The 57,671-nt window shown below is 38.9% G+C and carries 71 protein-coding genes and 2 other annotated features (1 of these 73 running past the window's edge); of the genes, 2 read left to right on the top strand and 69 right to left on the bottom strand.

The annotated features are described in order from the left end of the window. Positions 1-333 precede the first annotated feature (333 nt). Positions 334-555: a hypothetical protein gene (locus tag NYQ66_RS12410; RefSeq protein WP_259869947.1), complete on the bottom strand. Its 222-nt coding sequence runs from the start codon at positions 553-555 to the stop codon at positions 334-336. Between the two features lie 133 nt (positions 556-688). Between NYQ66_RS12410 and pdaB the strand changes: the two genes are divergently transcribed. Beyond that, a complete protein-coding gene (gene pdaB, locus NYQ66_RS12415) occupies positions 689-1,450 on the top strand; it encodes a polysaccharide deacetylase family sporulation protein PdaB (protein ID WP_259869948.1) in 762 nt (253 codons plus the stop codon). A gap of 183 nt (positions 1,451-1,633) precedes the next feature. Here pdaB and NYQ66_RS12420 read toward each other — a convergent pair whose 3' ends face one another. Then, positions 1,634-2,245 carry a KinB-signaling pathway activation protein gene (locus NYQ66_RS12420; protein WP_259869949.1) on the bottom strand — a complete coding sequence of 204 codons (612 nt, stop codon included), beginning with the start codon at positions 2,243-2,245 and terminating at the stop codon, positions 1,634-1,636. Between the two features lie 148 nt (positions 2,246-2,393). On the opposite strand from NYQ66_RS12420, the gene gerD reads away from it, so the two are divergent. Next, positions 2,394-3,062: a spore germination lipoprotein GerD gene (gerD, locus tag NYQ66_RS12425; protein WP_259869950.1), complete on the top strand. Its 669-nt coding sequence runs from the start codon at positions 2,394-2,396 to the stop codon at positions 3,060-3,062. Positions 3,063-3,104: 42 nt separating this feature from the next. On the opposite strand, the gene NYQ66_RS12430 is transcribed toward gerD, so the two are convergent. From NYQ66_RS12430 to clpC, 67 genes are all read right to left on the bottom strand, one after another. Further along, a complete protein-coding gene (locus NYQ66_RS12430; protein WP_259869951.1) occupies positions 3,105-4,154 on the bottom strand; it encodes an Mrp/NBP35 family ATP-binding protein in 1,050 nt (349 codons plus the stop codon). Positions 4,155-4,240: 86 nt separating this feature from the next. Beyond that, positions 4,241-4,951, bottom strand: a complete 711-nt coding sequence (cwlD, locus tag NYQ66_RS12435) for an N-acetylmuramoyl-L-alanine amidase CwlD (protein ID WP_259869952.1) — start codon at positions 4,949-4,951, stop codon at positions 4,241-4,243. Positions 4,952-5,397: 446 nt separating this feature from the next. Beyond that, positions 5,398-5,790 (bottom strand): 30S ribosomal protein S9, encoded by a 393-nt coding sequence (gene rpsI / locus NYQ66_RS12440; RefSeq protein WP_259869953.1) that lies wholly within the window; start codon positions 5,788-5,790, stop codon positions 5,398-5,400. Positions 5,791-5,809: 19 nt separating this feature from the next. After that, complete coding sequence (gene rplM / locus NYQ66_RS12445; protein ID WP_259869954.1) at positions 5,810-6,247, bottom strand: 50S ribosomal protein L13; 438 nt, start codon at positions 6,245-6,247, stop codon at positions 5,810-5,812. Positions 6,248-6,464: 217 nt separating this feature from the next. Beyond that, positions 6,465-7,211, bottom strand: coding sequence for a tRNA pseudouridine(38-40) synthase TruA (gene truA, locus NYQ66_RS12450; RefSeq protein WP_259869955.1), 747 nt, complete (start codon positions 7,209-7,211; stop codon positions 6,465-6,467). A 15-nt stretch (positions 7,212-7,226) separates the two neighbouring features. Further along, the gene (locus NYQ66_RS12455) at positions 7,227-8,021 is read right to left on the bottom strand and encodes an energy-coupling factor transporter transmembrane component T family protein (protein WP_259869956.1); all 795 of its coding nucleotides are present in this window, start codon (positions 8,019-8,021) and stop codon (positions 7,227-7,229) included. Next, complete coding sequence (locus NYQ66_RS12460; protein WP_259869957.1) at positions 8,014-8,886, bottom strand: energy-coupling factor ABC transporter ATP-binding protein; 873 nt, start codon at positions 8,884-8,886, stop codon at positions 8,014-8,016. The genes NYQ66_RS12455 and NYQ66_RS12460 overlap by 8 nt, the downstream gene beginning before the upstream one ends. After that, positions 8,862-9,701, bottom strand: a complete 840-nt coding sequence (locus NYQ66_RS12465; RefSeq protein WP_259869958.1) for an energy-coupling factor ABC transporter ATP-binding protein — start codon at positions 9,699-9,701, stop codon at positions 8,862-8,864. The genes NYQ66_RS12460 and NYQ66_RS12465 overlap by 25 nt, the downstream gene beginning before the upstream one ends. Positions 9,702-9,992: 291 nt before the next feature. After that, positions 9,993-10,346 carry a 50S ribosomal protein L17 gene (gene rplQ / locus NYQ66_RS12470; RefSeq protein ID WP_259869959.1) on the bottom strand — a complete coding sequence of 118 codons (354 nt, stop codon included), beginning with the start codon at positions 10,344-10,346 and terminating at the stop codon, positions 9,993-9,995. Between the two features lie 44 nt (positions 10,347-10,390). Continuing rightward, positions 10,391-11,335, bottom strand: coding sequence for a DNA-directed RNA polymerase subunit alpha (locus NYQ66_RS12475; RefSeq protein WP_259869960.1), 945 nt, complete (start codon positions 11,333-11,335; stop codon positions 10,391-10,393). A gap of 232 nt (positions 11,336-11,567) precedes the next feature. Next, entirely contained in the window at positions 11,568-11,957 is a 390-nt protein-coding gene (rpsK, locus tag NYQ66_RS12480; protein WP_259869961.1) for a 30S ribosomal protein S11, read from the bottom strand. A gap of 22 nt (positions 11,958-11,979) precedes the next feature. Continuing rightward, the gene (gene rpsM / locus NYQ66_RS12485; RefSeq protein WP_259869962.1) at positions 11,980-12,345 is read right to left on the bottom strand and encodes a 30S ribosomal protein S13; all 366 of its coding nucleotides are present in this window, start codon (positions 12,343-12,345) and stop codon (positions 11,980-11,982) included. A gap of 24 nt (positions 12,346-12,369) precedes the next feature. Then, entirely contained in the window at positions 12,370-12,483 is a 114-nt protein-coding gene (gene rpmJ / locus NYQ66_RS12490) for a 50S ribosomal protein L36 (protein WP_003156543.1), read from the bottom strand. Between the two features lie 35 nt (positions 12,484-12,518). Further along, positions 12,519-12,737 (bottom strand): translation initiation factor IF-1, encoded by a 219-nt coding sequence (gene infA / locus NYQ66_RS12495; RefSeq protein ID WP_204501736.1) that lies wholly within the window; start codon positions 12,735-12,737, stop codon positions 12,519-12,521. After that, on the bottom strand, positions 12,715-13,050 hold the full coding sequence (locus NYQ66_RS12500; protein WP_259869963.1) for a KOW domain-containing RNA-binding protein: 336 nt from the start codon (positions 13,048-13,050) through the stop codon (positions 12,715-12,717). Before NYQ66_RS12500 ends, infA begins: the two co-directional genes overlap by 23 nt. Before the next feature lie 16 nt (positions 13,051-13,066). After that, the gene (gene map, locus NYQ66_RS12505; RefSeq protein ID WP_259869965.1) at positions 13,067-13,813 is read right to left on the bottom strand and encodes a type I methionyl aminopeptidase; all 747 of its coding nucleotides are present in this window, start codon (positions 13,811-13,813) and stop codon (positions 13,067-13,069) included. After that, the gene (locus NYQ66_RS12510; RefSeq protein WP_259869967.1) at positions 13,813-14,463 is read right to left on the bottom strand and encodes an adenylate kinase; all 651 of its coding nucleotides are present in this window, start codon (positions 14,461-14,463) and stop codon (positions 13,813-13,815) included. The genes map and NYQ66_RS12510 overlap by 1 nt, the downstream gene beginning before the upstream one ends. Positions 14,464-14,515: 52 nt before the next feature. Further along, positions 14,516-15,811 (bottom strand): preprotein translocase subunit SecY, encoded by a 1,296-nt coding sequence (gene secY / locus NYQ66_RS12515; protein ID WP_259869968.1) that lies wholly within the window; start codon positions 15,809-15,811, stop codon positions 14,516-14,518. Further along, positions 15,811-16,248, bottom strand: a complete 438-nt coding sequence (rplO, locus tag NYQ66_RS12520) for a 50S ribosomal protein L15 (protein ID WP_259869969.1) — start codon at positions 16,246-16,248, stop codon at positions 15,811-15,813. Before rplO ends, secY begins: the two co-directional genes overlap by 1 nt. Before the next feature lie 29 nt (positions 16,249-16,277). Next, positions 16,278-16,460, bottom strand: a complete 183-nt coding sequence (gene rpmD / locus NYQ66_RS12525) for a 50S ribosomal protein L30 (RefSeq protein ID WP_259869971.1) — start codon at positions 16,458-16,460, stop codon at positions 16,278-16,280. A 14-nt stretch (positions 16,461-16,474) separates the two neighbouring features. After that, the gene (gene rpsE, locus NYQ66_RS12530) at positions 16,475-16,978 is read right to left on the bottom strand and encodes a 30S ribosomal protein S5 (protein WP_259869972.1); all 504 of its coding nucleotides are present in this window, start codon (positions 16,976-16,978) and stop codon (positions 16,475-16,477) included. A gap of 21 nt (positions 16,979-16,999) precedes the next feature. Further along, entirely contained in the window at positions 17,000-17,362 is a 363-nt protein-coding gene (gene rplR / locus NYQ66_RS12535) for a 50S ribosomal protein L18 (RefSeq protein ID WP_259869973.1), read from the bottom strand. Positions 17,363-17,398: 36 nt separating this feature from the next. Then, positions 17,399-17,935, bottom strand: coding sequence for a 50S ribosomal protein L6 (rplF, locus tag NYQ66_RS12540; RefSeq protein WP_259869974.1), 537 nt, complete (start codon positions 17,933-17,935; stop codon positions 17,399-17,401). 30 nt (positions 17,936-17,965) lie between these two features. Then, positions 17,966-18,364, bottom strand: a complete 399-nt coding sequence (gene rpsH, locus NYQ66_RS12545; protein ID WP_259869975.1) for a 30S ribosomal protein S8 — start codon at positions 18,362-18,364, stop codon at positions 17,966-17,968. A 29-nt stretch (positions 18,365-18,393) separates the two neighbouring features. Then, positions 18,394-18,579, bottom strand: coding sequence for a 30S ribosomal protein S14 (rpsN, locus tag NYQ66_RS12550; RefSeq protein WP_010285078.1), 186 nt, complete (start codon positions 18,577-18,579; stop codon positions 18,394-18,396). 30 nt (positions 18,580-18,609) lie between these two features. Further along, positions 18,610-19,149 carry a 50S ribosomal protein L5 gene (gene rplE / locus NYQ66_RS12555; RefSeq protein WP_259869976.1) on the bottom strand — a complete coding sequence of 180 codons (540 nt, stop codon included), beginning with the start codon at positions 19,147-19,149 and terminating at the stop codon, positions 18,610-18,612. Positions 19,150-19,175: 26 nt separating this feature from the next. Next, a complete protein-coding gene (gene rplX / locus NYQ66_RS12560) occupies positions 19,176-19,487 on the bottom strand; it encodes a 50S ribosomal protein L24 (RefSeq protein ID WP_259869977.1) in 312 nt (103 codons plus the stop codon). 39 nt (positions 19,488-19,526) lie between these two features. Then, positions 19,527-19,895 (bottom strand): 50S ribosomal protein L14, encoded by a 369-nt coding sequence (gene rplN / locus NYQ66_RS12565; RefSeq protein ID WP_259869978.1) that lies wholly within the window; start codon positions 19,893-19,895, stop codon positions 19,527-19,529. Between the two features lie 41 nt (positions 19,896-19,936). Next, the gene (rpsQ, locus tag NYQ66_RS12570) at positions 19,937-20,200 is read right to left on the bottom strand and encodes a 30S ribosomal protein S17 (RefSeq protein ID WP_259869979.1); all 264 of its coding nucleotides are present in this window, start codon (positions 20,198-20,200) and stop codon (positions 19,937-19,939) included. A gap of 24 nt (positions 20,201-20,224) precedes the next feature. Then, positions 20,225-20,425: a 50S ribosomal protein L29 gene (rpmC, locus tag NYQ66_RS12575; protein ID WP_204501785.1), complete on the bottom strand. Its 201-nt coding sequence runs from the start codon at positions 20,423-20,425 to the stop codon at positions 20,225-20,227. Further along, positions 20,415-20,849: a 50S ribosomal protein L16 gene (gene rplP, locus NYQ66_RS12580; protein WP_259869980.1), complete on the bottom strand. Its 435-nt coding sequence runs from the start codon at positions 20,847-20,849 to the stop codon at positions 20,415-20,417. The genes rpmC and rplP overlap by 11 nt, the downstream gene beginning before the upstream one ends. A 17-nt stretch (positions 20,850-20,866) precedes the next feature. Continuing rightward, a complete protein-coding gene (gene rpsC, locus NYQ66_RS12585; RefSeq protein WP_259869982.1) occupies positions 20,867-21,508 on the bottom strand; it encodes a 30S ribosomal protein S3 in 642 nt (213 codons plus the stop codon). Between the two features lie 3 nt (positions 21,509-21,511). Then, positions 21,512-21,853 carry a 50S ribosomal protein L22 gene (gene rplV, locus NYQ66_RS12590; protein ID WP_259869983.1) on the bottom strand — a complete coding sequence of 114 codons (342 nt, stop codon included), beginning with the start codon at positions 21,851-21,853 and terminating at the stop codon, positions 21,512-21,514. Positions 21,854-21,872: 19 nt separating this feature from the next. After that, a complete protein-coding gene (gene rpsS / locus NYQ66_RS12595; RefSeq protein WP_259869985.1) occupies positions 21,873-22,151 on the bottom strand; it encodes a 30S ribosomal protein S19 in 279 nt (92 codons plus the stop codon). A gap of 57 nt (positions 22,152-22,208) precedes the next feature. Further along, positions 22,209-23,039, bottom strand: a complete 831-nt coding sequence (rplB, locus tag NYQ66_RS12600) for a 50S ribosomal protein L2 (RefSeq protein WP_259869986.1) — start codon at positions 23,037-23,039, stop codon at positions 22,209-22,211. 33 nt (positions 23,040-23,072) lie between these two features. Further along, complete coding sequence (gene rplW / locus NYQ66_RS12605) at positions 23,073-23,363, bottom strand: 50S ribosomal protein L23 (RefSeq protein ID WP_259869988.1); 291 nt, start codon at positions 23,361-23,363, stop codon at positions 23,073-23,075. Continuing rightward, positions 23,363-23,986 (bottom strand): 50S ribosomal protein L4, encoded by a 624-nt coding sequence (gene rplD / locus NYQ66_RS12610; protein WP_259869989.1) that lies wholly within the window; start codon positions 23,984-23,986, stop codon positions 23,363-23,365. Before rplD ends, rplW begins: the two co-directional genes overlap by 1 nt. A 25-nt stretch (positions 23,987-24,011) precedes the next feature. Continuing rightward, complete coding sequence (rplC, locus tag NYQ66_RS12615; RefSeq protein ID WP_259869991.1) at positions 24,012-24,641, bottom strand: 50S ribosomal protein L3; 630 nt, start codon at positions 24,639-24,641, stop codon at positions 24,012-24,014. Between the two features lie 31 nt (positions 24,642-24,672). After that, on the bottom strand, positions 24,673-24,981 hold the full coding sequence (gene rpsJ / locus NYQ66_RS12620) for a 30S ribosomal protein S10 (protein ID WP_259869993.1): 309 nt from the start codon (positions 24,979-24,981) through the stop codon (positions 24,673-24,675). Between the two features lie 1,036 nt (positions 24,982-26,017). After that, positions 26,018-27,208: an elongation factor Tu gene (tuf, locus tag NYQ66_RS12625; RefSeq protein ID WP_259869995.1), complete on the bottom strand. Its 1,191-nt coding sequence runs from the start codon at positions 27,206-27,208 to the stop codon at positions 26,018-26,020. Positions 27,209-27,337: 129 nt separating this feature from the next. Next, a complete protein-coding gene (gene fusA / locus NYQ66_RS12630; protein ID WP_259869997.1) occupies positions 27,338-29,416 on the bottom strand; it encodes an elongation factor G in 2,079 nt (692 codons plus the stop codon). Between the two features lie 171 nt (positions 29,417-29,587). After that, on the bottom strand, positions 29,588-30,058 hold the full coding sequence (gene rpsG / locus NYQ66_RS12635) for a 30S ribosomal protein S7 (RefSeq protein WP_259869999.1): 471 nt from the start codon (positions 30,056-30,058) through the stop codon (positions 29,588-29,590). Positions 30,059-30,101: 43 nt separating this feature from the next. Next, the gene (gene rpsL, locus NYQ66_RS12640; RefSeq protein WP_259870001.1) at positions 30,102-30,515 is read right to left on the bottom strand and encodes a 30S ribosomal protein S12; all 414 of its coding nucleotides are present in this window, start codon (positions 30,513-30,515) and stop codon (positions 30,102-30,104) included. 103 nt (positions 30,516-30,618) lie between these two features. Continuing rightward, positions 30,619-30,870 carry a 50S ribosomal protein L7ae-like protein gene (locus NYQ66_RS12645; protein WP_259870003.1) on the bottom strand — a complete coding sequence of 84 codons (252 nt, stop codon included), beginning with the start codon at positions 30,868-30,870 and terminating at the stop codon, positions 30,619-30,621. Positions 30,871-31,024: 154 nt separating this feature from the next. Continuing rightward, a complete protein-coding gene (rpoC, locus tag NYQ66_RS12650; protein ID WP_259870005.1) occupies positions 31,025-34,639 on the bottom strand; it encodes a DNA-directed RNA polymerase subunit beta' in 3,615 nt (1,204 codons plus the stop codon). Between the two features lie 49 nt (positions 34,640-34,688). After that, complete coding sequence (gene rpoB, locus NYQ66_RS12655) at positions 34,689-38,240, bottom strand: DNA-directed RNA polymerase subunit beta (protein ID WP_259870006.1); 3,552 nt, start codon at positions 38,238-38,240, stop codon at positions 34,689-34,691. Between the two features lie 534 nt (positions 38,241-38,774). Continuing rightward, positions 38,775-39,380 (bottom strand): class I SAM-dependent methyltransferase, encoded by a 606-nt coding sequence (locus NYQ66_RS12660; RefSeq protein ID WP_259870007.1) that lies wholly within the window; start codon positions 39,378-39,380, stop codon positions 38,775-38,777. A gap of 216 nt (positions 39,381-39,596) precedes the next feature. Beyond that, positions 39,597-39,959, bottom strand: a complete 363-nt coding sequence (rplL, locus tag NYQ66_RS12665; RefSeq protein WP_259870008.1) for a 50S ribosomal protein L7/L12 — start codon at positions 39,957-39,959, stop codon at positions 39,597-39,599. 117 nt (positions 39,960-40,076) lie between these two features. Further along, positions 40,077-40,577, bottom strand: a complete 501-nt coding sequence (gene rplJ / locus NYQ66_RS12670) for a 50S ribosomal protein L10 (RefSeq protein WP_259870009.1) — start codon at positions 40,575-40,577, stop codon at positions 40,077-40,079. A gap of 72 nt (positions 40,578-40,649) precedes the next feature. After that, positions 40,650-40,803, bottom strand: a sequence feature (ribosomal protein L10 leader region). Between the two features lie 95 nt (positions 40,804-40,898). After that, positions 40,899-41,594, bottom strand: coding sequence for a 50S ribosomal protein L1 (rplA, locus tag NYQ66_RS12675; RefSeq protein ID WP_259870010.1), 696 nt, complete (start codon positions 41,592-41,594; stop codon positions 40,899-40,901). Between the two features lie 172 nt (positions 41,595-41,766). After that, positions 41,767-42,192, bottom strand: a complete 426-nt coding sequence (rplK, locus tag NYQ66_RS12680) for a 50S ribosomal protein L11 (RefSeq protein ID WP_259870011.1) — start codon at positions 42,190-42,192, stop codon at positions 41,767-41,769. 179 nt (positions 42,193-42,371) lie between these two features. Beyond that, the gene (nusG, locus tag NYQ66_RS12685) at positions 42,372-42,905 is read right to left on the bottom strand and encodes a transcription termination/antitermination protein NusG (RefSeq protein WP_259870012.1); all 534 of its coding nucleotides are present in this window, start codon (positions 42,903-42,905) and stop codon (positions 42,372-42,374) included. A gap of 215 nt (positions 42,906-43,120) precedes the next feature. After that, positions 43,121-43,300: a preprotein translocase subunit SecE gene (gene secE / locus NYQ66_RS12690; RefSeq protein WP_259870013.1), complete on the bottom strand. Its 180-nt coding sequence runs from the start codon at positions 43,298-43,300 to the stop codon at positions 43,121-43,123. A gap of 34 nt (positions 43,301-43,334) precedes the next feature. Beyond that, a complete protein-coding gene (gene rpmG, locus NYQ66_RS12695) occupies positions 43,335-43,481 on the bottom strand; it encodes a 50S ribosomal protein L33 (RefSeq protein ID WP_259870014.1) in 147 nt (48 codons plus the stop codon). 75 nt (positions 43,482-43,556) lie between these two features. Beyond that, positions 43,557-44,192, bottom strand: coding sequence for an RNA polymerase sporulation sigma factor SigH (sigH, locus tag NYQ66_RS12700; RefSeq protein WP_407652080.1), 636 nt, complete (start codon positions 44,190-44,192; stop codon positions 43,557-43,559). 148 nt (positions 44,193-44,340) lie between these two features. Next, positions 44,341-44,850 carry an NYN domain-containing protein gene (locus NYQ66_RS12705; protein ID WP_259870017.1) on the bottom strand — a complete coding sequence of 170 codons (510 nt, stop codon included), beginning with the start codon at positions 44,848-44,850 and terminating at the stop codon, positions 44,341-44,343. Between the two features lie 3 nt (positions 44,851-44,853). After that, positions 44,854-45,597: a 23S rRNA (guanosine(2251)-2'-O)-methyltransferase RlmB gene (gene rlmB / locus NYQ66_RS12710; protein ID WP_259870018.1), complete on the bottom strand. Its 744-nt coding sequence runs from the start codon at positions 45,595-45,597 to the stop codon at positions 44,854-44,856. Next, positions 45,590-45,997: a Mini-ribonuclease 3 gene (locus tag NYQ66_RS12715; protein WP_259870019.1), complete on the bottom strand. Its 408-nt coding sequence runs from the start codon at positions 45,995-45,997 to the stop codon at positions 45,590-45,592. The genes rlmB and NYQ66_RS12715 overlap by 8 nt, the downstream gene beginning before the upstream one ends. A gap of 4 nt (positions 45,998-46,001) precedes the next feature. Next, entirely contained in the window at positions 46,002-47,402 is a 1,401-nt protein-coding gene (gene cysS, locus NYQ66_RS12720) for a cysteine--tRNA ligase (protein ID WP_259870020.1), read from the bottom strand. Between the two features lie 5 nt (positions 47,403-47,407). Further along, entirely contained in the window at positions 47,408-48,043 is a 636-nt protein-coding gene (gene cysE, locus NYQ66_RS12725) for a serine O-acetyltransferase (protein WP_259870022.1), read from the bottom strand. 140 nt (positions 48,044-48,183) lie between these two features. Continuing rightward, positions 48,184-48,400 (bottom strand) — a binding site (T-box leader). 83 nt (positions 48,401-48,483) lie between these two features. Further along, a complete protein-coding gene (gene gltX, locus NYQ66_RS12730; protein ID WP_259870023.1) occupies positions 48,484-49,950 on the bottom strand; it encodes a glutamate--tRNA ligase in 1,467 nt (488 codons plus the stop codon). A 66-nt stretch (positions 49,951-50,016) separates the two neighbouring features. Beyond that, positions 50,017-50,493, bottom strand: coding sequence for a 2-C-methyl-D-erythritol 2,4-cyclodiphosphate synthase (gene ispF, locus NYQ66_RS12735; protein ID WP_259870025.1), 477 nt, complete (start codon positions 50,491-50,493; stop codon positions 50,017-50,019). 1 nt (position 50,494) lies between these two features. Beyond that, the gene (ispD, locus tag NYQ66_RS12740) at positions 50,495-51,184 is read right to left on the bottom strand and encodes a 2-C-methyl-D-erythritol 4-phosphate cytidylyltransferase (protein WP_259870034.1); all 690 of its coding nucleotides are present in this window, start codon (positions 51,182-51,184) and stop codon (positions 50,495-50,497) included. Positions 51,185-51,338: 154 nt separating this feature from the next. Next, entirely contained in the window at positions 51,339-52,448 is a 1,110-nt protein-coding gene (locus NYQ66_RS12745) for a PIN/TRAM domain-containing protein (RefSeq protein ID WP_259870026.1), read from the bottom strand. A 162-nt stretch (positions 52,449-52,610) separates the two neighbouring features. Then, complete coding sequence (gene disA / locus NYQ66_RS12750) at positions 52,611-53,684, bottom strand: DNA integrity scanning diadenylate cyclase DisA (protein ID WP_259870027.1); 1,074 nt, start codon at positions 53,682-53,684, stop codon at positions 52,611-52,613. Next, on the bottom strand, positions 53,685-55,061 hold the full coding sequence (gene radA, locus NYQ66_RS12755) for a DNA repair protein RadA (protein WP_259870028.1): 1,377 nt from the start codon (positions 55,059-55,061) through the stop codon (positions 53,685-53,687). A gap of 665 nt (positions 55,062-55,726) precedes the next feature. Beyond that, a protein-coding gene (gene clpC, locus NYQ66_RS12760; protein WP_259870029.1) for an ATP-dependent protease ATP-binding subunit ClpC crosses the window boundary here: on the bottom strand, positions 55,727-57,671 show its 3' portion. The gene runs 485 nt beyond the window's last position; 1,945 of the gene's 2,430 nt are visible here — the last part of the coding sequence; its start codon lies off the right edge, out of view; its stop codon occupies positions 55,727-55,729.

Below are 57,671 nucleotides of genomic sequence, written 5' to 3' on the forward strand. Positions count from 1 at the left end.
CTCTCCATAAAGTGTTTGAGTGTTAACTCATTCAAAAAACTAGCTTTTTTCTTGCTTGACATAAATGATTGTTTTGTTCAGTTTTCAAAGATCAAATTTTAAGTTGTCGTTTTTGGCGACAAGATATATCATAACACAACATATCACTATCGTCAACAACTTTTTTGAATGTTTTTTTGATAGATAATTCATATAAGCTGACAACAAAAAATAATATAGCATATCCTATTTCAAATATCAACAGGATTTCGTAAAAAAGCATGAAAATATACTATACCAACTATTAAGATAGAAGGTATAGTTATGATATTCATATGTTCTACTCCGCTACAACTACTGATTCTCTAACTTTTTCGGTATGTACTTCAAACATTCTCTTTCACTTGCTACTCTTTGAAACAGTTGAAATAATGATTTATATCTTACAGCCATCGCTTTTTTTACAGTTTGATCGATCCGCTTATCTTCTATATCTAATAACAGTTCTTCTAATTCTCTTTTAATTAAGTATTCCAATTCTTTCTGTTCATTATTATTAACTAGTAGACCTAACATTCTATCACTCCTATAAATATGTACTTCTATCCTTCCCATTTACCACATTTTTATTAGTATTAAAACAACTCTTCCTATCATATTGGCGAAAACCAATCATAAAATATAGCAAGTCCCAAAAGGAGGAAAAGATATGCAACACTTTTTTGTTTTTAATATGAAGAGAAGAAGAAAATCCACTCTGATTGTGCTCGCCGCACTATTTACAGCTATATTTTTATGGGTTGAAACAGAGAGCTCATTCTCTGTCTTCTCATCCAAAGAAAACCCAGTTGCTCTAAGTAAAGGAAGTGAGGAAGACAGTAATATCTCCCTCACCTTTAATATCACATGGGGAAACGAGATGGTTGAGCCTATACTGGAAAAACTAAAACAACATGATGTACAAGCTACTTTTTTTATAAGCGGAGAATGGGCAGAGCGTCACCCTGAGTTAGTGAAGAAAATTGAAGAAAACAAACATGAAATTGGAATGATGGGGTATCGTTACAAAAGCTATATTCAGCAGGAAAAAGAACAAATTAGGAAGGATTTAGCTAAGGCAAACGAAATCTTCGGCAAACTCGGTTATTCAGACACAAAGATTTTCAGAACTCCGAGTGGCCAGTTTAACAACGAAGTATTAAGTTTGTTAGAACAACGTGGATATGAAGTGATCCATTGGAGTGTAAACCCCGAAGACTGGAGAAATCCTGGAGAACAATTAATCATCGACCGTGTTATGAAACAGACCTCTAACGGAGATATTATACTACTTCATGCTTCCGATTCCGTAAAACAAACGCACAAAGCATTAGATACTATCTTACCCGGACTAAAAAACAAAGGGTTTACATTTGTAAATATATCAGAGATGATTTCACGCGCACATTCTGAATCAGATGAGGTCGATTGATCATTAGAAAAACTCGCATTCGCTCGTCCTTTAGCGAATGTGTTAGCTTTTCTTATACTTGGTACATTAAATTTTTCGCTACGCCGAAAGACTTCCCAGCAAAAATTTATTCTTTCCTAATGTATAACAATAAACAAAAGACAGTCCTTTAACAGGAACTGTCTTTTCTTTTTTTCCTTATAACTATTTCTTAGGAGCAATCGCAGGTTTTTCTGTAAGACGATGTAATATTAGAAGTTGATATGTATTACACAACAATAAAGGAACAATCATTAACCAGGCGTAGTCCCCACCACTTGTTCTTAACCCAGGTACCCATTCAATAGAAGTTACCACTACCATAAAAAACAAGGCAGGTACAAACGCTGTTCTATTTGTCTCTTTTGCTTTTATACCAGCAACAATCCAACTGTACACGAATATAGTTAAAGCAACCAAAATGTATATGACTAAAGAAGGATCACTTTCCGTAGCATTTATAAACCTAAAATATACAAGATCAAACAAAGTGAATAAGATTAACACAACCTGAATTGGTGTCCAAAAACCCTTAAACATCCCTAACCCAAATTGATTAATGGTTAAATATGCAAAGAAACCCATCTGACTTATTAAACTAAATACAAACCCTAAGGCCGCAAAAAATACAACAAGACCAAACACCTCAAACAAATCAAAGGGTTGTAAAAATTCTTTATAGGCATCAGCTTTTACAAAAAAGCTTGTAATCAATGTTGAAGCTGCTCCAATTAATAACGTAGAAAAAAATAACCTTACAATATTCCGGCTTTTCACGAGAAGTCCTCCTAATTAAATAATACAATAATAGTCGTCTTTTCGTATTTTACCATGAAAAATAGCTTTTTTCGCTTCTCTGATACATATTTTTTTGCTTGATTCTCATATTAAAGGTAAGAAACACCTTGAAAGGAGTTGTTCCCTTTTGAATAAGCGAATGACCATTATATTCATTTCTTTCTCCTTTCTTATGCTTACCTCATGTGGAGGTGGCGGTGGTGGCGCTGCAAGTGGAGAAGAAAGCAACTACGAAACAACCAAGCAAATGGTTACTGACATATTGAAAACAGATGAAGGAAAGAAAGCGATGACAGATGTGCTTTCTGACGAAGAGATGCAAAAAACATATGTGATTGAATCAAAGATCGTGGAACAAGCCGTTACCGATGCACTCACATCTGATAAAGGTAAGGAATATTGGACAAAGATGTTTGAAGATCCTAAATTCGTAGAATCTTTCGCTAAGGCTTTACAAGGCCAACAAGAAGATGTAATAAAAGGCCTCATGAGTGACTCTGAATATCAAAAGAAAATGATTGAATTACTTGCGAACCCGGAGATGGAGCAGCAAATTGTCACCGTCCTAAAAGGACAGCAATTTCGAGAACATCTTGAAAAAACAATTCAAGAAACATTGGATTCACCAATGTACAAAGCCAAACTGACAGACATCATTTTAAAAGCTGCGGAAGAGATGAAGCCTCAACAGTCTGGCGGGGAATCCGGCGGCGGGGAATCTGGCGGTGAGTCCGGCGGGAGTTCAGGGGAAGGATCAGAGGAAGAGTCTGGTGGAGAATCTGGTGGTAGTGAATAAATAATAAAAAGGGAGCTAATTTTTAAGTTAGCTCCCTTTTTATTATTCAAACTTTGCAATAACCTTTGCCGCTATATTTCTATATTCTATGCCATTTGGGTGATCTTCTTGGTACACAGAAGGCGCAAAAACGTCTTCTTCCTCATACGGTTGTTGTAAGGAAAGTTGGCCTATTACATCGGTTTTTAATGCTTCAGCAAGCTTCTCTCCACCACCACGTCCAAACACATATTCTTTTTCACCAGTTAACTGACTCTCAAAATAAGCCATGTTCTCAATGACTCCTAATATTTCATGGTCAGTTGTCAGCGCCATTTGTCCAGCTCTCGCCGCTACAAAAGCAGCCGTTGGATGTGGTGTAGTCACAATAACTTCTTTAGATGAAGGAATCATATTATGCACATCTAATGCAACATCCCCTGTACCTGGTGGTAAATCTAACAATAAATAGTCTAGGTCTCCCCATTCAACTTCTTTAAAGAAGCTTGTCAACATTTTACCCAAACGAGGGCCACGCCATATGACTGGTGAATTATCTTCTACAAAAAATCCCATTGATATGATCTTTACACCGAATCTTTCTACCGGAATAATTTTATTTCCCTTTAATGCAGGGCGTTGTTCTACACCCATCATATCCGGAATACTAAATCCGTAGATGTCAGCATCTATGATCCCAACTTTTTTCCCAAGTCGTGCTAATGCTACTGCCAAGTTTACGGTGACAGTTGACTTTCCAACTCCACCTTTCCCACTAGCAACAGCTATAAATTTCGTTCCCGTATCTCCACCTAATAAAGAGGTATCCTTTTCACTTGTTGGTTGAAATTTGGCAATAACCTCTTCGGGAAGCTGGTTAAATCTTAAGCCGACCGTAGCCGCTCCACCTTGTTTTAATTTATTAACAATGTCTTGTTGTAGTTGCATTTGTTCAGCTGTATTTGTTTTCGCGATCGCTAACTTTACACTTACATGATTTTTTTCTTCTTTTATTTTGATTTCTTCTATTCCGTTCGTTTCTTCAAATGTCTTATGAAGAAATGGATCTTTTAATGTATTTAGCAGTTCCTTTACTTTATCTTGTGTAAGCAAGATTGTCACCATCCCTTAATCAAACTTCTATATCATTTAGTATAACATAACTATATTATTTACTAAGTGATATGAATCATAAGGAATTATTCAACATCTTCCGTTTGGTAACGAAGGATGCCTTCATATATGCTTGCAGCCATTTTCCTTTGGTATTCTTCCGTCTTTAATAGCTCTCTTTCATGTGCATTGGATAGAAAACCAATTTCAACGAGTACACCTGGTAAACCCGCATGTTTTAATAAAAACATGCCATTTAAAGCAAGTGCCTCTCTATTTGTATTTTCTAAGTTTCGTTTGATTTCTGCTTGGAGTTTTTTAGCTAATAACTCACTATGCTCTAATGAAGGGTAATAAAATGTCTGCGCTCCGCTCCACTTTTTAGAGGGTAATGCATTTAGATGCACACTTATAAAGAAATCTGGATTTTTATCTTTAATAAATTCTAATCTATTTTTAAGGTCTTCTGATTTCCTCCGCGATAATCCCTTAGTCCCTTCAGCTGCTAAATCCTGATCGACTTCTCTCGTCAAGTAAACAAGTGCCCCCGCCTGTTGCAAGTAATCTCTTAACATGTTTGTTACATCCAGTGCAATATCCTTCTCTAAGGTACCATCTGCTCCTACAGCACCACCATCTACTCCTCCATGGCCAGGGTCTAACACGATTACCTTACCGGATAGCGGCAGTGACCATGATTCCCATGAACTTGTTGATTTTTGAATTGGATATTGAACCAAAATCACCAAAATAAAAGCTCCAGCAAGCCATGATGCTACCTTTACTACTCGGCTCATACGTATCCCCTCCACTTATACTCCTGTTTTCCACTATATGGGACAAGTGGTGGTTTTATGACTGTATGAGGATAGGTTGTCTTAATTTAGTTCTTTTGTATATTCCAGTGTTAATGTAGTGAACTAATTTCTATAGAGTGCGTAATTACTTTACTGTCCATTGTTGGATTATTGAGCATTTGAACATAAATCAACTCCACCCCCGGTTGGAGTTTTTATTAGCTTAAGATTCACTCTTTGACGCGTTCGAATAATCCCCTTGCTTACGCTTTAGCTCAAGTCTCGCTCTCTGACGCGTTCGAATGCACCACTTTTCTTACAGCTTACCTTATCGTTCCAAAAATAACTGTACACTTTATATCAAAAACATCAGTTTGCTACAGTTAACATTACAACCATCAAAAAAACCTCTGACCAAAATGGCCAGAGGTTTTGACATACAAATATTAACGTTTTGAGAACTGAGGTGCACGACGAGCGCCTTTAAGACCGTATTTCTTACGTTCTTTCATACGAGCGTCACGAGTTAGGTATCCTTCACGCTTAAGAGCTGCGCGATATTCTGGATCTGCTTCTAACAATGCACGAGCAACGCCATGACGAATTGCACCAGCTTGACCAGTGAATCCTCCACCATCAACGTTTACTAATACATCGTAGCTACCTTCTGTTTCAGTGATAGCTAATGGTTGTTTAATGATTGTACGAAGTGTTTCGTACGGGAAGTAATCTTCCGCATCACGTTTATTTACAATGATACGTCCAGTACCTGGTACTAAACGTACACGAGCTGTTGAACTTTTACGGCGTCCGGTTCCGTAGTATTGTACTTGTGCCACTATTCATTACCTCCTTTTATTATCCGCGAAGCTCGTAAGCTTCTGGTTTTTGTGCTTGGTGTGTATGTTCTGCGCCTCTGAATACGTGCAATTTCTTACCCATTTTACGACCAAGAGGTCCTTTTGGAAGCATACCTTTGATAGTAAGTTCAAGCATTTGCTCTGAGTAGTTTGTACGCATTTCGCCAGCTGTACGTGCTTTTAAACCACCTGGGTGATTTGAATGACGGTAGTACATTTTGTCGCTTAATTTTTTACCTGTTAATTCAATTTTTTCAGCGTTAACGATGATTACGTGATCACCAGTATCAACATGTGGTGTGTACGTTGGTTTATGCTTTCCACGAAGGATGGAAGCTACTTCACTAGCTAAACGACCTAGTGTTTGACCTTCAGCATCCACAACAAGCCACTTACGTTCAATATTATTTTCATTTGCCATGAAAGTTGTGCGCATGATCAATTACCCTCCTGTATTACGAATTCTTTTTAATTTGTAGCACTTGAGCAACAAGCTCAAATATGCTATTTCGACCTATATTCTACACAATTAACTTTCCGGGGCTAATCGTGGTATAGAAAATAAAATGCCATAAATCATCATATAATATATAAGACCCAAAGTCAATAGAATGTTACACCAGGACCCGTTGTTTTTTTGACTCTATATTCATCTACTTATTATAGACAACATTCCATAGATATAATCCTTGAGATGGGGCAGTTTTCCCTGCCTTCCCACGATCCATTGCCTCAATAATTTTTTTTATGTCATCAGGTTTTCGCATGCCTGTTCCGATCTCTATCAATGTTCCTACTAATATTCGCACCATATTGTATAAAAAGCCACTACCTCGAAAGACGAATACCAGATTATCACCTTCTTTAAAACACGACGCATGAAAGATTGTACGCACCTTTTCACCCTTTACACCAGTTTTAGCTGCACAAAAAGAACTAAAATCGTGTTCACCCTCTAGTTGCTTACAAGCTTCCAAAACTGCATTTATATCAATTTCTCTAGGATAATAATAGGTGTAATTCCTCCGAAAAATATCTTTTTCACTCGAATTTAAAACAAAATATCGGTACTCTTTCTCCTGTACGTCAAATCGTGCATGGAAGTCATTACCTGCGACACTTGCTTCTTTTACATAAATGTCGTCCGGCAAAAGAGCATTTAGAGCCCTTTTCCAGTTTTGCTCAGGGATTGCTAAGGGTGTATCGAAATGAAAGACCTGACCTATTGCATGAACACCCGCATCCGTTCTCCCAGAAGCAGTTATACGAACCTCATCGCCTTTATGAATTTTTTTAAGTGCAGACTCTATTTCTTCCTGGATCGTTCGACCGTTAGGCTGTATTTGATATCCTGCATAATTCGTCCCATCATAACTAATCTTACATTTGATTCGTGTCATGACATGTCCCTTTCTTTATGCTCTTGTTAGAAATAAACAAAAAATCACCACTGCAAAAAATAAAAATGTCCATCGGTCCCGGCTTTCTATTTTCAGCTCACGCAGTTTTGTTCGACCTTCTCCACCTTGATATCCACGAGCCTCCATTGCCATCGCTAAATCTTCTGCCCTTTTAAAAGCACTTACAAATAATGGTACTAACAACGGTACGATGGCTTGCATTCGCTCTTTTATTGGACCAGATTTAAAATCGACTCCTCTGGATGCTTGCGCTTTAGATATCTTTTCTGTTTCCTGTAGTAAAGTTGGGATAAATCGTAAGGATATAGACATCATTAATGCTAACTCATGTACAGGAAACTTTATTTTCTTTAAAGGTTGAAGTAAACGCTCAATTGCATCCGTTATTTCGATTGGCGTTGTCGTCAACGTTAGCATGGAGGTTACTAGAATTAACAAGAAAAATCGAAGTGATATCGAAATCCCTTGAATTAGTGCACCAGAATATATAGGAAAGGAGAAGATGGTAAATAAAACATCCCCTTCCCTCGTCATGATGAGGTGCAGGAAAAAAGTAAAAACAATAAGTAACCACACAGGCGTTAAACCTTTAGCGATGTACTCTAGCTTGATCCTCGTAGCAAATGCACAACCAAAACTAAATAATACAAGTAACCCATAGCTTGCTACTGAATTTGCAAAAAAAACAAAAATCACAAAAAAGAAAATCACAATAATTTTTGTTCGAGGGTCCAGGCGGTGAATAATCGAATTGCCCGGGACATATTGACCAATAATGATATTATTCAAGTCGATCAGCTCCCCTCAGTACCTCTCTTAACTCGGAAGCTAACTGTTCAATGGATTGCCCGTGATAAGGTAAGCGAATCCCAAACTTTTCTTCAACTTTAAATAAGAACTGAATGATTTCAGGTACATCTAATTGGACTTGTTGCAGTTCTTTCTGTTTTAAAAATAAATCAGCAGGTGGACCTTCCATGTATTTTGTTCCTTGATCTAAAATGATAACATGATCTGCATATTGCAGCGCATCATCCATACTGTGGGTGACAAGCACGGTTGTAAGTTCATTCTTTTGGTGCAATTGATAAAACATGTTCATCATATCCTTTTGCCCACGCGGATCAAGTCCAGCAGTTGGCTCATCCAAAACAAGGACTTCTGGATTCATTGCGAGTACTCCAGCAATCGCAACTCTTCTCATTTGACCACCACTTAAATCAAATGGAGACTTTTCTAATAACGATTCTGGCAATTGGACTGCAGAAAGTGAATCTAGAATACGCTTATTCACTTCCTCCTGATTTACACCAAAATTTTTAGGTCCAAACCCTATATCCTTTTCCACTGTTTCTTCAAACAATTGATGTTCAGGATATTGGAATACAACCCCCACTCGCTTCCTTAAATCTTTTATGTTTTTGATCTTTTTATCACTAACTAGTTTATAGTCACCAACTGTCACTTCACCCTCTGTAGGTTTAAGAAGCCCATTCAAATGTTGAATAACGGTTGATTTGCCTGAACCCGTATGTCCTACAATTGCAACAAAGGACCCAGATTTAATCCGAAAAGAAAGGTCGTGAAATGCTTGGTGTTCGAATGGAGTATTTGGCATATAGGTGAAGGTTACATTTTCAAATGATATGTCCATAATTCCTCTAATAACTCCTCATGGTTAAGTGGTTGTTTATCTATAGTAATTCCTAATTGCGATAATTCTTCAGAAAGCTTTACCACAAATGGTAAGTCTAAGCCGATAGCCTGTAAGTCTTTTGTCTTTTTAAAGATTTCTCTTGGTGTAGCTTCATCCCATACTTCTCCTTGATTCATTACAATAACACGGTCTGCTTGAATAATTTCATGAAGGTCATGGGTAATGGTTATTAAAGATAGGCGATCCTGTTCGATAATGTCGTGCATTGTCTTCATGATCTCACTACGTCCATGTGGATCTAACATTGCGGTAGCCTCATCGAGTATCATAACGTCTGGTGAAATGGCCATTACGCCAGCAATAGCCACCCGCTGTTTTTGCCCACCAGATAAACGATGTGGCTCTTGAAACATATACGCTTCCATCCCTACTTTGGCCAAACTATCTTGAATTTTGGTAAGCATGATCTCCCTTGGAACGCCTCTGTTTTCGAGCCCAAATGCAACATCATCTCTCACTGTCGTGCCAACAAATTGATTATCTGGGTTTTGAAAGACCATACCAACTTTTTTCCTAACATCCCATATTGTATCAGCATTAACGAGCATGCCATCCACATAGATTTCCCCTTGTTGCGGAAAAAGCAGACCATTAATTAATTTTGCAATAGTAGATTTACCGGAGCCATTGTGTCCAATAATGGCAATCCACTCATTTGTTTGTATCCTAAAGCTAACATTCTTTAATACCCACGGTTGATCTTCTTCATATCGAAAATAAACATTTTTAAACTCTATAAAAGCAGTAGTCACGTTATTCACCTCAAAACCATTTGTCTATTATTTCCCCGGTAATGATGGATATTTTAATCAATCTACATCTCACACATTAACATCACAGGAAGTTCTGTAATAGGATAATCCACTCATTATCTATCACATGCTATATCTTCCCTGAGTGGTTGTCTATGCTGTTTGCTTGAAATTCCAATTTTTTATTTTGGTTAGCACAAGGCTTTCCACTTAAGCTAACCAAAATAAAAAAGGGCCTGGATTCACCTCATAGAAGAAGTTCTGTCCTGCCCTTCAAGCCATAATCGTACTTTATACTAGTTCTATAACCGCCATTTCTGCTCCGTCACCTTTACGTGGTCCTAACTTAAGTACACGTGTATAACCACCTTGACGCTCATCATAACGAGCAGCGATATCACTAAATAATTTTTGCACAGCATCTTCATTTTCGTTCGCTTCAGCATTGTATAAGAATGCTGCTGCTTGACGACGGGCATGAAGATCGCCACGCTTACCTAGTGTAATCATTTTTTCAACAACTGAACGAAGCTCTTTCGCTTTTGCCTCTGTAGTTTCAATACGTTCATGAATAATTAAATCAGTGGCAAGGCCTCTTAGTAGAGCCATACGTTGATCTGTTGTACGACCTAATTTTCTAGCCATGAGTTATCCCTCCCTTTTCCGGAATATCTAAAGGTGTCTAGTGATTAATCGTCTTTACGTAATCCTAGTCCTAAATCTTCTAATTTATGTTTTACTTCTTCGAGAGATTTACGTCCTAAGTTACGAACCTTCATCATGTCTTCTTCAGACTTGTGTGCAAGCTCTTGTACCGTATTAATACCAGCACGTTTCAAGCAATTATATGAGCGCACAGACAAATCAAGTTCTTCAATAGTCATCTCTAGAACTTTTTCTTTTTGATCTTCTTCTTTTTCGATCATAATTTCAGCATTTTGGGCTTCATCAGTTAGACCGACAAAGATATTTAAGTGTTCCGAATAAATCTTTGCACCTAATGACACAGCTTCTTCAGGTCTTATGCTGCCATCTGTCCAAACATCCAGCGTTAATTTATCAAAGTTAGTAATTTGCCCTACGCGGGTGTTTTCTACTTGATAAGTTACTCGGGATACTGGTGTAAAGATAGAATCAACAGGAACAACACCAATCGGCTGATCATCATGGTTGTTAGCATCAGCTGGGCGATAACCACGACCGCGTTCAGCTGTTATCTTCATATGCAAATGTGCATTTGCTCCTAAAGTAGCAATGTGAAGATCTGGATTTAAGATTTCTACATCACTATCATAGGTAATATCCGCAGCTGTCACTTTTCCTTCTCCCTGTACATCAATCTCTAACACTTTCTCTTCATCAGAATAGATTTTTAGTGCTAGTTTTTTAAGATTAAGGATAATAGTTGTAACATCTTCCACGACTCCGTCAATAGTTGAGAATTCATGAAGTGCTCCATCTATCTGTACAGATGTCACAGCAGCACCTGGCAGTGAAGATAACAGAATACGACGCAAGGAGTTACCTAATGTAGTACCATATCCACGCTCAAGTGGTTCTACGACGAACTTACCAAAAGTAGCATCATCACTGATCTCTACCGTCTCAATCTTTGGTTTTTCAATTTCGATCATTTGTTAAAACCCTCCTTCAAAACGTCGAAACCTCGGTTAGACACTTAGTCTAACCGAAATTCCTCAAGTAGGCAGTTCCCGTTCCTGCACTATGCAATTTCGTATTATTCTGTCATATGCGATGCTGTATTCGAGGGTTCAAAACTTCGGTACATTATCCTTGGTTTTGCCCCTATTTCTTTTAGCTATCATAACCCATTATAGACAGGCTGACAAATTATATACGGATAAATTATACACGACGACGTTTTGGTGGGCGACAACCATTGTGAGGAACTGGTGTTACATCAACAATGGCAGTAACTTCTATACCTGCTGCTTGAAGTGAACGAATGGCTGCTTCACGTCCGGCACCAGGTCCCTTAACTGTTACTTCTAAAGTTTTCACACCGTGTTCTTGCGCTGATTTAGCTGCTGCTTCTGCTGCCATTTGTGCTGCAAATGGAGTTGATTTACGTGAACCTTTAAATCCAAGCGCTCCCGCACTGCTCCAGCTAATAGCATTACCTTGAACATCAGTAATTGTAACGATTGTATTATTAAATGTTGAGCGAATATGTGCGATGCCAGTGTCAATATTCTTTTTCACTCTTTTTTTACGCGTATTTGTTCTACGTGCCATTAATTAACTAACCTCCTTTAGCTTATTTTTTCTTGTTAGCCATTGTTTTACGTGGACCTTTACGTGTACGAGAGTTGTTTTTCGTTTTTTGTCCTCGTACTGGTAAACCTCTACGGTGACGAACTCCACGATAAGAACCGATTTCGATTAGACGTTTAATGTTTAGTGAAACCTCACGACGAAGATCACCTTCAACTGTGTACTTTTCGATAGCTGTACGAATTCTACCTAACTCATCTTCTGTTAGGTCACGAACACGCGTATCTTCAGAAACTCCAGCTTCGTTTAACACTTCTTTAGCAGTAGCTTTCCCAATACCATATACATAAGTAAGAGAAATAACTACACGCTTTTCACGAGGAATATCAATACCTGAAATACGTGCCATTAATGCATTGCACCTCCTTGTTAATTATCCTTGTTTTTGTTTATGCTTAGGGTTTTCGCAAATCACCATAACTTTTCCCTTACGGCGAATAACCTTACACTTTTCGCATATTGGTTTTACAGATGGTCTTACCTTCATCTCATCCATACCTCCTCTTGTATCGGAGCATTCAATTATTTGTATCGGTACGTAATACGCCCTCTTGATAAATCATATGGAGAAAGTTCAACCGTTACTTTATCTCCAGGTAAAATTCGAATGAAGTGCATGCGAATCTTCCCAGAAACGTGAGCTAATACGGTATGACCATTCTCTAATTCGACTTTAAACATAGCATTAGGTAACGTGTCAGTGACAGTACCTTCTACTTCAATTGCATCGTCTTTCGCCATCGAGTTGATCTCCCTTCTTCAAATCAGTCACTACTTCATTGACAAATTTTGATATAGCAAAACGCAGCTTGCCATTTGTTACGCGACCAGTTTCTAGAAGGCTGTTTTGGACTTCCGGAGAAATATAATCCATTTGCTCAATATGGTGTAGATTCTTTTTCTTTGGTCGATCAAATTTTCTCTTTTCTCCATCGGCAAGCAACACAAAACGATCATCTACAACATCTATGACAATTGCATATTGGCCAGCTTCTCGTCCTTGTAATATCTGAACAACTTGACCTATTCGCGGACTCGACTCCGTATCATTCAACCAAGATCACCTTCACTTAGGCTATTGTTAATATTTCGTAACCTTCTTCTGTAATGGCAATTGTATGTTCAAAATGAGCACACTTTTTTCCATCTCGGGTGACAACCGTCCAATTATCAGCAAGCGTCTTAACAAAACGGCTCCCTGCATTTACCATTGGTTCAATGGCAAGGACCATACCATTTTTCAGTAGTGGACCCTTATTAGGTGGACCATAATGTGGAATAGTTGGATCTTCATGTAGTTGTCGTCCAACTCCATGACCAGCATATTCTCTAACAATACTATACCCTTTCGGTTCCACATAGCTTTGAATGGCATGTGATATATTTGAAAGGCGGACACCTGGTTTTGCTTCTTCAATACCTTGATAAAGAGCAGACTCTGTTACTTCTAGTAAATGATTTATATCATCATCAATCGTTCCTACAGCATAAGTCCATGCAGAATCTCCATGGTATCCCTTATACTTAGCACCGATATCAATACTGATAATATCACCGTTATTAAGCTTGCGGTTACCTGGAATTCCATGTACCAATTCTTCATTAACGGATGCGCAAATACTACCACGGAAACCATTATAACCTTTAAAAGATGGAATTGCATCCATACTACGAATAAACTTCTCAGCAATGTTATCCAATTCTTTTGTCGTAATGCCAGGCTCGATATGTTGCTTTAGTTCCTTATGTGTAAGGGCAACGATCTTCCCTGCCGTACGCATTATTTCAATTTCACGTGGTGTTTTGCAATAAATCATTACACTAAGTCTCCGAGTTTATCATCGATATCCTGAAAAACTTTATCTATTTCTTGAGAACCATTAATGGAGACAAGATATCCTTTGTCACGGTAATAATCTAGCATAGGTTGTGTTTGTTCTAAATTAACTTCAAGACGCTTAGAAACCGTTTCTGGTTGGTCATCTTTACGTTGAATTAAAGCAGAACCATCTTTATCACAAACACCTTCCTGTTCAGGAGGATTAAATTCATTATGATAGGTTGCACCACATGTTGGACAGATACGGCGTCCTGTTAATCGCTCAACAAGTTGCTCCATCGGTACATCTACATGTAGAACATAATCTAAGGATTTACTCATATCCATTAGAAGATCATCTAGAGCTTTTGCTTGTGCAATCGTTCTAGGAAAACCATCTAACAAAAACCCTTTTTCACAATCATCTTTGCTTAATCTTTCCCTAACAATACCTATTGTAACCTCATCTGGCACAAGTTCACCTTGATCCATAAATGATTTAGCTTTGGTTCCAAGTTCCGTTCCTTCTTTAATAGCTAAACGGAACATATCTCCAGTTGAGATATGAGGGATTTGGTACTTTTCTACAATCTTTTCAGCTTGTGTACCTTTACCCGCTCCTGGAAGACCCATTAGGATTAAATTCACCGAATTTCCCCTCGCTCTCGTACATCATCTACTTATCAGCTTATATCAAATTCTATTTAATAAAACCTTTATAGTGACGTTTAACTAATTGACTTTCTAACTGTTTCATCGTTTGTAGTGCAACACCAACAACGATTAGCAAGCTAGTTCCACCGATTTGTACCGATTGAGGTAAGCCTGCAAGATCACCTAAGATAAGTGGTAACACCGAAACAGCAGCTAGAAAGATAGACCCAACGAACGTTAGACGATACATAACACGAGTAAGATACGTTTCCGTATTTTTACCAGGTCGTATCCCTGGGATATATCCATTTTGTTTCTTAAGGTTTTCTGCCATTTGTTCAGGGTTTACTTGAACAAATGTGTAGAAATATGTGAAAGCAATAATAAGTGCAACATAGATTACCATACCTATTGGTCTTGTATAATCAAAAATGTTATTAATTGTTGCAGCTACGTCATTACCTTCAAAGAAACCAGCAACAGTTCTTGGTGCAATAATAAATGATATTGCAAAAATAACTGGGATAACCCCTGCAGCATTTACTTTTAGAGGTAAATGTGTAGAGTGTCCACCTACTGGGGAACGATTTACTACTTTTTTAGCATATTGAATAGGAATTTTACGTAATGCTTGTTGTATGAAGATAACTCCAACAACAACTGCAAGAACAACTAAGATAATCAAAGCCACAATTACGATATTGATGAATAGTTCATCTCCAACGTTTCCACCAAAGTATTGCTCATATAACTGATTAACACCATTAGGGATTGCAGCAGCAATACCCGCGAAGATAAGAATAGAAATTCCATTTCCAACACCATGCGCAGTAATTTGCTCACCAAGCCACATCAAGAATGCAGTACCGCTCGTTAATACAAGCGCAATTACTGCAAACTTTCCAATGCCTGGATTTTCAATTAATTGACCACCAGTCATCGCATTGAATCCTACAGACATTGCACAAGCTTGGATGAAAGCTAATACGATCGTAGCGTATCTAGTGAATTGAGCTAACTTTCGTCGACCCATCTCACCTTGTTTTTTCCACTCCGAAAACTTTTGTACAACATCCATCTGCAACAATTGCATGATGATGGACGCTGTAATGTAAGGCATAATCCCCATCGCAAAAATAGAGAAGTTTTGCAATGCTCCGCCTCCAAATGTATTTAAGAAACCAAACACACTCTGGTCATTCATAAAGTCAATTGCTTCTTTATCAGAAAATGGCACTGGTATAAAAGTACCTAATCGAAAGACAATTAACATCAATAACGTAAAGATAATTTTATTTCTAATGTCACCCACGCGCATAAAATTGGAGATTGTACGGAACATTAAATCACCTCAGTTTGACCGCCCGCTGCTTCTATTGCTTCTTTAGCAGAAGCAGAGAATTTTTGAGCTTTAACGGTAAGTTTCTTTTCGATTTTACCATTGCCAAGAACTTTAATGCCGGCTTTTAACTTACTTACAACGCCAGTTTCAATTAAAAGCTCAGGTGTTACTTCTGTGCCTTCTTCAAATTTATTCAAAGCATCTAAATTAACGATCGCAAATTCTGTACGGTGAATGTTTGTAAAACCACGTTTTGGTAAACGTTGGAATAAAGGCATTTGACCACCTTCAAAACCAGGGCGTACGCCTCCACCTGAACGAGAATTTTGACCTTTATGTCCACGTCCAGAAGTCTTACCATTACCTGATGACATTCCTCGACCAACACGGTTACGTTCTTTGCGAGCTTGTGATGGCTTTAATTCATGAAGTTTCATGCGAGCACCTCCTCTTTGCACTTACTATTTTATACTTCTTTGACCGCTACTAAATGTGATACTTTATTAATCATACCTCTTACAGCAGGAGTATCTTCACGGACTACTGATTGACGAATTTTGTTTAAACCAAGTGTTTTAACAGTAGCTTTCTGAACTTCAGATCTACCAATAACACTGCGTGTGAGGGTAATTTCTAACTTTTTAGCCATTTGATTTCCCTCCCTTATCCTAACAGTTCTTCTACTGATTTACCACGTAATTTAGCTACATCTTCTGCACGTTTTAAGTCGTTTAAACCGTTCATTGTAGCACGAACCATGTTAATTGGCGTGTTTGATCCTAATGATTTAGAAAGGATATCACCAACACCAGCAAGCTCAAGTACAGCACGAACAGGTCCACCAGCGATTACCCCAGTACCTTCAGATGCAGGCTTCAATAGAATGCTTCCAGCACCGAAGCCACCAGTGATTTCGTGTGGAATTGTCGTACCAACGATTGGTACATTAATTAAGTTTTTCTTTGCATCATCAATAGCTTTTTTAATAGCATCTGGTACCTCTTGCGCTTTACCAGTACCAAATCCTACATGGCCGTTTTTGTCTCCAACTACTACAAGTGCAGCGAAACGGAAACGACGTCCACCTTTTACTACTTTAGCAACACGATTGATCGTAACTACGCGTTCTTCTAGATCCAATTTGTTCGGGTCAATGTTTGTACGCAAAATATGTCCCTCCTTTTACGATTAAAATTCAAGACCTGCCTCACGGGCAGCATCTGCTAATGCTTTTACACGTCCATGATATAAATATCCTCCGCGGTCAAATACCACGTTTTTGTGTCCATTTGCTTGCGCACGAGTAGCGATTAATTCGCCAACTTTTTGTGCTGCTTCAAGGTTGTTTGTAGAATCAAGATTCACTTCTTTATCTACAGTTGAAGCGCTAGCCAATGTTGTGTTATTTACATCATCGATAAGTTGTGCATAGATGTGTTTATTTGAACGGAATACGTTTAGACGTGGACGTTCCGGTGTACCAGTAAGTTTCTTACGAACACGTTGATGTCTTTTCTTACGCACTACGTTTTTATCTGGCTTAGTGATCATCTAGGTCACTCCTTTCTGTTCCCTGACTAAACAGCTTTACTTAGCTGTTTTACCTTCTTTACGACGTACATATTCACCTTCATAACGAATACCTTTTCCTTTATAAGGCTCAGGTGGACGAATGGCTCTAATGTTTGCAGCAACTGCTCCAACCAATTCTTTATCAATACCTTTTACAATTACTTTCGTGTTTGCAGGTACTTCAATTTCGATACCATCACGTTGTTCTACTTCTACCGGGTGAGAATATCCTGCACTAATTACAATTTTGTTACCTTGTTTTTGCGCACGGTAACCAACACCTTGGATTTCAAGCGTTTTTTCGTATCCTTTGTGCACGCCTTCTACCATGTTGCCGATTAAGCTACGAGTAGTTCCGTGTAAGGCACGGTGTTCTTTATTATCGCTTGGACGTTCAACTGTAAGAACGTTATCTTCGATTTTAATAGTCATATCATCATGGAACTTACGAGTAAGTTCGCCTTTAGGTCCCTTTACTGTTACAGTGTTACCATCTAATTTGATTTCAACACCTTCAGGGATTTCTAGAATACTTTTACCAATACGAGACATTCAGGGCACCTCCTATCTTGTCAATATAAATTACCAAATATATGCTAGCACTTCGCCGCCGATCGCTTGCTCACGTGCCTCTTTATCAGATAATACACCTTTAGAAGTTGATACGATAGCAATACCTAAACCGTTCAATACTTTTGGTATTTCATCAGCTTTTGCGTAAACACGCAAACCAGGCTTACTAATACGTTTCAAACCAGTGATTACTCTTTCTTCATTCACACCGTATTTAAGGAAAATGCGAAGTACACCTTGCTTGTTGTCTTCTACATACTCATAATCGCGAACAAAACCTTCACGCTTAAGAATATCAGCAATCTCTTTCTTCACTTTTGATGCAGGAAGTTCAAGCTTCTCATGGCGTACCATGTTTGCATTACGAATACGTGTAAGCATATCTGCAATTGGATCTGTCATAACCATAATTATTTACCTCCTTCCCTAATAGGGGATTACCAGCTTGCTTTTTTAACACCAGGAATTTGACCTTTATAGGCAAGTTCACGGAAACAAATACGGCAAAGTTTAAATTTACGTAACACTGAATGAGGACGACCACAGCGTTCACAACGTGTATATTCTTGTACTTTAAACTTTTGTGTACGTTTTTGTTTCGCAATCATAGATTTCTTAGCCACAATTTTCCCTCCTTTTATCAGCTCTGACGCTTATTTTTGGAAAGGCATGCCAAGTTGAGTTAACAATTCGCGTGCTTCTTCGTCGGTATTAGCTGTAGTAACAATAACGATATCCATACCACGAACTTTACTTACTTGATCATAATTTATTTCTGGGAAAATCAATTGTTCTTTAACACCTAGCGTGTAGTTTCCACGACCGTCAAATGCTTTTTTCGAGATACCACGGAAGTCACGTACACGTGGTAGGGAAACATCAACAAGTTTTTGTAGGAACTCATACATACGCTCTCCGCGAAGGGTTACTTTCGCGCCAATTGGCATTCCTTCACGTAAACGGAAACCAGCAATTGATTTTTTCGCTTTTGTTACCATTGGTTGTTGTCCAGAGATTGCAGCTAGCTCTTCTACAGCGTTATCTAGTGCTTTAGAGTTTTGTACTGCATCACCAACACCCATGTTAATTACTATTTTTTCAACTTTAGGAACTTCCATAACTGAACTATAATTAAATTTTTCAACTAAAGATGAAACGATATCAGATTGATATTTATTTTTTAGTTCGTTCATCGAGTAGCCCTCCTTTCGCCGCTAATTTATTTATCTAACGCTTCACCGGATTTCTTAGCGATACGAACTTTTTTACCGTCACGTACTTCATAACCAACACGAGTTGGTTCGCCAGATTTCGGATCAATCGGCAATACATTAGAAACATGAATAGGTGCTTCAAAGTTAAGAATTCCACCTTGTGGGTTTTCTTGTGATGGTTTCGCGTGTTTTTTCACAACGTTAACACCTTCAACAAGAACACGTTCTTTCTTCGGGTAAGCAGCTAATACTGTACCTTCTTTGCCTTTATCTTTACCAGATAACACCTTTACTTTATCACCTTTTTTTACATGCATGCTATGCGCACCTCCTTACAAGGCTTATCATTACGAGCTTTATAGTACTTCTGGAGCTAGAGATACGATTTTCATAAACTTCGCATCACGTAATTCACGTGCAACCGGTCCAAAGATACGAGTACCTCTTGGGCTTTTATCTTCACGTACAATTACAGCAGCATTTTCGTCAAACTTGATGTATGAACCGTCTTTTCTTCTCATACCACTTTTCGTACGTACGATTACAGCTCTTACAACCTCACCTTTTTTGACAACGCCTCCAGGTGTTGCTTCTTTCACCGTACAAACGATTACGTCACCAATATTTGCAGTCTTACGACCAGATCCACCAAGTACTTTAATAGTTAGTACTTCACGAGCACCAGAGTTGTCTGCAACTTTTAAACGAGACTCTTGTTGAATCATACTGTGTTACCTCCCTTCGGAATCCTTCCGACCGAACTTAGTTAAATAATAACAGCTTCTTCTACAACTTCAACTAAACGGAAACGCTTCGTTGCTGATAGCGGACGAGTTTCCATGATACGAACGATATCACCAGTTTTAGCTTGGTTGTTTTCATCATGTGTTTTGAACTTCTTTGAATACTTAACACGTTTTCCATAAAGCTTATGGAATTTATACGTCTCAACTAATACTGTGATGGTTTTGTCCATCTTGTCAGATACTACACGACCAGTGTAAACCTTACGATTATTACGCTCACTCATTTTGAGGGTAACCTCCTCTCGTTATCAGTTATTTACGCTTAATTCTCTTTCACGAACAACAGTTTTCATGCGTGCAATTGATTTGCGAACTTCACGAAGACGTGCCGTGTTTTCCAATTGACCTGTAGCTAACTGGAAACGCAAGTTGAATAGTTCTTCTTTTAATGCTTTAACTTTTTGTTCAATTTCGGCAGTGGTTAGTTCTCTAATTTCATTAGCCTTCATTGATTTCACCACCAATTTCTTCGCGTTTTACAAATTTAGTTTTAACCGGTAATTTATGAGAAGCTAGACGTAAAGCTTCACGTGCTACTTCTTCAGAAACTCCTGCGATTTCAAACATAATTTTGCCTGGTTTTACAACTGCTACCCATCCTTCTGGAGCACCTTTACCGGAACCCATACGAACTTCTAGAGGCTTAGCTGTATATGGTTTGTCTGGGAAGATTTTGATCCAAACTTTACCACCACGTTTCATATAACGTGTCATTGCAATACGAGCAGCCTCAATTTGACGACTAGTAATCCAAGAAGCTTCAACCGCTTGTAATCCATATTCACCAAAAGCTATTGTAGTTCCACCTTTAGCTTTACCATTCATTTTTCCACGATGTTGCTTACGATGTTTTACACGTTTAGGCATTAACATAATGCGTGCCCCCTTCCTTACTTTTTGTTTTTAGTTGGAAGGACTTCTCCACGATAGATCCACACTTTAACACCAAGTTTACCGTAAGTAGTGTCTGCTTCAGCAGTACCGTAATCGATATCTGCACGCAATGTGTGTAGTGGTACAGTTCCTTCACTATAATGTTCAGCACGAGCGATATCAGCGCCACCTAGACGACCTGATACTTGTGTACGAATACCTTTTGCTCCAGCGCGCATTGCACGTTGAATTGTTTGTTTCTGTGCACGACGGAATGAAACACGGTTTTCTAATTGACGAGCGATATTTTCAGCTACTAATTTAGCATCAATATCAGCTTTCTTAACTTCTACGATATTAATGTGAATTCTCTTACCTGTTAGGGCATTTAGAGATTTACGAAGCGCTTCTACTTCAGATCCACCTTTACCGATTACCATACCTGGTTTAGCTGTTGAGATAGAGATATTCACACGGTTAGCTGCACGTTCGATTTCGATCTTAGAAACAGCGGCATCTTTTAAACGTTGCTCGATGTATTCACGGATCTTGATATCTTCATGCAATAAGTCTGCATAGTCTTTGCCAGCGTACCATTTTGATTCCCAATCACGGATAACGCCAACACGAAGTCCTATTGGATTAACTTTTTGACCCACAGATTATCCCTCCTTCTTTTCTGATACAACCACAGTAATGTGGCTAGTTCTTTTATTAATTTGGCTTGCACGACCCATCGCACGTGGACGGAAACGTTTCATTGTGATACCTTCGTTCACAAATGCTTCGGATATATACAAGTTATCTGTATTCATTTCATAATTGTGCTCTGCATTCGCGATAGCAGAATTTAGTAATTTTTCAACAACTGGCGATGCACCACGTTGTGTGTGCTTTAATATCGCAATTGCTTCTCCTACATTTTTTCCTCGAATTAAATCTATTACCAAACGAACTTTACGAGGAGCTATACGAACAGATTTTGCAACAGCTTTAGCTTGCATCAAGAGTGCCTCCTCTCATTTAGCGTTTTGTTTTCTTGTCATCGCCTGCGTGCCCTTTATACGTTCGGGTTGGCGCGAATTCACCTAGTTTATGTCCTACCATATCTTCCGTAACATATACTGGTACGTGTTTACGACCATCATATACAGCGATAGTGTGACCAACAAAGTGAGGGAAAATTGTAGAACGACGAGACCAAGTTTTAACAACTTGTTTTTTGTTATCTTCGTTCAACTTTTCAACTTTCTTCATCAAATGGTCATCTGCGAAAGGTCCTTTTTTCAAACTACGACCCATACATAAGCCTCCCTTCGCGATTGTCAGACGGGCTTATATCCCCGTCGTTCAACCCCGTTATTTTTTACGTTTACGTACAATAAATTTATCAGTTGATTTATTACGTTTACGTGTTTTGTAACCAAGTGTCGGTTTACCCCAAGGTGACATTGGTGATTTACGTCCGATTGGAGCGCGTCCTTCACCACCACCGTGTGGGTGATCGTTAGGGTTCATTACAGAACCACGAACAGTCGGGCGTTTACCCATCCAACGTGAACGTCCTGCTTTACCAACGTTGATTAATTCATGTTCCAAGTTACCTACTTGACCTACAGTAGCACGGCAAGTTCCAAGAACTAAACGTACCTCTCCAGATGATAGACGAACTAGAACGTATTTATCTTCACGACCTAGGATTTGAGCTTGAGAACCAGCTGAACGAGCTAATTGTCCACCGCGTCCTGGTTTTAATTCGATGTTGTGGATGATTGTACCTACTGGAATACTTGCAAGTGGAAGTGCATTACCTAATTTGATGTCTGCATTTTCACCAGAAATAATTTCAGTACCTACTTGTAATCCTTTTGGTGCTAAGATATAACGCTTTTCACCATCTGCATAGTTGATTAGCGCAATGTTAGCTGTGCGGTTTGGATCGTATTCGATTGTAGCAACGCGTCCTGGTATTCCATCTTTGTCACGTTTGAAATCGATGATACGATACTTACGTTTGTGTCCACCGCCTTGATGACGAACAGTTAATTTACCCTGATTGTTACGACCGCCACGTTTACTTAACGGAGCAAGTAGGGATTTTTCTGGTTGATCAGTTGTGATTTCAGCAAAATCAGAAACTGACATACCACGTCTACCATTAGAAGTTGGTTTATACTTCTTAATCGCCATCTGTTTTCCCTCCTTCATAAATCAATTTTTTATTTAAACACCTTCAAAGAACTCTAGCTCTTTGCTGTCTTCAGATAGTTTTACAATCGCTTTTTTGCGATCTGCGCGGAAACCGCCATATCTACCCATACGTTTGAATTTACCTTTTTTGTTTAAAGTATTTACTTGCTCTACTTTAACACCGAAGATTGTTTCAACAGCGTTTTTGATTTCAGTTTTGTTTGCTTTCGTACTTACTTCGAAAGTGTACTTCTTTTCTGCCATTAAGTCAGCAGAATGTTCTGTAATAACTGGGCGCTTAATAATATCACGAGGATCTTTCATTATGCAAGCACCTCCCCTGCTTTTTCAGCTGCATCTTTTGTCAAGATCAACTTGTCATGCGTAAGCAAGTCTAGTACATTTACTTCACTTACTGTTAATACCTTTACGTTAGGTAGGTTGTTTGCAGAACGCATTACTACCTCATCTTTATCAGCAGTAACGATTACCGCTTTTTCTTCTACCTTTAATGAAGCTAATAGATTAACAACTTGCTTTGTTTTCGGCGCATCGAAAGCTAATGCTTCAAGAACATAGATGCTTTCTTCTTGCACTTTTGAAGATAAAGCAGATTTAAGAGCTAATCTACGAACTTTCTTAGGTAGTTTATAGCTATAGCTGCGTGGTGTTGGACCAAACACTGTTCCACCGCCTACCCACTGAGGTGAACGAATAGAACCTTGACGTGCGCGTCCAGTACCTTTTTGGCGCCATGGTTTACGACCGCCTCCACGTACTTCAGAACGACCTTTTACAGCGTGTGTTCCTTGACGTAATGAAGCGCGTTGCATAACTACCGCATCATGTAATACATGCTCATTTGGCTCGATACCAAATACAGCATCATTTAATTCTACATCGCCTACTTGCGATCCGCTTTGGTTAAATAGTGCTACTTTAGGCATGACATATCCTCCCTTCGAATTGTGATTAGTTAGCCTTTACTGCACTCGTAATTTTAACGAATGATTTCTTCGCTCCAGGTACATTACCTTTGATAAGTAAAAGGTTACGTTCTGTATCGACTTTTACTACTTCTAGGTTTTGGATAGTGATTTGTTCTCCACCCATTTGTCCTGGTAGGTTTTTACCTTTGAATACACGCATTGGGTCAATAACACCCATTGAACCTGGTCTTCTATGGTAACGAGAACCGTGACTCATTGGTCCACGTGATTGGTTGTGACGCTTGATAGAACCCTGGAAACCTTTACCTTTTGAAGTTCCTGTTACGTCAATTACATCTCCTGCTTGAAATACCTCTACGCTTATTTCTTGACCTAATTCATATTCATCAAGATTAGCGTTACGGATTTCACGAACGAAGCGCTTAGCTTTTGTGTTCGCTTTTGCAGCATGGCCTTGTTCAGGCTTATTTGAACGCGATTCCTTAAGATCAGCAAAACCTAATTGGATCGCTTCATAACCATCGTTGTCTAACGTTCTTTTTTGAAGAACTACGTTAGGTTCAGCTTCGATTACTGTTACTGGGATTAACTCGCCTTCTTCTGAGAAAAGCTGAGTCATGCCGACTTTACGTCCTAAGATTCCTTTCGTCATCCGTTACACCTCCTAGAGTGTTAATTTATAATTATAGTTTTATTTCTATATCTACACCAGATGGTAAGTCCAAACGCATTAACGAATCAACTGTTTGTGGTGTAGGGCTCACAATGTCAATTAGACGTTTGTGTGTGCGCATCTCAAATTGCTCACGAGAATCTTTGTATTTGTGTACCGCACGTAGGATTGTATAGATAGATTTTTCAGTTGGAAGTGGGATTGGACCCGATACACTCGCACCTGAACGTTTCGCTGTATCTACAATCTTTTCTGCAGACTGATCTAGGATTCTGTGATCATATGCTTTTAAACGAATTCTTATTTTCTCTTTTGCCATTACTTTCCCTCCTTTATCGCCCATTTTATAATAGACATTCTCCGCGAAAATTCCTTGACACCCTCGCCATGGCAAAGGGGCCGGGTGTGCCAACAACCTTCCGCATCATCGCCTGTTTTATGACCAACATTACTCATTATATAGAATAACTGTGATCAATGCAACCATAATTTTCATTGAATAAAAATATTTATCGCACTTTTGCTATTATACAAGAAACAGTTGTACTATTTCAACCTATTATAGGTGTTTTCTTATTTTACCATTTATTCTATGTGTTGGTTTTTACCATGTGCCCAACTTTGCGTTAGTTCTATTGTTTAACAACCTGAATACGTATCATAATAGATGAACTGTTTCCTTCTATAAGAATACACAAATCTATTGTTGTTTAAACCAAGGTTAGATGATTTAGAGGAATAATGGTGAATTGCTAAGCTTTCTAATACGTGATGATTCGTTAACTATCTTTCGTAGTTAACTAAGCTATTATTACTGCAATAATCGAGTGTAATTGAACAAGTTTCTTTAGAATTAACTCTAACGCGTTCGAAAGCTCTATTTTCTAACGCGTTAATTCTGGGTGCAATCTCTGACGCGTTCGAATCCATCTCTTTCTAACACGTTAATTCTGGGTGCATTCCCTGACGCGTTCGAATCCACCTCTTTCTAACACGTTAATTCTTTGTGCAATCTCTGACGCGTTTGAATCCACCTCTTTCTAACACGTTAATTCTGGGTGCAATCTCTGACGCGTTCGAATTCATCTCTTTCTAACACGTTAATTCTTTGTGCAATCTCTGACGCGTTCGAATCCATCTCTTTCTAACACGCTAATTCTGCGTGCACCCTCTGAAGCGTTCGATCCCTCCTCTTTCTATCGCGTTATTTCTGAGTCGCTCCCTGACGCGTTAATCTTAATTCAACAAATGCGTTTCGAAAATAACTTCACACTTTATATCAATTCTGCTTTAAAGAATTTATTGAACACAAAAAAACAGGCAACGATTTTATCGTTACCTGTTTTACTTTTTAATTATTCAACGATTGTAGCAACAACGCCAGCGCCTACTGTACGTCCACCTTCACGAATAGAGAACTTAGTTCCGTCTTCGATCGCGATTGGAGAGATAAGATCTACTGTCATTTCAACGTTATCTCCAGGCATAACCATTTCTACACCTTCAGGAAGGTTAACTACACCAGTTACGTCAGTTGTACGGAAGTAGAACTGAGGACGGTAGTTACCGAAGAATGGAGTGTGACGTCCACCTTCTTCTTTAGATAGAACATAAACTTCTGCTTTGAACTTTGTGTGTGGAGTGATTGTTCCTGGCTTAGCAAGAACTTGTCCACGGTTGATGTCATCACGTGATACACCACGAAGTAGTGCACCGATGTTGTCACCAGCTTCTGCATAGTCAAGAAGTTTACGGAACATTTCAACACCTGTAATAACTGTTTTCTTAGGAGCTTCAGTGAAACCGATGATGTCGATTTCGTCCCCAACTTTAACTACTCCACGCTCAACACGTCCAGTAGCAACAGTACCACGACCAGTGATTGAGAATACGTCCTCAACTGGCATCATGAATGGCTTTTCAGTGTCACGATCTGGTCTTGGGATATACTCATCAACTGCATCCATTAGTTCATAGATTGCATTTACATATTGCTCTTCGCCTTCAAGCGCTTTAAGAGCAGAACCTTTAACTACTGGTACGTCATCACCTGGGAAGTCGTACTCAGAAAGAAGGTCACGAACTTCCATTTCAACTAGCTCAAGAAGTTCTTCGTCATCAACCATATCACATTTGTTTAGGAATACTACGATTGCAGGTACACCTACTTGACGTGATAATAGGATGTGCTCACGAGTTTGTGGCATTGGACCGTCAGCAGCTGATACTACTAGAATCGCTCCGTCCATTTGTGCAGCACCAGTGATCATGTTTTTAACATAGTCAGCGTGTCCTGGGCAGTCAACGTGTGCATAGTGACGGTTGTCAGTTTCATACTCAACGTGTGCAGTAGAGATTGTGATTCCACGCTCTCTTTCTTCTGGTGCACCATCGATTTGATCATATGCACGCGCTTCACCGATACCATACTTGTTGAAAAGTACAGTTGTGATTGCAGCAGTTAAAGTTGTTTTACCATGGTCAACGTGTCCAATTGTACCAATATTAACGTGGTCCTTGGAACGGTCAAATTTTGCTTTACCCATTTATATTTCCTCCTTCAGTTAAGTAAAAGTTTTTTATTATTTAAATGTATCTTCAGCTTAGAAGCGATATAATCATATTGTTTCTAAGCTTACAATACAAGTTATACTTTAGAATGGTGAAAAAATCAATTATTCACCTGCATTTTTCTTAATAATTTCTTCAGTAATGCTCTTTGGAGTCTCTTCATAGTGATCAAAGTGCATTGTGTAAGTTCCACGTCCTTGTGTGTTAGAACGTAGAGCAGTTGCGTAACCGAACATTTCAGCTAGTGGTACAAAAGCTTTAACAACTTGTGCAGTTCCACGTGCTTCCATACCTTCTACGCGTCCACGACGAGATGTTACGTCACCCATGATATCACCCATATATTCTTCAGGGATAACAACTTCTACTTTCATCATTGGTTCAAGTAGAACTGGGTTACATTTGTTTTTAGCTGCTTTAAGCGCCATAGACGCAGCAACTTTAAACGCCATTTCGTTTGAGTCAACATCGTGATAGCTTCCATCATATAATGTTGCTTTCACGTCAACTAGTGGATAACCTGCGATTACACCATTTTGCATCGCTTCTTTAACACCGGCTTCTACAGATGGGATGTATTCTCTTGGTACAACACCACCGACAACCGCGTTAACAAATTCAAATCCAGCACCTTCTTCGTTTGGTTCAAATTTAATCCAAACGTGTCCGAATTGTCCACGACCACCTGATTGACGTACGAATTTACCTTCCACTTCCGCAGAACCACGGAATGTTTCACGGTAAGATACTTGTGGAGCACCTACGTTAGCTTCCACTTTAAATTCACGTCTCATACGGTCAACGATGATATCTAGGTGAAGTTCACCCATACCTGAGATAATCGTTTGGCCAGTTTCTGGGTTTGTTTCTGTTTTGAATGTTGGATCTTCTTCTGCTAGTTTACCTAATGCTACAGACATTTTATCTTGGTCTGCTTTTGACTTAGGTTCGATAGCTACAGAAATAACTGGTTCAGGGAATTCCATAGATTCAAGGATAACTAGGTTTTTCTCGTCACATAGAGTGTCACCAGTACTAGTATCTTTTAAACCTACAGCACCAGCGATATCGCCAGCATAAACTTCAGAAATTTCCTCACGAGAGTTTGCGTGCATTTGTAGGATACGACCTACACGTTCACGTTTGTCTTTCGTTGAGTTTTTAACATATGAACCAGCTTTTAATGTACCAGAGTACACACGGAAGAATGTTAACTTACCAACGAATGGATCTGTCGCAACTTTAAATGCTAAAGCTGAGAAAGGCTCTTCGTCAGATGACTTACGTGTTACTTTTTCTTCTGTATCTGGAATTGTACCTTCAATTGGAGGTACATCAGTTGGTGCTGGTAGGTAATCGATAACACCATCGATTAATAGCTGAACACCTTTGTTTTTAAATGCAGAACCACAGAATACAGGGTAGAATTCTACTGTTAAAGTTGCATGACGTACAGCAGCCTTTAACTCATCATTAGAAATCTCTTCACCCTCTAAATATTTCATCATTAATTCTTCATCAAACTCAGCTACAGCTTCTATTAGATTAGTTCTGTACTCTTCTGCTTGATCTTTCATATCATCAGGAATAGGACGTGCTTCTGCACGAGTTCCTAAGTCATCCAAGTAAAAGAATGCTTCCATTGTGATCAGGTCAATAATTCCTTCGAAATCATCTTCCGCACCAATTGGAAGTTGTACCGGGTGCGCATTTGCACCTAAACGGTCTCCTAATGTACCAACAGAGTACAAGAAGTCTGCACCGATTTTATCCATTTTGTTAACGAACACGATACGTGGTACACCATAAGTTGTAGCTTGACGCCAAACAGTTTCTGTTTGTGGTTCAACACCAGATTGCGCATCAAGTACAGCTACAGAACCATCAAGTACACGCAGCGAACGTTCTACCTCAACAGTGAAGTCCACGTGTCCTGGTGTGTCAATGATGTTAATGCGGTGACCTTTCCATTGAGCTGTTGTTGCAGCAGACGTGATTGTAATACCACGTTCTTGCTCTTGCTCCATCCAGTCCATTTGTGAAGCACCTTCGTGTGTTTCTCCAATTTTATGGATACGTCCTGTATAGAAAAGAATACGCTCGGTTGCTGTCGTTTTACCAGCATCAATGTGTGCCATGATTCCGATATTACGTGTCTTTTCCAAGGAGAATTCTCTAGGCATGCATATTTCTCCTTCCTATTAGTAAGTTTAGTTGTTTGATAATAATAAACGTAAACGACTTCTAACTAATGTGTAGCCTACGATATGTAGGTTAAGCCAATCCTCGATGCAACAGGAATGTCACGCCCGAGGTTCAACTTAAACTTTAGCAAGAAGCCTGTGCTTTTCTTATTACCAACGGTAATGAGCAAACGCTTTGTTCGCTTCTGCCATTTTGTGCATATCTTCTCTTTTCTTAACTGCTGCACCTGTATTATTTGAAGCATCTAGAATTTCATTTGCTAAACGCTCTTCCATTGTTTTTTCTCCACGAAGACGTGAATAGTTAACAATGTAACGTAGGCCTAATGCTTGACGACGCTCTGGGCGTACCTCTACTGGTACTTGGTAGTTTGAACCACCAACACGGCGAGCACGAACTTCTAATACTGGCATTACGTTCTTCATTGCTTGTTCAAAAACCTCCATTGGTTCTTGACCACTGCGTTCTTTAACAAGTTCGAATGCTGAATAAAGTATTTTTTGTGCTTTTCCTCTTTGTCCATCAACCATAATTTGATTGATTAGACGAGTTACAAGCTTAGAATTGTGTAACGGATCTGGTAAGACATCACGTTTTGCTACTGGTCCTTTACGTGGCATATGTCCCCCTCCTTCCTTTTCGTTGTTTTATGAAACAGTTTTATTATTTTTTCGGTCTTTTTGTACCGTATTTAGAACGTCCTTGCGCACGTCCTTCAACACCGGCTGTATCAAGTGCACCACGAACGATGTGGTAACGCACACCTGGTAAGTCTTTTACACGTCCTCCACGGATTAGAACAACACTGTGCTCTTGTAGGTTGTGTCCAATTCCCGGGATATAAGCTGTTACCTCAATTCCATTAGTCAAACGCACACGCGCATATTTACGCAATGCAGAGTTTGGTTTCTTTGGAGTTAATGTACCAACACGTGTACAAACACCACGTTTTTGCGGAGATGATTGGTTAGTTAGAGATTTTTTAAAGCTATTGTATCCTTTGTTAAGTGCTGGTGAGTCAGATTTTCTACCTTTACTCACACGGCCTTTACGTACTAACTGATTAATTGTAGGCATGTTTTTTCCTCCTTTCAGTAATAAAAATGTAATACCACATATCCAGGTGGTTCATATTTAAGCAAAAAACAAAGTTTTCATGAATATGTCATCCACCAAAACTTTATCGCTTTATCGCCACCGTCGCTGTACCTACATCTATGCCACATGCTTTACCAAGTCTTTTCATAGAATCAACTCGGACACACGGGATATTCATTTCTGCTGCAAGACGCGACACCTTACTAGTTATATGCTGATCAGCATCGTCAGCAATAACCACTTCATTTGCTTCGCCATTCTTAATGGCTTTTATCGTTTGTTTGGTTCCAATGATCAAACCATTTTTCACCTGTGCCACTTTTTCATAAGACATCTTATATCCTCCAAAGCAACAAGATTAACGGAAGCACCTTGAATATAGTATCATCCTATAATTTTAAAGTCAACATAAAATTATAGTTTCTCTATTATTCATTTGTGAGATTCAAGGTACTTCCTAACTTTCACCTTGTTTAAACTATATAAATTTAATAGGTTATTTCTTCGGTAAATGAATCTTCCGTTACCGGCTCAATCACTTCTTCTGTTTCTGCTGTGATTTTACGGTATTTTTGCATACCTGTCCCAGCAGGAACGAGCTTACCAATAATTACATTCTCTTTCAATCCAAGTAACTCATCACGTTTACCTTTAATTGCAGCATCCGTTAACACACGTGTTGTCTCCTGGAATGATGCAGCAGATAAGAATGAATCTGTCTCAAGAGAAGCTTTTGTAATACCAAGCAAGACTGGTCTTGCAGTAGCTGGTTGTTCTCCATCATGCAATACTCTTCTGTTAGCTTCTCTGAACTGATGGATTTCAAGTAGAGAACCAGGTAGTACTTCTGTATCTCCAGCATCGGAAACACGCACTTTACGAAGCATTTGTCTTACCATAACTTCGACGTGCTTATCTCCAATTTCAACCCCTTGCATACGATAAACTTTCTGTACTTCTTTTAGCAAGTAGGATTGAACGCCATCAATACCTTGGATTTTCAGAAGTTCTTTCGGATCAATTGAACCTTCTGTTAGAGCTTGCCCCGCAACGATATGGTCACCGATATTCACTTTAATACGCGCACCATATGGAGCTGTATAAGATCTGTTTTCCACATCACCTTGGATGACAACCTCTTGCTTATCTTTAACTTCATTGATGTCTTGCACGATCCCTTTAATTTCTGAGATAACCGCTTGCCCTTTCGGATTACGCGCCTCAAAAATCTCTTGGATACGTGGTAGACCTTGGGTAATATCACTACCTGCAACCCCACCAGTGTGGAATGTACGCATTGTAAGCTGTGTACCTGGCTCACCGATAGATTGAGCTGCGATAATACCAACCGCTTCCCCAACTTCGACTTCTTCACCAGTCGCTAGGTTACGGCCATAACATTTTTTACATGAACCATGTTTGGTATTACATGTAAAGACAGTTCGAATCAAGACTTTTTCAATACCAGATTCAACAATCTGTTTCGCGATATCTTCTGTAATTACCTCATTTTTACTTACAAGCACTTCATCAGACTCTGGATGACGTACAGATTGGAATGCAGTACGACCTATTAGACGATCGATTAATGGTTCAATCATTTCTGTGCCTTCTGTAATTGCTTGAACAGTTAAGCCACGATCTGTACCACAGTCTTCTTCACGAATAATAACATCTTGCGCTACGTCTACTAAACGACGAGTCAAGTAACCTGAGTCAGCCGTTTTAAGGGCCGTATCGGCAAGACCTTTACGCGCACCGTGCGTTGAAATAAAGTACTCTAGAACTGTTAAACCTTCACGGAAACTTGATTTGATCGGTAATTCAATAATTCTACCAGCCGGGTTGGCCATTAGACCACGCATACCTGCAAGCTGCGTAAAGTTAGATGCGTTACCACGAGCACCCGAATCACTCATCATGAAGATTGGGTTTCTAGGATTAAGTGTTTTCATTAATTTTTCTTGAATAACATCTTTTGCTTGAGACCAGATAGAGATAACACGATCATAGCGCTCCTCATCCGTGATTAGACCACGACGGAACTGCTTTAATACTTTATCTACTTTTTCCTGCGCCTCTTCTAAGATTTCTTGTTTCTCGGCTAATACAACGATATCAGATACACCAACAGTTATACCGGCTTTTGTAGAGTATTTAAACCCTAGATCTTTCATACGGTCTAACATTTTTGATGTTTCACTGATTTTGAAGCGTTTAAACACCTCTGCAATGATATCTCCTAAGATTCCTTTCTTGAAAGGTAAAATAGTTTCGCGTTCTGCAAAAGCTTCTTTTACATTTGTTCCTTTTTCAATGAAATACTTCTCAGGTGTACGCACCTCAAGGTTTTCTTGCGTTGGTTCGTTCATGTATGGGAATGACTTTGGTAACATATCGTTAAAAATTAACTTACCAACAGTCGTTAGTAACAATTGCCCCATTTGTTCATCGGTAAAGTTTTCTTTACCTAGATTCGAAGCTTGAACGGCAATTCTTGTATGCAAGTGAACATAGCCACTTTGATATGCAATTACTGCCTCATTTAAATCTTTGAAAACCATACCTTCTCCGACAGCATCTTTTCGTTCCATCGTTAAGTAATAGTTTCCTAATACCATATCCTGTGATGGTGTAACTACAGGCTTACCATCCTTAGGGTTTAGAATGTTTTGCGCCGCTAACATTAAAATACGAGCTTCTGCTTGCGCTTCTGCAGAAAGCGGAACGTGAACAGCCATTTGGTCTCCATCAAAGTCTGCGTTATACGCTGTACATACTAGAGGGTGTAAACGGATTGCTCGACCCTCTACTAGAGTAGGTTCAAATGCTTGAATACCTAATCTGTGAAGCGTTGGAGCACGGTTTAACAGAACTGGATGCTCTTCAATTACTTCTTCTAAAACATCCCAAACTTCTGGATGTAGTCTTTCAATTTTACGTTTAGCGGATTTAATGTTGTGTGCTAAACCTTTTTCAACTAGCTCTTTCATGATAAACGGTTTGAATAACTCGACAGCCATCTCTTTTGGTAAACCACACTGATACATTTTCAAGTGAGGTCCAACAACGATTACCGAACGACCTGAGTAATCTACACGTTTACCAAGTAAGTTTTGACGGAAACGACCTTGTTTCCCTTTTAACATATGTGATAAAGACTTTAATGGACGGTTCCCCGGACCAGTTACAGGGCGACCACGACGTCCGTTATCTATTAACGCATCTACTGCCTCTTGTAGCATACGTTTTTCGTTTTGAACGATAATGCTTGGCGCACCTAAGTCTAATAATCTTTTCAAACGATTGTTACGGTTAATAACACGACGATATAAATCGTTTAAGTCAGATGTTGCAAAGCGTCCACCATCTAATTGCACCATTGGTCTTAATTCTGGTGGAATGATCGGTAAGACGTCTAAAATCATCCAAGAAGGGGCATTACCAGAGTTACGGAATGCTTCAAGTACTTCTAGACGTTTTATTGCACGAGTTCTACGTTGACCTTGAGCAGTCTTTAGTTCTTCTCTCAACAACTCTACTTCTTTCTCAAGATCAATATCATGTAAAAGCTTCTTGATTGCCTCTGCTCCCATTTGAGCTTGGAATGATTGGCCATACTTATCACGGTATGCTCTATATTCCTTTTCCGACAATAATTGCTTTTTCTCTAAGGCAGTATCTCCTGAGTCAGTCACAATGTAAGCAGCAAAATAGATAACTTCCTCTAATGCTCTTGGGGACATATCTAATACGAGACCCATTCGACTTGGGATACCTTTAAAATACCAAATATGAGAGACAGGGGCAGCTAACTCTATATGCCCCATACGCTCACGACGAACTTTTGCTTTTGTTACTTCTACACCACATCGGTCACAGACAACACCTTTGTAGCGAACTCGCTTATATTTACCACAATGACATTCCCAGTCTTTTTGTGGACCAAAAATTCTTTCGCAGAACAAGCCATCTTTTTCTGGCTTTAACGTACGATAGTTAATTGTTTCCGGCTTCTTCACCTCACCAAATGACCACGAACGAATCTTATCAGGTGAAGCTAAACCTATTTTCATAAACTCAAAATTATTTACATCGATCAAGGGGCCTACCTCCCTTTTAGTCTCCGGGTTTTACCCTAAGCAAGAACAATTACGCTTTATTTTCTTCTACTTCTAAATTGAATTTATCTGCAGATTGCGCGTCATCTTCCTCGACATCACGCAAATCAATTTCTTGCTCATCACCAGAAAGCATTTTTACATCCATACCCAAACTTTGTAGTTCCTTAATCAATACTTTGAACGATTCAGGAATACCTGGTTCTGGAACATTGTCACCTTTGACAATTGCTTCATATGTTTTCACACGACCTACAACATCATCAGATTTAACAGTAAGAATTTCTTGCAGGGTATAAGCTGCTCCATACGCTTCAAGAGCCCATACTTCCATCTCACCGAAACGCTGACCACCAAATTGTGCTTTACCACCTAGTGGTTGTTGTGTTACTAGAGAATATGGTCCAGTAGAACGAGCGTGTAATTTGTCATCTACCATGTGTGCTAGTTTAATCATGTACATGACTCCGACAGACACACGGTTATCAAACGGCTCTCCGGATCTACCGTCGTAAAGAACGGTTTTCGCATCTCGCGCCATACCTGCTTCTTGGATTGTTTCCCATACATCTTCTTCTCTTGCTCCATCAAATACTGGTGAAGCAACATGGATACCAAGTTGTCTAGCTGCCATACCTAAATGTAGCTCTAACACTTGCCCGATGTTCATACGAGAAGGTACCCCTAGTGGGTTAAGCATGATATCAATCGGTGTTCCGTCTGGCAAGAACGGCATATCTTCTTCAGGTAAAATTTTAGATATAACACCCTTGTTACCGTGTCTACCTGCCATTTTATCCCCTTCAGAGATTTTACGTTTTTGCACGATGTAAGCACGAACTAATTGGTTAACACCTGGTGGTAGTTCATCGCCATCTTCACGATTGAAGATTTTCACATCCAAGACAATTCCACCTGCACCATGTGGTACACGTAAAGATGTATCTCTTACTTCTCTTGCTTTTTCTCCAAAGATCGCATGAAGTAGGCGCTCTTCGGCAGATAGCTCTGTTACCCCTTTTGGTGTTACTTTACCAACGAGTAAATCTCCGTCACTAACCTCAGCCCCAACACGGATAATCCCTCTCTCATCAAGGTTACGCAATGCGTCTTCCCCAACGTTTGGAATATCTCTCGTGATTTCTTCAGGTCCGAGTTTCGTGTCACGAGCTTCTGACTCATACTCTTCAATATGAATAGAAGTATAAACATCATCTTTTACTAATCTTTCGCTCATGATGATGGCATCCTCGTAGTTGTAACCTTCCCACGTCATGAAACCAACAAGGACGTTTTGACCAAGAGCTAGCTCTCCGTCTTCCATCGAAGGTCCATCTGCAAGAATTTCGCCTGGTACTACACGGTCACCAACACTAACGATTGGACGTTGGTTATAACAAGTTCCTTGGTTAGAACGAATAAACTTTTGAAGGCGGTAACGATCTAGGTCACCTTTCACTTCATTTCCATCAACATCTGATATGCGTCTTATTAGAATTTCTTTCGCTTCTACACGTTCAACGATACCTGGATTTCTATTTATAACTGCCGCACCTGAGTCTTTACCTGATACGTATTCCATACCAGTACCAACAATTGGCGCTCTCGGTTGTAGTAAAGGTACAGCTTGACGTTGCATGTTCGCACCCATTAACGCACGGTTGGAGTCATCATTTTCTAAGAACGGAATACATGCCGTCGCCGCAGATACAACCTGCTTTGGCGATACATCCATATAGTCGATACGTTCTCTACTTACGATTGTGTTCTCCCCACGGAAACGCGCGATAACTTCATCATCAATAAATGAACCATCTTCTGCTAAACGGGCATTCGCTTGGGCAACTACATAGTTATCTTCTTCATCAGCTGTTAGGTAATCATAGTTATCTGTTACTTTACCAGTCTCCGGATCAACACGGCGATACGGCGTTTCAATAAAGCCAAACTTATTTACCTTTGCATAAGATGATAAAGAGTTGATCAAGCCAATGTTTGGTCCCTCTGGCGTTTCAATCGGACACATACGACCATAGTGCGAGTAGTGTACGTCACGAACTTCAAAACCAGCTCGTTCACGCGTTAGACCACCTGGCCCTAATGCAGATAAACGACGTTTATGTGTTAATTCCGCCAATGGATTTGTTTGATCCATAAACTGCGATAACTGGGAGCTACCAAAGAACTCTTTAATTGATGCAATAACAGGACGAATATTGATTAGTTGTTGCGGCGTAATAGATGAAGTGTCCTGAATTGACATACGCTCACGGACAACACGTTCCATCCTTGAAAGCCCAATACGGAATTGGTTTTGCAGCAATTCACCAACCGAACGCAAACGACGATTACCTAAATGGTCAATGTCATCTGTGTCCCCTACCTGATGCAATATGTTAAAGAAATAACTAATTGCAGCAAGTATATCTGCTGGAGCAATGTTTTTTACACTATCATCTACATTAGCATTACCAATAACATTTAATGTTCTTTCACCTTCAGGATCAGTTGGATCGATGATTTTAATAGACTGTATTTTAATTGGGTCTTCTAAAACCCCTTCATGCGGCTCTAGTAAACCTTCTCCAAAACTATTTTCTCCCGCATCTAGATATGGTAGAACCTTATCTAGTAAGCGTCTATCTAACTTATCTCCTTTTTGAGCAATAACTTCACCTGTTTCAGGATCCGCTAACGTCTCAGCCAAGACTTGGTTGAATAGTCGGTTTTTTATGTGTAATTTCTTGTTGATTTTATATCGACCTACATGCGCTAGGTCATAACGCTTTGGATCAAAGAAACGAGATACAAGCAAACTTTTCGCATTGTCTACCGTTGGTGGTTCACCAGGGCGTAAGCGCTCATAAATCTCTAAGAGTGCTTTTTCGCTTGTTTCCGTATTATCTTTATCTAGCGTATTTTTTAAGTATTCATTTTCACCGATAAGATCAATAATCTCTTGATCGTTACCAAAACCAAGTGCTCGAAGTAATACTGTAATAGGTAGTTTTCGCGTACGGTCGATACGTACATGCACAACATCTTTGGCATCCGTCTCAAACTCTAACCACGCACCACGATTTGGAATAACCGTTGCGGTATATCCTCTTTTACCATTTTTGTCGACTTTCGCACTAAAATAAACACTCGGTGAACGGACAAGCTGCGATACGATTACACGTTCCGCACCATTGATCACGAATGTACCTGTGTCTGTCATTAGTGGGAAATCACCCATAAACACTTCTTGCTCTTTCACTTCGCCTGTTTCGTTATTTAACAAACGAACCTTCACACGAAGCGGAGCATTGTACGTTACATCTCTTTCTTTTGATTCATCTACTGGATACTTCGGTTCACCTAAACTGTAATCTACAAATTCAAGTGACAGATTACCCGCAAAATCCTCAATTGGAGAAATGTCTTGAAACATCTCTCTCAAACCTTCCTCTAAAAACCATTGATAGGAAGCGGTTTGAATCTCGATAAGATTCGGTAATTCTAGTACTTCACTAATACGTGCATAACTTCTGCGTTGGCGGTGTCGTCCATACTGAACTAGTTGACCTGTCAACTGATTCACCCCTCAAATCAAGAATAAAAGAACCTAGTTTTCGCTAAAGGAATCTTTAGCGAATCTGTTAACACTGATTAAACATACATTTCTATCATCCATTATTGACTTTAGCATCGGACGATGTATAATTTAATAAGTGCAAACTGTTCGGAAACATACCGAACAAACTTGCGAAACCTTACCCTTTTCACAAGCTTATATAATTGCATCCACTAAAAAGTGAATGTTATTAACATGATGGAAGAACAATAGGAATCCTTCATACTAAAACCAAACATGAATACGGAATAACACTTTATAAAAATTCAATTTTCATTTATAATATTCCCCATATTGATTTTTTTCGATTTCACTATTATCCCCTAATACATATAAAAATATACTCCAAAACTATAAAAAACGGCTCATCAAAAGGAGATAATTAAAAAACTAAAATTTCCCCTTGACAGACGAAGTCGCCTATTGGCATTTTTCAATACTATCACAAACAAAAATCAGAGTCAATATATTTCAAGCGTTTCTCACTGCGAGATTATATTTCTATGAGGCTTTTGTCGCTCGTATAATATAGTATCCCTTATTCTTCGCAACAACTTCAACCTCTCCGAATAGTTCCTCAAGTTTGGTTATAGCAGATGGTGCTCCTTGTTTCTTTTGAATAACTATCCATAAAGTTCCGCCAGGTAGTAAAGCCTCAAAGCTTTCATCAAACATTTGATAGATTACTTTTTTCCCGGCACGTATGGGAGGATTCGTTAGTATGGCTGAGAAGTTTCTATGTTGGAAGGATTGTAGCCGATCACTTATCTGGAACTCTACATTTTGAATATCGTTTTGCTTAGCGTTATTCTCAGCAAGAGCTAGTGCTCTTTCATTTATATCCGCGAGAACAACCTTACGATCTGGAAAGGATTTTGCTATTGATAATCCGATTGGTCCATATCCGCAACCAAGATCTAATATCTCCCCATCAATAATCGGCTCTGCGAAAGAATCAATTAAAGTTCTCGAACCGAAATCAACTTCACCTTTGGAAAATACACCTTGATCGGTAGTAAACGTGAGCATAAAGCCTCTTAATTCAAACGACCACGTTTTCGGATTACTTTTCGATTGGGGCTGTTTCGTAAAATATTGCTCAGACATATGTTTACACCTACTTTATGCGTAATGATTAACCTTCTAATGATCTTGAGCATTTTTTCAACATCTCTTCGAAGTACACGTTAGCTCAAAAAGTTACTTATGTATCGGGAAGCACCCCTATTCAAAAGCTACTCATCTATCTATCATGCCCTTTTTCATTACTGATATAAGCAAAGCTCGCCTTCAAAAAGGCGAGCTTCATTTATCAAACTTAAATTACTTAACTGCTACAGAAGCACCAGCTTCTTCAAGTTTAGCTTTCATTTCTTCTGCTTCTTCTTTAGATACGCCTTCTTTGATTGCTCCAGGAGCGTTATCTACAAGATCCTTAGCATCTTTAAGACCTAAGCCAGTGATTTCACGTACTGCTTTAACAACTTTAATTTTAGAAGCTCCAGCACTTTCAAGAACTACATCAAATTCAGTTTGCTCTTCAGCAGCTTCAGCGCCACCAGCACCAGCTACAGCTACAGGTGCAGCAGCAGTTACTCCAAATTCTTCTTCAATTGCTTTTACAAGATCGTTTAACTCAAGAACTGTCATTTCTTTAATTGCTTCAATGATTTGATCTTTAGACATGTTATTTCCTCCTAATATTTGTTTTTAATATGTGATTCGAAATTATTGATTCCTTACTTATATTGACGTTCACACGAACCTACTAACAGTAGGTTGCGCTATGCTATCAATAAACTATTATGCACCTTGCTCTTCTTTTTGCTCTGCAATAGCTTTCGTTGCGTAAGCGAAGTTACGAACTGGAGCTTGAAGAACACTAAGCAACATAGAAAGTAGACCTTCGTAATTTGGTAGATCTGCAAGTTCTTTAATTTGTTCAAGACTTACAACGTTACCTTCAATTACGCCACCTTTAATTTCTAGCGCTTCGTGATTCTTAGCAAAGCCATTTAAGATCTTTGCAGGAGCTACTACATCTTCGTTACTGAACGCAATAGCTGTTGGTCCTACTAGTACGTCATCTAAACCTGTAAGTTCAGCAGCTTCAGTCGCACGGCGTGTCATCGTATTTTTATATACTTTGAATTCCACACCAGCTTCACGCAGTTGATTACGAAGCTCAGTTACTTCAGAAACGTCAAGTCCACGGTAATCTACAACGATTGTAGATTTACTTTCGCGGAACTTGTCAGCAATCTCAGTTACAATTTGTTTTTTCTGCTCGATAATCTTAGACATTGTTCCACCTCCTATTGACTATTCATTATACCGTTCACCTGAGCGTGTTCATTAGCAAACGTGGCATTAGCCATGCTCTAATAGAAAACCCCCATGCAGACATGGAGGTTTTGGGAATACTTGAGATAGTCTTTTTCGCGAGAGATCTATCGTCTTATATTACACACCTCGGCAGGAAATTAAGCCGTTTGGCACCTACTGTCTACGGTATAACTTATTAAATTCATATATCTTAAAAAGAATAACCCATTATGATAGAGCGATACTTTTTAACAACATTGATTATTATAGCTAACTGAATCTATAAAGTCAACAGTTAATTTATTTTGCCGCTCCAGCAACATCAACCTTAACACCAGGGCCCATTGTTGAAGTTACAGCAGCATTCTTCATGTAAACACCTTTAGCAGCTTGTGGTTTAACTTTTACTAAAGTTTCAACAAGCGCTTCGAAGTTTTCAATCAATTTATCCAATTCAAATGACGCTTTACCAATTGGAACGTGGATATTAGATTGTCTATCTACACGGTATTCTACTTTACCAGCTTTGATTTCATTAATCGCTTTTTCAACTTCAAATGTTACTGTACCAGTTTTAGGGTTTGGCATAAGTCCTTTAGGTCCTAATACACGACCAAGTTTACCAACTTCAGCCATCATGTCAGGAGTTGCAACGATCACATCAAACTCAAACCAACCTTGGTTGATTTTGTTGATTAGTTCTTGATCTCCAACGTAGTCAGCTCCAGCAGCTTCCGCTTCTTTCGCTTTTTCACCTTTAGCAAATACTAAAACTGTTTGTGTTTTACCAGTACCATGTGGAAGAACCATTGCTCCACGGATCTGTTGGTCCGCTTTCTTAGGGTCTACTCCTAGACGGAAAGCAGCTTCGATTGTTTCATCAAACTTTGCTGTTGCGTTTTTCTTTACTAATTCTAATGCTTCTCTAGCATCATATGCTTTTGTACGATCAACAAGTTTTAAAGCTTCTTGTTGCTTTTTTGTTTTTTTAGCCATTTTATATTTCCTCCTTATGTGGTTTTAACGGATATACCTCCCACTTATTAAAGCGGATCACTTTCACACGTACGACACGTGCACCCCTTTACATGACAAAGGTTGCGATGAGGAAATGAATCATCACTCCACCACCGCAACCTCCCCCTTCATCAAAACAACGCGGGTGGGATTAGTCTTCGATAACGATACCCATACTACGCGCAGTTCCTTCAACCATACGCATAGCTGCTTCAACATCAGCAGCGTTTAGGTCAGGCATTTTTGTTTCAGCAATTTCTTTTACTTTGTCACGCTTTAACGTCGCAACTTTTTTGCTGTTTGGTTCACCTGAACCACTTTCGATTCCTGCTGCTTTCTTAAGTAGAACTGCAGCTGGCGGAGTTTTTGTGATAAATGTAAATGAACGGTCTTCAAAAACCGTAATTTCTACCGGAATAATCATACCTGCTTGATCTGAGGTACGAGCGTTAAATTCCTTACAGAATCCCATGATGTTAACACCTGCTTGACCTAATGCTGGTCCAACTGGTGGTGCTGGGTTTGCTTTCCCTGCTGGGATTTGAAGTTTTACAACCTTAATAACTTTTTTAGCCACGAGACACACCTCCTTAAGTCCGTGATGTGGTAATAGGGCTGTCTGCCCTCCCACTCATTTCATATGCTAATTAAACCTTATACTCGAGGCATAAAGAACATAAGAATTTTAGCATCTTTACAACAAAATTGCAAGTAGCGTTTAATATTTTTTAAAAAGTGCCTACCAATCGAAATGATCTACAGTTTTTGAATTTGAGAAAAGTCTAATTCAACCGGAGTTTCTCGACCAAACATATTAACATGAACCTTAACTTTATGTTTATCCACATCAATATGTTCAATTGTACCCGTAAAGTTATTAAACGGACCATCTGTCACACGTACCGTTTCTTTCATCTCGAAGTCAATTTCTGTAACAGGCTCGTCCATTCCCATACGTTTTAGGATTACTTCAACTTCTTCATCTAAGAGAGGGGTAGGTTTAGATCCTGATCCTGTTGAACCAACAAATCCAGTGACACCCGGCGTATTACGTACAACATACCAAGAATCATCTGTCATCACCATTTCTGCTAACACATAACCAGGAAATACTTTCTTCTTCGCTGTTTTCTTCTTACCATTTTTAATTTCTGTTTCTTCGTCTTCTGGTACTAACACACGGAAGATCTTATCTTCCATCCCCATCGACTCTAATCTTTTCTCTAAATTCGCTTTCACTTTGTTTTCATACCCTGAATAAGTATGAACGACAAACCATTGTTTTTCCATAAATCAGGACAAATCTGCCCTTCCCTCCCTTGTTAAATGCTTCACTCTGCTCTTCCGCCGGATACAGTACATATCTATTTATGTTTGTGCAGAACAACTATATTTACCTTCACGATTTAAACGTTACCGTTAATCGTTTGATTCCATTTAAAAAACCCGTAAGACGGGTTTTTTGTAAAATCTATTATTATTATTATAGCATAAAATTCCAATTATTATTCAAAAAACAAATTAAGAATTGCAGTAATCCCTTGGTCTATCAGTCCAAAAAACACAGCGACAAAAGCAACTGTCGCTACAACAGTTATGGTATAACGAGTTAGTTCACGTCCACGAGGCCATGATACTTTTTTCATTTCTCTTGAAACATTTTTAAAGAAAGTTAAAATATTCACAGGTCGAACCCCCAAACTTCTGCCGATCGGCTTCTTACTTTGTTTCACGATGTAACGTATAAGTCCCGCATTTCTTACAAAATTTACGCACTTCTAATCTTTCTGTAGAAGATACATTTTTATTTGTACTGTAATTTCTGCTTAAACATTCTGCACAAGCTAGTACAACTTTTTTTGCCATCTATGACACACCCCTAACCAAGGGTTTTCACTCCTACTAATGTAGCATGGTTACATTAGCCTGTCAACGCATGTTTTATAAGGTGATTTCACTTATTTCTAAATATCGCTCCAACTTCCGCTTTACGCGTTGCAATGCGTTATCAATAGACTTTACATGTCGATTCAATTCAACAGAAATCTCTTGATAGGTACGGCCATCTAGATATAACGATAACACTTGTCTTTCTAATTCGCTTAACAATTCCGACATTTTTATCTCCATATCACCAAACTTTTCTCTATTCACAATTAATTCTTGTGGATCAATTGTTTTAGAGCCAGCAATCACATCTAGTAATGTACGATCTGATTCCTCATCATAAATTGGTTTGTCTAGTGATACATAAGAGTTAAGCGGGATATGTTTTTGCCTTGTTGCTGTTTTAATTGCTGTAATAATTTGTCGGGTAACACACAATTCAGCAAAAGCCTTAAAGGAAGAAAGCTTGTCCCCCTTATAATCTCGAATTGCTTTATAAAGTCCGATCATGCCTTCTTGCACAATATCTTCACGGTCTGCACCAACTAAGAAATACGTCCGTGCTTTTGCCCGAACAAAATTTCTATACTTATTAATTAAGTAGTCCAATGCCTGGCTATGCCCGCGGTGAACCAGATCAATCAATTGGTCATCCTCAAGAACTTCCAGCTCTAAATCTTGTATGTTTATTTTCTTGTCCGTGGTGTTCACATGGACTCCCCCCGACGATTTTGCCGTCAATATATAAAAATATTATACAGGAAGCGCTTTACCATCGTCAACAACACATCTGACGCTTTCTCTCAAGCTCACCCATAATATGTCTTATTTTTCAAAATTATTTGTCACCTCGACGCCATTTTTCAAATATTTCAAGCACATCTTTTTTTATCGGTATTTTTATTTGTGACTGCATCTTTTTATGTGTCTCTATGTCTTCTTCTACTTCTTTTTCAATATTTCTCGTTTCAATATACAATTCTCTCGCCGACTTTCGGAGGGCCCCCTGTGCAAAAATGGTTCGTTGTTCTGTATAATCTGATGTCGCTACATAAACTTGGGTCTTCACATTCTTTAACTTCTTCACTAATCTTTCAATACATTCATCAGCAGTTTCATTTTCTTTTGTATATATAACCTCAACTTTATAATTCGTCTGTTTCGTCTCAAGCCCTCTTACGTGATACGCATCGAAAACAATGATTACTCTGTGTCCACGATAAGCCTGATACTCTGCCATTTTTTCGATTAGTATATTTCTTGCTTGTTCAAAATCATGGTCTTTTAATTTTTTTAATTCTTCCCAATCACCAATAATGTTGTATCCATCAACCAATAGCACAACCATGGGTCAATCACCCATGGGATGCCGTTTTCTATATACTTCATACATTAACAAACCTGCCGCTACGGATGCATTTAAGGATGAAACCTTTCCTTGCATTGCCAAACGTACGGTCCAATCACACTTTTCCTTCACTAAACGGCTCATTCCTTTTCCTTCGTTACCGATTACTAAAGCTAAAGCTGTTTTCCCATCGAGTTGACGGTAATCCTCTGTTCCTTCCGCTTCCGTACCGACGACCCACACATTTTTGTCCTTTAACTCATCGATGGTGCTTGCAATATTGGTAACCCTAACAACAGGTATGTACTCAATTGCTCCTGCTGACGTTTTTGCAACCGTAGCAGTCAAACCAACTGATCTTCTTTTCGGGATAATAACACCGTGAACCCCCGTTGCATCGGCAGTTCGTAAAATAGAGCCTAGATTATGCGGGTCTTCTATCTCATCTAAAATCATAAAAAATGGTGCTTCTTGCCTTTCTTCCGCTATAGCAAATATATCATCTAACGTACTATATTCATAAGCCGCAACTGATGCAGCCAGCCCTTGATGGTTACCTGGTACTAACTGGTCCAATTTTTGCTTTGGAACACGTTGAATTACGATGCCACTGGACTTGGCTAAACCTTGAATTTTATTAAAAGCTTGGGCTTGTAACTGGTCCGATGCAAAAAGTTTATTGATAGGTCGTCCAGATCTTAACGCTTCTATTACTGGGTTCTTTCCTACAATCCATTCTTCACTCACTTGTCTCATCTCCTTTCTCTACATAGTTGATTGCCTTTTCAATCAGTTCATCTAGTCGCTCTTTTCTTCCATCCAAGTACAAGTAGCCTAATAACGCTTCAAATCCCGTGCTATAACGATACGTTTGAACGTCAGTGTTTTTGGGGACAGAACCCGATTTAGCATTTCTGCCCCTCCGCACAACACTTTGTTCTTCCTCTGTAAGAATCTCTAGCCTTAACCAATGTAAAATAACTTTCGCTTGCGATTTTCCAGAGACAAATTGAATGGCTAACCGATGTAAGTCATTCACCTTTAAATTTCCTTTTTGCACGATATGCTCCCTTACATAGATCTCATATATAGCATCACCTATATAAGCAAGTGCTAAACTTTTCATCTGCTTTACATCTACAGCCATTTGTTTAGCCTCTTTTCCATCGCGTACCTTGAGGAGTGTCTTCTAAGATGATGTTTCTTTCTTTTAAATCATCTCTTATTTGGTCCGCTAAAGCAAAGTCTCTGTTTTTTCTTGCATCTATTCTCTGTTGAATTAAGTCCTCAATCTCTTCATCAAGTAATTCTGCATCTTCGTTAAATTGAATCCCAAGCACTTCCAATAAAGAATCATACGTATCTTTAAAATTTTGGATCACTTGCTCAGAAGTGTGACTAGACTGAAGATACACATTAACATCTCTGGTCATATCAAACAGCACAGCAATAGCATTTGCAGTATTAAAATCATCATCCATTTCGTCTATGAATTTCTGTTTATACTCCGCTATTTTAGTCATCCATTGTTCGTCATCATTCGTTAAATTGGTACTAGATTGTTTCCTGTGCTCTAAGTTTTGATAGGCATTTTTTAACCGATCCAAACTATTTTGTGCACTTTCCAATAAAGAATCACTAAAGTTGATTGGGTTATGGTAATGCACACTTAACATAAAGAAACGCAATACTTGTGGATCATGCTGTTTAATTAAGTCATGAGCTAACACAAAATTACCTAAGGATTTAGACATTTTTTCATTATCAATATTAATATAACCGTTATGCATCCAATAATTTGCGAATGCTTTTCCATTACCCGCTTCTGATTGTGCAATTTCATTTTCATGGTGGGGGAATGTTAAATCTTGACCCCCAGCATGAATATCGATTGTTTCACCTAGATACTTTTTGGCCATGGCAGAGCACTCAATATGCCAACCAGGTCTCCCTTTGCCCCAAGGTGTATCCCACGCAATTTCACCTGGCTTCGCCTGTTTCCATAATGCGAAATCCAATGGGTCTTCTTTCTTTTCACCGACCTGTATTCTTGCGCCAGATCTTAAATCGTCAATAGACTGGTGCGAGAGTTTTCCATACCCCTCAAACGACCTTGTTTTATAATATACATCACCGTCTGATTCATAGGCATGACCTTTATCTAATAATGTTTGAATAAATGCAATAATATCATCCATTGTGTCCGTTACTCTTGGATGATGCACAGCTTCTTTCACACCAAGCGCACCTACATCCTCCATATACGCGTCAATAAACCGCTCAGCAACAGCACCAACTTCTTCTCCCAACTCTTTCGCTGCGTTAATGATCTTGTCATCAACATCTGTAAAATTGAGTACATACTTTACCTCATATCCACGATACTCTAAAAACCTCCGAACGGTGTCAAAAACAATCGCTGGTCGAGCATTCCCAATATGAATATAGTTATAGACTGTAGGTCCGCATACATACATGCGCACCTTGCCTTCTTCAATCGTCTTAAATGGCTCTTTTTTCCTCGTTAACGTGTTATAAATTCGAACGGTCATGGTATCTACTCCTTTAGCTCACTTAGCTCTTTTTGTAAACGTTCAATTTCACCTTGCATTTCCTTGAGAAGTTCTGATACAGGGTCAGGTAGTTTATGATGGTCAAGATCCTTTCTTACTCTTTGACCATTTTGGATAACAACCCTTCCTGGGATACCTACGACAGTAGAATGATCTGGCACATCATGTAAAACTACGGAACCCGCTCCAACTTTGGAACTCTCACCTATTGTAATGGAACCTAGCACTTTTGCACCTGTAGCAATGAGGGCATTATCCTTAATTGTTGGGTGACGCTTGCCCTTTTCTTTTCCTGTACCGCCCAATGTAACCCCCTGAAATATCGTTACATTGTCACCAATCTCGCAGGTTTCACCAATCACTACTCCCATTCCATGGTCAATGAAGAATCGCTTGCCAATGACAGCACCAGGGTGAATTTCTATTCCCGTCAGAAAACGACTAATTTGCGAGATCACACGCGCAATAAAAAAGAATTTCTTTTTGTAAAATAGATGTGCAATTCTGTGTGACCATATGGCATGAAGCCCTGAATAAGTAAGCATTACTTCAAAATAAGTTCGCGCAGCAGGATCTTGATCAAAAATAACATCAATATCTTGTTTTAATAGTTTAAACATCTTAGAATAGAACCTCCCTTCCCATACAATTCTTGTCTTAGTATTTCCGAAAAAATGTATAGCAATTAGAAATGTGTGTAACGTGTCTGATTCCATAGAACATTTTTAACGTACAAAAAAAGCGCCTCTATGTTGTTAAACACAGAGACGCTTCACGCGCGGTTCCACTCTGTTTGGAGAAAATCCCCCAACTCTAAGCTCTTTATAACGGTAAAGTAAACCGCCTTTGCTTACTATTTTCAGCAAAGGACTCTGAGGTGCATTTCAAAAGAAGGATACTTTGAGTCACTCGCAGCCTTTGGTGACCCTCTCTGTGTAAGCTCTATTCTTCCTACTTATCCTCATCTTCGTTCCTATATTTAACTAATTTATCTTTTTATGATTTGTAATAATACTATATTACATTTCCACTTATTTGTGAAATGTTTTCGTTGGTGTATTTAACCAATTTTGTTCAAAACGGAAGCTAATCTAGTTTGAACTACATCTAATCCAAGTAAATGAATAGCGTTTGGCAATTCAGGACCATGCACCTCACCAGTAGTCGCTACACGAATTGGCATAAATAGCTTTTTGCCCTTTTGTTTCGTTTCTTTCTGCGTTGCTTTGATTTGAGCTTTAATAGATTCTGGTGTAAACTCTTCTGCTTCTGCCAGTTTATCGGAGAAAACTTTTAACACTTCCGGTACTTGTTCTTCGTTTAACACTGTCATTGCTTCTTCTGAATAATCAATTTCCTCTTTGAAGAACAAATCTGTTAACTCGACTATTTCTGCACCGTAGCTCAATTGCTCTTTATATAAGCTAATCAATTCAATAGCCCACGCACGTTTCTCTTCATCCATATCTTCTGGCAAACGCTCTGCTTGTACTAAATGAGGCAAGCTCAAAGCTACTACTTCTTCTAGTTCTGCCGCCTTAATATATTGATTGTTCATCCACTTCAGTTTTGCCGGATCAAAAATAGCTGGGGAAGTAGATAAACGTTCTGGATCAAACATGTCAATGAATTGTTGTTGTGTAAATATTTCTTCTTCACCAACAGGTGACCAACCAAGTAAAGAAATAAAGTTAAATAACGCTTCTGGAAGGTAACCTAAATTCTTATACTGTTCGATAAACTGAAGAATGTGCTCATCACGTTTACTTAACTTCTTTCTATTTTCATTTAATATTAACGTCATATGTCCGTATTGTGGTGCTTCCCAACCAAACGATTCAAAAATCATCATCTGTTTTGGTGTATTAGAGATATGCTCTTCTCCTCTAAGTACGTGAGAAATCTTCATCAGATGATCGTCAATTGCAACAGCAAAGTTGTAGGTTGGAATGCCGTTTTTCTTCACCATTACCCAATCACCAAAATCACCAGATTCAAACGTAATTTTATCTCTTACAATATCTTGAAACGCATAGGTCTTGTTGGCAGGGACACGAAAACGAATACTTGGTTTTCTACCTTCCCCTTCAAATTGACTGATTTGATCGTCTGTTAAATCGCGATGTGCTCCAGAATATTTTGGAACTTGTCCATTTGCTTTTTGTTGTTCACGTTCTTGCTCTAGTTCTTCTTCTGTCATGTAGCATTTATAAGCAAGGCCACGCTCTAACAACTCATCAACGTACTTTTGGTATAGATCAAGACGCTCCATTTGACGATACGGACCGTAGTCTCCGCCAATGTCAGCACCTTCATCCCACTCTATGCCTAGCCACTTTAAGTAGTTTAACTGGCTTTCTTCACCACCAACAACATTTCGCTTTTCATCCGTATCTTCCGTGCGAATAATAAATTTTCCACCTAAATGTTTCGCGTATAAATAATTAAATAGTGCTGTTCTAGCATTTCCTATATGTAAATGTCCTGTTGGACTTGGTGCATAACGCACGCGTACTTCGTTTGTCATCCTTATACCCCTTTCAATCCTGTCCGATCTATTTGTTAGTATACTATCATTTTTCTTTGTGATTTCCTAAGCCTTTTGCAACAAAACAACCGCTTGTGCTGCAATTCCTTCTTCACGTCCAGTGAAACCTAACTTTTCTGTTGTCGTTGCTTTAACGTTAATTTGCTCTACCTCTACTTCAAGTATGCGCGCAATATTTTCTCTTATATCCATAATATGTGGTGCCATCTTTGGTTTTTGTGCAATTACTGTACAGTCCATATTACCAAGGGAATACCCCTTTTGTTTTACGATATTCCAAACATGTTGAAGTAATTTAGCTGAATCCGCATCCTTAAAGTTAGGGTCTGTGTCAGGAAAGTGCTTGCCGATATCCCCTTCCCCAATAGCGCCTAAACAGGCATCTGCGATTGTATGTAACAATACATCCGCATCTGAATGGCCTAATAATCCTTTGGCAAACGGAATATGAATACCACCAATAATACACGGTCGTCCTTCTACAAGTTGATGTACATCAAAGCCTTGTCCAATTCGAAACATGTTATATCTCCTTTATTCCACTCTTTAAGATAGAATGCGCTCGTTCCAAATCTTCTGGAGTAGTTAGTTTTATATTTTGATAACTCCCCTCTACAATCTGAACTGGATAACCCAGCTTTTCTACGAGTGAAGCATCATCCGTACCGATAAACGCTTCGTCTAGTGCTGATTTATGGGCTTTATATATAAGATCAAACTGAAATGCTTGCGGTGTTTGTGCAGCCCATAGCACCGATCGATCTAAGGTAGTTAATTTTTCGCCGTTTCGTTCTTTGATTGTATCAGTTACCGGCACTGCTAGAAGTGCCGCTTGTTTTTGACTAGCGACTTCCGCAAGCTTATGTAAGTGATCACGCGTTACAAAGGGTCTTGCACCATCATGAATGAACACGAGACTTTCAGGATCATTGATAGAACGAAGCCCCTTAAACACACTCTCTTGCCTTTCAGCGCCTCCTTCAACAATACAGATGTCCTTCTGCAATGAAAAACCGTCGACTAGCTGTTCAATTCTTTGTTTTTCCCTACTATTTACTACAAGTACAATGGACTTACACCACGCATCTTTCGCAAATACTTGTAATGTATGTATAATTAACGGTTGATCTACTAGCGTAATAAACTGCTTATTCTCACCAGCATTCATCCGCTTGCCTTGACCAGCAGCTAATACAATTGCGATATATTCAATCATAAATAATCCATCCTAAGCATAAGATCTATTTGTGCATACTTGTACATATCAATGACACGACTTAGCTAATAATTTATACTTTCTAAACGTAAAACAAAAGCGATAACAACTTGTTATCACTTTTTGTTTACCTTTATAAGTTATACCCTTTTCACAGTGCTTTTTCAAGTAATTTTGGTTTAGCAAATATCATTCTTCCTGCTGAAGTTTGCAAGACACTTGTTATTAACACTTCAATTGTTTTACCGATGTAGTCTTTTCCTTCTTCTACAACGATCATCGTACCATCGTCAAGGTAAGCAACACCTTGGTTTTGCTCCTTACCATCTTTAATGACCTGTACTGTTAATTCTTCACCAGGTAATACTACCGGTTTAACAGCATTGGCAAGATCGTTAATATTAAGTACTTGAACATTTTGAAATTCACAGACCTTATTTAAGTTAAAGTCGTTGGTTACTACAATACCATTGATGACTTTGGCTAGCTTCACCAATTTACTATCCACTTCCGATATTTCTTCGAAGTCACCTTCCCAAATTTCTACATTTACAGGAAGATCCTTTTGCATTCTATTCAATACATCTAGACCTCTCCGACCTCGATTACGTTTCAACACATCGGAAGAGTCAGCGATATGTTGAAGTTCCTCTAATACAAACTGCGGAATAAGTACAGTTCCTTCTAGAAAACTAGTTTGACATATGTCTGCAATTCGACCGTCAATGACGACACTAGTATCTAATATTTTCACCTTTGGAAGTTCTAGAGCATTGTCCTCATCATCAAACTCCGAGGCTTTCTTTTTATCTTTTTTCGCTATCATTAGTAAATTCAGAAATTCATCTCGTCGTTTGAAACCAACCTGAAAACCAAAATAACCTAATAGAGCGGTTAGAAAGATTGGTACCACTTGGGATACAAATACAATATTTAGATCTTGGATCGCAGCATTAAGGAAATAAGCAATCGCAAGCCCAATTATAATTCCTAAACTACCAAACAAAAGGTCTCCAACCGGAGCTTTAATTAATGTTTCCTCAAACCATAAAAAGAAATTGACAATGTAATCCACAAACCAAAATGTTAATGAAAATAAGATAAGTGCGCCTAAAACTAGACCAACAGAATGAGCAACATACTGTGCGTCTAACCAGCTACCACTAGTAAAACTTATCAAGCTTATCAAATCTGGAATATATAAATATCCAGCGGTACCACCTGCAATAATAATAAATAACTGCACGATTCTTTTTAGCACCACGGTCACCTCCTAACCATTATTATTTCCATTTTTATAATTATTAACCGATATAAGTACAAAATTCTATTAATTTAAACTAACACAATTACTAGTGTCCGTCAAATTGTCAAATTTTAAATTTTAACACAATACTAAACCCAAGTCAATTTTTGTAGTTCTTTAGATATGTCTGTCGATAAATAGTTGCTCCTGAATTCTATTTAGACCATTTTTAATTTTTTCTGCTCTTACCTCTCCAATACCATTTACTTTTACAAGACGCTCAGATGGTGCTTTGGCGATTTCGTCTAATGTTCCAAAGTCTTTCACCAAATAGTCAATAATTAACGTTGGAAGCCTTGGAATCTTATGCAGAATACGGTAGCCCCTTGGATAGATGATCTCTTCCATATTTGCATTTAGCCCATACCCTAGCAGTTTTACAACCTTGGAATCATCCATTACTTCAATCTGTGCAACTTCTTTTACTTTTTTTAATACCTTATGATAATCCATGTCTTCAGGAACACAATAATCTTTAATGAGTAACATCGCTTCATCCTCTATATTTGACACCAATTCCGTTAATTGAAGTTGAATAAGTCTACCTTCCGTTCCCAATTCATTTACATAGGACAAAATCTCTGATTTTATACGAAGCACCATTTTAATTCGATGAATGACTTGAATCACATCCGTAAGTGTCACGGAGTCTTCAAATTCTAATGCGCCTAAATTCGTAATTCCCTGGTCTAATACTAGTTTGTATTTTTCTAGCGTTTGTAGTGCTTGATTTGCTTTTGTCAGAATAACTCCTATATCCTTGAGTGCATATCGGATATTTCCTTTATAGAGTGTAATCACGTTTCTTCTTTCAGAGATAGCAATTACTAGATTTCCCGTTTGCTTCGCTACCCTTTCGGCAGTGCGGTGTCGCATCCCGGTTTCTTTCGATGGTATGGATGGATCGGGTATTAGTTGAACATTGGCAAATAGAATAGACGAGCCATCTCCATTTAGAATGATTGCACCATCCATCTTCGCTAATTCATATAAACTAGCTGAAGAGAAAGGGGAATGAATTGCAAAACCTCCATCAACAATACTTTCCATATCTGCGTTATAACCAACAACAATTAATCCGCCTGTTTTTGCACGAAGAACATTTTCTATTCCTGATCGTATTGGCGTGCCAGGGGCGATGAACCTTAACATATCTCCTATGATTGTATATTCTTGTTGCTGCCTTTCCATTTATCTTCCTCCTAAAGCCGCTTTTAGTGCATCATGCACTGTATTCACACCAACTACCTCTATCCCTTCTGGCACCTTCCACCCTTCTATATTTCTCTGTGGAATAATCGCACGTTTAAAACCGAGCTTTGCCGCTTCTTGTACGCGTTGCTCTATTCGTGAAACTCTCCTGATTTCTCCTGTTAATCCAACTTCTCCAATTAACACATCATCAGGATTTGATGGTTCATCTTTAAAGCTAGAGGCAATGCTTATGGCGATAGCTAGATCAATGGCAGGTTCATCTAACTTAACCCCACCTGCGACTTTCACATAGGCATCTTGGTTCTGAAGTAATAATCCAACTCTTTTTTCTAGCACCGCCATCAAAAGTGGTACGCGGTTGTGGTCAATTCCTGTTGCCATTCTTCTCGGGTTTCCATAGCTTGTGGGAGAAATAAGGGACTGTATTTCTACTAATACTGGCCTACTTCCTTCCATCGAGGCAACTACAGTCGATCCTGCTGCACCTTGGGAACGCTCCTCTAAAAATATTTCTGAAGGATTCATTACCTCACGTAGACCTTCTTCTTTCATTTCAAAAATACCCATTTCGTTTGTACTTCCAAACCTGTTTTTTACTCCTCGTAAGATTCGAAACGTATGATGACGTTCCCCTTCGAAGTACAAAACAGCGTCCACCATATGTTCTAGTAAGCGTGGACCTGCAATGGAACCTTCTTTTGTCACATGCCCAACAATAAAAATTGGAATATTCTTTCCTTTAGCTATGCGCATTAACTCACTTGTACATTCACGAACTTGTGAAACACTTCCGGGTGCACTTGTGACTTCCTCACGAAAAATCGTTTGAATAGAGTCGATTACAATAAAATCTGGTTCTATCTTTTCTATCTGATTGGAAATTTCGAGCAAATTTGTCTCAGCTAAAACAAACAAGCTATCAGCAGTTACCCCTAATCGGTCTGCTCTAAGCTTTGTTTGACGTGTTGATTCTTCCCCCGAGATATACAATACTTTTAATTTCTTACTCGCTAATTGGTTAGAAACTTGTAATAAAAGTGTAGATTTCCCGATCCCTGGATCTCCACCTATCAATACTAATGAACCAGCAACAATTCCTCCACCTAATACACGGTTAAACTCGGTCATGTTCGTGGTAATACGCGGCTCTTCTTTTGATTGGATACTTGTGATACTTTCAGGCTTTGATTGAAAAGATTGCGCTGTTCCCATTATATGTCTGGATGATTGCTGTGATGCTACCATTTCTTCCACCATAGTATTCCACTTACTACACCCAGGACATTTTCCCATCCATTTGGGTGACTCATAGCCACATTCCTGGCAGACAAAAACTGTTTTCTTTTTCGCCAAACGAATCGCTCCTTACATCTATGTCTATTTTATACGAATAAAATGACAGACAAGTTACACATATCTATCATTTTGTTTAAGTTTTTTACTCTTTTTATGATTTGGCTTATTGCGTGTTTGTTGTAAAATGCGACGTAACTATAGTAGCCGCTAATCTATGTTCGATGTTGGCGGCTATGGGATCCGTTATTTGTCCGAAATCTTCGTTTATATTATTTTAGCGGCTACCAGATCCCTTATTTGCCCTGATTTCATTGATTACCTGGGCATTTTGCTAAAATAACGTACTGTATAGCCGCTTAGATTTTAAATCGGCCTAAAACAGGAAAATAAGGTCTCTCATAGCCGCTCAGAATTCTAAGGAAATCTTGGCGGTCATGAGATCCGTTATTTGCCCTAATTGCATTGATTTCGATAGCATTTTGTTAAAATAGCGTACCGTATGACCGCTCAGATTCAATATCGGTCAAAAAGAGGGGAATAAGGTCTCACATAGCCGCTTGCGTTGTATGAACTCATTATTTTTGCGTTACGACGCAGTCTATAGAAAAACCGGCATTAAAGTAAAGGTCATGCTTTTCTAGCTCTATCATATCAAAATAGAAAAAAATCGAAAGGCAGGACCTTTCGATTTTTAACGTATTGGAGTCAGTAAAATCTTTTTATTAGGGCGTAGATATAGCAAATTGATCTTCCGCATCAATATCAATTTTGATTTTCTGACCTTTTTTAATCGTTTCTTTTAAAAGTGATTCAGACAGTAAGTCTTCCACGTTCTTTTGAATGGAACGACGCAACGGTCTCGCTCCATATTCTGGGTCAAAACCTTCATCGGCAATTTTCGTGATGGCTTTATCCGACAGTTCGAAATCTATTTCTTGTTCTTTTAATCGTTTCTGTAACTGATCTACCATTAACGTAACGATATCTTTCATATGTTTTTTTTCAAGTGAATGGAAGACAATTGTTTCATCAATTCTATTTAGAAATTCAGGTCTAAACGCTTTTTTCAATTCACCTATTACCTTAGAGCGCATACCTTTGTAGTCTTCTTCTTCGTCACCTAAATTAAAGCCAACATATTTGTTGCTTTTTAGCTCACTTGCACCTACGTTAGAAGTCATAATTAAGATCGTATTTCTAAAGTCAACCACTCTACCTTTTGAGTCAGTCAATCTACCATCCTCTAGTACTTGTAGCAAGATATTAAATACTTCTGGGTGTGCTTTTTCTACCTCATCAAGCAAGATAACAGAATAAGGCTTTCTTCTTACCTTTTCCGTTAATTGGCCACCCTCATCATAACCTACATACCCCGGAGGTGAACCCACTAAACGTGAAGTAGAATGTTTTTCCATATATTCAGACATATCAATTCGGATCATGGAATCTTCATCACCAAACATAGACTCTGCAAGTGCACGTGCTAATTCTGTTTTACCAACACCGGTTGGTCCTAAGAAGATAAATGAACCAATTGGCCTTTTTGGATCTTTTAGTCCTGCTCTTGCACGACGGATTGCTTTTGCTACTGCTTTGACAGCTTCGTCTTGACCAATAACTCGATCATGCAAAATATCTTCCATATTTAGTAATCGTTCACTCTCATCCTTGGTTAGGGATGATACTGGTACTCCAGTCCATGTGGAGACGACGCTTGCGATATCCTCCACTAATACTTCTGAGCTTTCTTGCCCTTGCTTTTCTTTCCACTCGTCTTTTGTTTTTTCTAATTCTTCTCGTAAGCGTTGTTCACTATCTCTTAGTGAAGCAGCTTTTTCAAATTCCTGACTTTGAACAGCAGCATCTTTTTCTTTCCGTACCTCTTCTAACTTCTGTTCCAATTCTTTAAGGTTTGGTGGCGCTGTATAAGAACGTAAGCGAACTTTTGAACCCGCCTCATCAATTAAGTCAATTGCCTTATCAGGTAAGAATCGATCGGTAATGTATCGATCAGAAAGCTTAGCAGCTGCATCAATGGCATCATCTGTAATGGTTACGCGGTGGTGTGCCTCATAGCGATCTCGGAGTCCTTTTAATATTTGAATCGTTTCTTCCATCGTTGGTTCATCTACTTGAATTGGTTGGAATCTACGTTCTAAGGCTGCATCCTTTTCGATATACTTACGGTACTCATCTAACGTTGTAGCACCTATACATTGCAGTTCACCACGCGCAAGGGACGGCTTTAGTATATTGGATGCATCAATTGCACCCTCTGCTCCACCTGCTCCAATTAATGTGTGTAATTCATCGATAAATAAAATGATATTTCCTGCTTGGCGAATTTCCTCCATTACCTTTTTCAGGCGATCTTCAAATTCACCACGATATTTCGTTCCGGCAACTACCGTACCCATATCTAGTGTCATTACGCGCTTATCACGCAATATTTCAGGAATCTCATTATTAACAATTTGTTGGGCTAACCCTTCTGCTACCGCTGTTTTACCAACACCAGGTTCACCAATCAATACAGGATTATTTTTGGTACGACGACTAAGTACTTGAATAACACGCTCGATTTCTTTCTCACGACCAATAACAGGATCGATATTACCCTCTTTGGCGATTGCAGTTAAATCTCTAGCCAGTGAATCTAATGTTGGT

It is taken from the genome of Aquibacillus koreensis (assembly GCF_025154055.1).
GTDB classification, from domain to species: Bacteria; Bacillota; Bacilli; order Bacillales; family Amphibacillaceae; genus Aquibacillus_C; species Aquibacillus_C koreensis.

Coding starts and splice junctions, on each gene's coding strand:
- secY (WP_259869968.1), bottom strand. CDS start 15,811: ATGTTCCGTACAATCTCCAATTTTATGCGCGTGGGTGACATTAGAAAT.
- rpsS (WP_259869985.1), bottom strand. CDS start 22,151: ATGGGTCGTAGTTTGAAAAAAGGACCTTTCGCAGATGACCATTTGATG.
- cysE (WP_259870022.1), bottom strand. CDS start 48,043: ATGTTTAAACTATTAAAACAAGATATTGATGTTATTTTTGATCAAGAT.
- rpmJ (WP_003156543.1), bottom strand. CDS start 12,483: ATGAAGGTAAGACCATCTGTAAAACCAATATGCGAAAAGTGTAAGGTT.
- ispF (WP_259870025.1), bottom strand. CDS start 50,493: ATGTTTCGAATTGGACAAGGCTTTGATGTACATCAACTTGTAGAAGGA.
- rpsJ (WP_259869993.1), bottom strand. CDS start 24,981: ATGGCAAAAGAGAAAATAAGAATTCGTTTAAAAGCATATGATCACAGA.
- rplX (WP_259869977.1), bottom strand. CDS start 19,487: ATGCATGTAAAAAAAGGTGATAAAGTAAAGGTGTTATCTGGTAAAGAT.
- rplN (WP_259869978.1), bottom strand. CDS start 19,895: ATGATTCAACAAGAGTCTCGTTTAAAAGTTGCAGACAACTCTGGTGCT.
- map (WP_259869965.1), bottom strand. CDS start 13,813: ATGATTTATTGCAAAACACCACGTGAAATTGAAATAATGCGTACGGCA.
- rpsG (WP_259869999.1), bottom strand. CDS start 30,058: ATGCCACGTAAAGGACCAGTAGCAAAACGTGATGTCTTACCAGATCCG.
- rplA (WP_259870010.1), bottom strand. CDS start 41,594: ATGGCTAAAAAAACAAAAAAGCAACAAGAAGCTTTAAAACTTGTTGAT.
- nusG (WP_259870012.1), bottom strand. CDS start 42,905: ATGGAAAAACAATGGTTTGTCGTTCATACTTATTCAGGGTATGAAAAC.
- NYQ66_RS12705 (WP_259870017.1), bottom strand. CDS start 44,850: ATGGTTGTGCTATTGGTTGATGGATACAACATTATTGGTGATTGGGAA.
- rpsM (WP_259869962.1), bottom strand. CDS start 12,345: ATGGCACGTATTTCAGGTATTGATATTCCTCGTGAAAAGCGTGTAGTT.
- NYQ66_RS12410 (WP_259869947.1), bottom strand. CDS start 555: ATGTTAGGTCTACTAGTTAATAATAATGAACAGAAAGAATTGGAATAC.
- rplM (WP_259869954.1), bottom strand. CDS start 6,247: ATGCGCACAACTTTCATGGCAAATGAAAATAATATTGAACGTAAGTGG.
- rplB (WP_259869986.1), bottom strand. CDS start 23,039: ATGGCGATTAAGAAGTATAAACCAACTTCTAATGGTAGACGTGGTATG.
- rplR (WP_259869973.1), bottom strand. CDS start 17,362: ATGATCACTAAGCCAGATAAAAACGTAGTGCGTAAGAAAAGACATCAA.
- rplD (WP_259869989.1), bottom strand. CDS start 23,986: ATGCCTAAAGTAGCACTATTTAACCAAAGCGGATCGCAAGTAGGCGAT.
- infA (WP_204501736.1), bottom strand. CDS start 12,737: ATGGCGAAAGACGATGCAATTGAAGTAGAAGGTACTGTCACTGACACG.
- NYQ66_RS12475 (WP_259869960.1), bottom strand. CDS start 11,335: ATGATCGAAATTGAAAAACCAAAGATTGAGACGGTAGAGATCAGTGAT.
- tuf (WP_259869995.1), bottom strand. CDS start 27,208: ATGGGTAAAGCAAAATTTGACCGTTCCAAGGACCACGTTAATATTGGT.
- NYQ66_RS12715 (WP_259870019.1), bottom strand. CDS start 45,997: ATGGCTGTAGATGTAAAGCAGATGAAAAGTTTAGCACTTGCTTATATA.
- truA (WP_259869955.1), bottom strand. CDS start 7,211: ATGACACGAATCAAATGTAAGATTAGTTATGATGGGACGAATTATGCA.
- rplE (WP_259869976.1), bottom strand. CDS start 19,149: ATGAACGAACTAAAAAATAAATATCAATCTGATATCGTTTCATCTTTA.
- rpsL (WP_259870001.1), bottom strand. CDS start 30,515: ATGCCTACAATTAATCAGTTAGTACGTAAAGGCCGTGTGAGTAAAGGT.
- fusA (WP_259869997.1), bottom strand. CDS start 29,416: ATGCCTAGAGAATTCTCCTTGGAAAAGACACGTAATATCGGAATCATG.
- NYQ66_RS12660 (WP_259870007.1), bottom strand. CDS start 39,380: ATGTCTGAGCAATATTTTACGAAACAGCCCCAATCGAAAAGTAATCCG.
- rplP (WP_259869980.1), bottom strand. CDS start 20,849: ATGTTAATGCCTAAACGTGTAAAACATCGTAAGCAACATCGTGGAAAA.
- rpmD (WP_259869971.1), bottom strand. CDS start 16,460: ATGGCTAAAAAGTTAGAAATTACCCTCACACGCAGTGTTATTGGTAGA.
- disA (WP_259870027.1), bottom strand. CDS start 53,684: ATGGAAAGGCAGCAACAAGAATATACAATCATAGGAGATATGTTAAGG.
- rplO (WP_259869969.1), bottom strand. CDS start 16,248: ATGAAACTTCATGAATTAAAGCCATCACAAGCTCGCAAAGAACGTAAC.
- rplL (WP_259870008.1), bottom strand. CDS start 39,959: ATGTCTAAAGATCAAATCATTGAAGCAATTAAAGAAATGACAGTTCTT.
- rpsK (WP_259869961.1), bottom strand. CDS start 11,957: ATGGCACGTAGAACAAATACGCGTAAAAAAAGAGTGAAAAAGAATATT.
- cysS (WP_259870020.1), bottom strand. CDS start 47,402: ATGACCGTTCGAATTTATAACACGTTAACGAGGAAAAAAGAGCCATTT.
- rpsH (WP_259869975.1), bottom strand. CDS start 18,364: ATGGTTATGACAGATCCAATTGCAGATATGCTTACACGTATTCGTAAT.
- rplJ (WP_259870009.1), bottom strand. CDS start 40,577: ATGTCTAAGATTATCGAGCAGAAAAAACAAATTGTAACTGAGATTGCT.
- NYQ66_RS12645 (WP_259870003.1), bottom strand. CDS start 30,870: ATGTCTTATGAAAAAGTGGCACAGGTGAAAAATGGTTTGATCATTGGA.
- rplC (WP_259869991.1), bottom strand. CDS start 24,641: ATGACGAAAGGAATCTTAGGACGTAAAGTCGGCATGACTCAGCTTTTC.
- rplW (WP_259869988.1), bottom strand. CDS start 23,363: ATGAAAGATCCTCGTGATATTATTAAGCGCCCAGTTATTACAGAACAT.
- gltX (WP_259870023.1), bottom strand. CDS start 49,950: ATGACAAACGAAGTACGCGTGCGTTATGCACCAAGTCCAACAGGACAT.
- rpmG (WP_259870014.1), bottom strand. CDS start 43,481: ATGGCAAAAAAAGTTGTACTAGCTTGTGCAGAATGTTTAAGCAGAAAT.
- pdaB (WP_259869948.1), top strand. CDS start 689: ATGCAACACTTTTTTGTTTTTAATATGAAGAGAAGAAGAAAATCCACT.
- rplV (WP_259869983.1), bottom strand. CDS start 21,853: ATGCAAGCTAAAGCTGTTGCAAAATCTGTTCGTATAGCTCCTCGTAAA.
- rplQ (WP_259869959.1), bottom strand. CDS start 10,346: ATGGCTAGAAAATTAGGTCGTACAACAGATCAACGTATGGCTCTACTA.
- rpmC (WP_204501785.1), bottom strand. CDS start 20,425: ATGAAGGCTAATGAAATTAGAGAACTAACCACTGCCGAAATTGAACAA.
- cwlD (WP_259869952.1), bottom strand. CDS start 4,951: ATGAGCCGAGTAGTAAAGGTAGCATCATGGCTTGCTGGAGCTTTTATT.
- NYQ66_RS12460 (WP_259869957.1), bottom strand. CDS start 8,886: ATGGACATATCATTTGAAAATGTAACCTTCACCTATATGCCAAATACT.
- rplF (WP_259869974.1), bottom strand. CDS start 17,935: ATGTCTCGTATTGGTAAAAGTATTCTAGAAATCCCTGAAGGTGTTGAA.
- rpsQ (WP_259869979.1), bottom strand. CDS start 20,200: ATGAGTGAGCGTAATAATCGTAAGGTTTACACTGGTCGTGTAGTATCT.